A 53998-nucleotide genomic window follows, 5' to 3' on the forward strand; every position below is an offset into this window, starting at 1 on the left:
TATTTTATATTATGTTAAAATAAAGAACAGTATTATAAAGAAATACAGATGTTAAGAGTCAGCCCTTTGGTGGCTGATTTTTGTTGTGCAGAGGGTAATATAATGATTTTATGTTTTCAAACTAATGATAATTGTTTTTTTTCAAGAGGTAAACATATTATATTCAAACATTATAAAGGATAGGACATTATGATTAAAAAATTATTAAAAAGTGTACGCGAGTACAAAAAAGATTCAATAAAAGCTCCTGTTTTTGTGACGCTGGAAGTTATTATTGAAGTGCTTATTCCATTTTTGATGGCTTATATGATTGATTTTGGGATTGATGACGGTAATATGACGGTAGTTTGGCAATTGGGATTGGGTTTATTACTAATGGCTTTTGTCTCTTTGCTGTTTGGCGCTGTAGCTGGCAGAAGTGCAGCTGTAGCTTCTTCAGGTTTTGCTGCCAACCTTCGTAAAGATATGTTTGATAATGTGCAGACTTTTTCTTTTTCCAATATCGATAAGTTTTCCAGTTCAAGTATTATTACCAGACTGACAACCGATGTTACTAATGTTCAAAATGCTTATCAGATGGTAATCCGTATGGCTGCCCGCAGCCCTTTTATGCTGTTGTTTTCGCTAATTGCTTCATTCAGGATTAACTCCAGGCTGTCAATGATATTTCTAATATGTATACCTATTCTGACAGTGGGGCTTTTAATAATAATCAAAAAAGCACATCCTGTTTTTGTACGTGTTTTTAAAACTTATGACAGACTTAACCGAACTGTTCAGGAAAATCTTCACGGTATCAGAGTTGTAAAGTCTTATGTGCGTGAAAATTATGAAAGTAAAAAATTCAAGGAAATATCTAAAGATATACATGATGATTTTTCTGAGGCAGAAAAAGTTTTGGCTTTTAACATGCCTTTGATTCAGTTCTGCATGTATCTAACTATGATTCTACTTGCCTGGTTTGGTGCTCGTACAATTGTTATAAGTGGAAATAATCCTGACCTGGGACTTAGTACAGGTCAGTTGATGAGTCTTATTACATATACCATGCAGATACTTATGAGTTTGATGATGCTTTCAATGGTGCTGGTTATGATTATAATTTCAAGGGCTTCTGCTGAAAGAATTACTGAACTTCTTGATGAGAAAAGTGACCTGAAAAATGGTGAAAAATCAGTTATGACAGTGGAAAATGGCGATATTCTATTTAAGGATGTCTGCTTTTGCTATTCTGCTGATGCCAGTAAAATGTGCTTGCAGAATATAAATTTAAGTATTAAATCTGGCCAGACCGTCGGCATAATAGGTGCTACCGGTTCGGCAAAATCAACTTTGGTTCAGCTAATACCCAGACTATATGATGTTGTTTCCGGTAGTGTCACAGTAGGCGGCATTGATGTGAGAGACTATGATCTTGATGTTCTTCGAGATCAGGTTGCTGTAGTACTGCAAAAAAATCTTTTGTTTTCCGGTACTATAAGCGAAAATCTGCGCTGGGGAGATAAAGATGCTACGGACGAAGATTTAAGAAGGGTCAGTCAGCTCGCTCAAGCTTCGGAATTTATTGATAAAATGCCGGACAAATATGAGACCTATATTGAACAGGGTGGATCTAATGTATCTGGTGGACAAAGGCAAAGGCTTTGCATTGCTCGAGCTTTGTTAAAAAATCCTAAAGTATTAATTATGGATGATTCTACGAGTGCGGTTGATACAGATACTGATGCCAAAATACGTCAGGGGTTGAAAACTTATCTGCCTGATACTACAAAAATTATTATTGCGCAAAGAATATCGTCTGTACAGGATGCTGATTTGATAATAGTTATGGAAGACGGAGTTATATCGGATTCAGGTACACATGAAGACTTACTTAATAGTAGTGAAATTTATCAGGAAGTTTTTGAATCCCAGAACAAAGGAGGTCTTGGACAGTGAAACATTCAATAAATAAAGGTGCCGGATCTTCTGCTGCAGTTAATTTGTCAACAAGCCCCAAACTTAATAAGGATACGATCAAAAGATTATTGACTTATTTTACAAGTTACAAATTACAAATGGTACTTGTAGTTATAAGTATCATAGTCAGTGCTTTTACGAGTGCAATTGCTGCCTTGTTTTTGCAATCTTTAATTGATGATTATATAGCCCCTTTGCTTTTGGAATCTGTTCCTGATTTTTCAGGTCTGCTACGAACAATCATTATAATGTCCGGAATTTTTATGATAGGCGTATTAACTGCCTGGATTTATAGCAGAATAATGGTTGTTATTGCTCAGGGAATATTAAAGAAAATAAGAGATGAGCTTTTTGCTCATATGCAGACTCTTCCGGTGGGATATTTTGATAAAAATACACATGGCGATCTCATGAGTCATTATACGAATGATATTGATACATTGCGTCAGATGATAGCACAAAGTCTGCCTCAGGTATTTTCCTCTGTAATGACAATAGTAGCCGTTATTTTTGCTATGCTTTATCTTAGTCTCTGGCTAACTTTGATAGTAGGATTATTTGTTATTATTGTTTTAAGAATTGTTAAGACAATAGCAGGCAAAAGCAGCAGATTTTTTATTGAACAGCAAAAGTCTCTGGGAAGTGTTAACGGTTATATCGAAGAGATGATAAATGGTTTGAAGGTTGTTAAGGTTTTTGGTTATGAAAAGAAAGCTAAAATAAATTTTGATGCCAGGAATAATGAGCTTTTTGAAAATGCTGCCAAGGCTAATACCTTTGCAAATATTTTGATGCCTATTATGGGCAATCTTGGGCATGTTCTTTATGTTCTTCTTGCCTTGATTGGTGGTATTCTGGTTGTTTCAGGGGTAACAAATATTAGTTTGACGGGAGTAAGTGTTGTAACTCTTGGTGTTATAGCTTCCTTCTTGCAATTATCAAGAAGTTTTATTAATCCTATAGCTCAGGTTTCACAGCAGCTTAATGCTGTCATTATGGCTTTGGCAGGTGCTGAAAGAATATTTAATTTGATGGATAAGGAAAGCGAAGTAGATAATGGCATAGTAACTCTTGTTAATGCAAAATTTGAAAATGATAAAATTGTTGAAAGCAGTGAGAAAACTGAGATATGGGCATGGAAATATCCACAGCAGGATGGATCGGTTAAATATACCGAACTGAAAGGTGAAGTTCATTTCAACGATGTTGATTTTGCTTATGACAAGGATAAGCTGGTTTTACATAATATAAGTTTATATGCTAAACCAGGACAGAAGATTGCTTTTGTAGGAGCGACAGGAGCAGGAAAAACTACCATAACAAACCTGATAAACAGATTTTATGATATTGCAGATGGAAAAATCAGATATGATGGTATAAATATTAACAAAATAAAAAAAGCAGATCTTAGAAAATCTCTGGGTATAGTTTTGCAGGACGTAAATCTTTTTACCGGTACTGTAATGGATAATATCCGTTATGGTAATCTGGAGGCCTCTGATGAAGAATGTATGGCGGCTGCCAAACTGGCAAATGCGGATAGTTTTATCAAAATGCTGCCGCAAGGTTATCAGACTGTGTTGTCAGGTGATGGCAATGGCCTTTCTCAGGGCCAGCGCCAACTTATATCTATTGCCAGAGCTGCTGTTGCAGATCCGCCGGTTATGATACTTGATGAAGCTACCTCATCAATTGATACAAGAACAGAAGAAATTGTACAACGTGGTATGGATTCGCTGATGTTCGGGCGTACTGTTTTTGTGATTGCTCATCGTCTTTCAACAATAAAAAATGCAGATGTCATAATGGTGCTTGAAGACGGTAGAATTATTGAACGAGGCAGTCACGAAGAGCTGATAGCTGAGAAAGGCAAGTATTATCAGCTATATACAGGTGTTTTTGAACTTGATTAAAAACATTATTTTCGTATTCTGATATAAATCTGCTTACTGTTATTGCCTGTATCACGAGCATCAATTTCGTATTTGCCAATGGCTTTAATCATTGGTGTAAGCTTGGTATATCCATAATTTCTGGGGTCGAATGAAGGTTTTTTCTTTAATAGGAGATTACCCACTTCGCCCAGATATGCCCAGCCATTTTCATCCTCGGCATCTCTTATTGTGGAAGTAATCAGCTTTATTACGGCAGGATTAATTTTGCTAAGACTCTTTTTACTCTTTTCCTGAGAAGATACATTTTTTACTGCTTGTTTACTTTCGGCATTATCTGCCTCATTTTCATCTGTCTCTGTCTGCTCAAGTATTTCCAGATAAATAAATTTGTCACAGGCTGCTATAAATGCATTTGGTGTTTTTTGCTCTCCTATACCATATACCATCTGACCTGCTTCCCGTAGTCTTGTTGCAAGTCTTGTAAAATCACTGTCGCTCGAAACAAGGCAGAAACCATCTACTTTATCTGAATAAAGAATATCCATAGCATCAATAATCATGGCAGAGTCAGTTGAATTTTTGCCGGCAGTATAGCCGAACTGCTGAATAGGGGTAATGGCATAATCTAACAGAAGATTTTTCCAGCCGCCTAGATTTGGTTTTGTCCAATCACCGTATATTCTCTTGATTGTGGCATTACCATACCTGGCTATTTCCTCCATCATTCCCCTTATATTATTATGAGAAATATTATCTGCATCTATTAAAACTGCAAGTCTGAAATCTCTTTTATTTAACGTGTCCTGCGACATTTTATACCTCTTTGCTTTCTGTTTTATTTATTAAACACAAATTTTACTTTAAATCTTTACTCTTTCACTAATCAAACTGATTTTTTCTTCTCTATTGCATTATACTACTTTTTCAAATGTAAAATCTAATAACAATTATGCAAGAATAGGCTTCTTTGTTGTATTATATAAGGACACTATAGATTCAAGAAAGCAGGTGCATTATGGCTAAAAAATATGGTTTTCTTACCAGTGGTGGTGATTGTCAGGGTCTGAATACAGCTTTGCGCGGTGTAGCCAAGGCTCTTTATGAGGCGATGCCTGATGTTAAGCTATATGGCTTCCTTGATGGATACAGAGGCCTGATGATTGGTGATTATAAAGAAATGGAACCTAGAGATTTTTCTGGCATTCTTACAATAGGCGGAACTATCCTAGGTACATCAAGGCAGCCGTTCAAACAAATGAACAATCGTCTGGATTTGGAAGATAATGATAGTCCTACCAAGCTTGAGGCAATGATAAAAACATATAATTCACTCAAGCTTGACGGTATAGTTATTCTTGGAGGTAATGGTACTCATAAAACTGCCAATGAACTGTCTCAAGCAGGTCTTAATGTCATAACACTACCGAAAACTATTGATAACGATCTCTGGGGAACTGAGATGACTTTTGGTTTTCAGAGTGCTGTGAATATTGCTACGCAGGTAATAGATAGCATACATACGACTGCAACTTCACATGGGCGTGTTTTTATAATTGAGTTAATGGGACATAAAGCCGGTTGGCTTACACTTCATGCAGGAATTGCCGGAGGCGCAGATATTATTCTGATACCGGAAATCCCATATAGTATAGAAGCCATCATAAAAGGTCTTGATAAACGTCATAGTCAAAAGAAAAAATTCTCCATTATTGCAATTGCAGAAGGCGCAGTATCAAAGCAGGAAGCTCAAATGAATAAGAAGGAATTTAAAAAGCATCGAGAAAATATGAATTGCCCTTCTGTCTCCTATATGCTTGCTAATCAGTTGGGTGAGATAACCGGTCATGAGATTAGGGTTACTGTACCGGGGCATTTTCAGCGTGGTGGACAGCCAAGTCCTTATGATCGTGTTCTGGCAACTTCTCTTGGAACAGCAGCTGCCGAGCAAATTATAAAGAATAATTTTGGTGTGATGATGGGTCAGCAAAATCATCAGATTATTCCTGTACCGCTGGCAGAAGTTGCCGGTAAGCTTAAACCGGTTCCGCTTGATTCTTTGCTTATTAAATCGGCAAAAGCACTGGGAACAATTTTTGGCGATGAATAGATAAGCTTAACTCTGATTTTTAGCTAGTTAACTGTGAAATAAATTATGAAAGGATTTTTATGACCAGAAAAAAACTTGCCGCAGCTATTGATGTCGGCTCGCATGAAATACATCTGAAAATTGCGGAAATCTCTCGGGATTATGCTCCGAAAGAAATAGAAACTGTCCGCAGAACCTTGGCAATAGGGACTGATACTTATAATGGTGGTCAGATAAGTCAGTCTCTGATTACTTCATGCAGTGAAGTAATGGCAGGTTTCGCAGACAAAATAAATGAGTATCGGATTCAGAACTATCGTGTAGTTGCTACAAGTGCTTTCAGAGAAGCTGAGAACAGGTTATTTGTTCTTGATCAGATCAACAGAAGCAGTGGTTTGGAAATAGACATTTTGAGCAATAGTGAAGAACGGTATTATCATTTGCTGGCTGTTTCTGAAATGATTCCTGATTTTGAACAGATGATCAATAATGGTACTTTAATTCTTGATATAGGCGCAGGTAGTATTCAGGCATCTGTTTTTGATAAAGGTCAGTTTGTTTTTACTCAGAATATGCTTTTGGGATCATTGCGTGTACGAGAAATTTTATCTGATCTTGAGAGACAGGCGGCAGATTTCGGCAGTTTGATGGCTGAGTATGTTTCCGGTGATCTGGAAAATTACAGAATGCTGGAACCAAAGGGCACAACTTACCGCAACTTGATTGTACTTGGTGGAGAAAATCATTATCTAATGAAACTAGCAGGATTTGCACCCAAAGCATATCAAATTATTTCTCTTAATGATTTTATTAAACTTTATCAGACTTTATTAACTAACAAGTCGCTTAATCTGGCAATGGATAAAGGTATTCCGGCGGATCATACGCCACTTTTATTGCCGGCAGCGATGATAATAAAGAAATTTCTTTCTTTTACCGGCGTTAGTGAATTACATGTACCATCTGCTAATCTTTGTGATGGTCTGTTGCTGGAAATTGCTCAAAAACGCAGCCGCTATATATTGAAACATGACCCGGACAAAGATACTATTTCTGCCTGCAGACATCTTGCCCGCCGCTTTAAAACTGATAGGGCACATGGACAGGCAGTTGAAAAAATGGTTTTGTCATTGTTTAAACAAACCAGCAGACTCCATCGGTTACCGGTACGTTATCAGATATTGCTTCAAGCAGCTGCAATTCTCCACGATATTGGTAAATATATAAGCATGTCAAGACATACTATCAGGTCTTATCATATTATTATGGCTTCTGAAATAATAGGTATAAGCCATTATGAACAGCAGATAATTGCTCTTATAGCAAGATTCCACAGTGGAGATATAGATCTTAATGATTCTGTCCTGATGGAACTGAATAGTGATACAAGGCTGGATGTATGTAAACTTATTGCGCTTTTCAGGATGGCTAATGCTCTTGATACAGGACATCAACAAAAATTAAGTGCATTAGAAGCTACTGTTGAAGAAGATAGTCTGATTATTACTTTGGATATTGATCGTGATATTACATTGGAAAAATGGAATTTGGATAAGAATAGTGATTTGTTCAGAAAAATATTTGGGATAGAGCCAAAAATAAAGTTAAGGAGGCGGCGTAATTTATGAAAAAGCAGCAGGAGCCTCAAAAAGGCAGGAATTTAAAAAAGCATAATACTGCCGATAAATCGACAAAGTCAAAAGAATCAAATTCAGATAAAGTGCAAAAGATTCAAATATCGGGCAAGAGTGAAACAGGCGAAGAACTGCTTGTTAAAAAAAGTGAGCTGTTTGTGAATCGTGAATTAAGTTGGCTTGAATTTAATGAAAGAGTAATGGAAGAGGCAAGAGATAAACAAAATCCTCTAATGGAACGTCTTAAGTTTTTAGCTATTACCAGCTCTAATCTTGATGAATTTTTTATGATTCGTGTGGCTTCCTTAAAAGATCTTGTAAATGCCCGTTATAACATGCCAGATCCGGCCGGTATGACACCACAAGAACAGTTAACTGCTATCTCAAAAAGAACTCATAAAATGGTTCAGAAGCAGTATTCTACTTTTAACCGTGCTTTACTGCCTGCTTTGCAAAAGCAAAGTATAAGAATCCTTAAACCTGATGAACTGGATGAAAGGCAGCAGCTTTTTGTTTCTGATTATTACAGGTCAACTGTTTATCCTATTATTACACCTATGGCTGTTGATGCTGCCAGACCCTTTCCTTTGATCGGAAACAAATCTCTCAACCTTTGTGTTCGGGTCGAAAAGCCGGAGCTTCTAAGTCCGGAAGATGCTGATGATATTGATAAGGATGAAGAAGACAGATTGCAACCAGATTTTGCCATCATTCAGATTCCTGCCGTTATACCAAGATTATTATTGTTGCCTGATGAAGGCAAAACCAGTTATATTTTACTTGAGGATATTGTTTCCATGCATCTGGCGGATCTGTTTAGCGGAGTTAAAATAATTTCTTCAGGTTGTTTTCGCATTATGCGTAATGCAGATCTGGATCTGGAAGAGGAAGAGGCTGCAGATCTGTTGAAAGCCATTGAAAAACAATTAAAAATGAGGCAGTGGGGTCAAGTAATCAGGCTTGAGGTTGAGGAGGATTTTGATCCGGAAATGCTTGATGTTTTGATAAGACTCCTGCCCATAGATAAAGAAGATCTTTATGAAATAAATGGGCCTCTTGATTTGACTATGCTGTTTAAACTAAAAGCTCCGGCAGATCGAACTGATTTGTATTACCCTCCTTATGAGGCTCAGCCAAGTCCTTTGCTTTGTGATGAGGATCTTTTTGCCTCAATCAGAAAACAAGATGTGCTTTTGCATCATCCATATGAAAAATTCGATCCGGTTGTTGATTTGATAAGAACGGCTGCAAAAGATCCGACTGTTCTGGCAATAAAACAGACTTTGTACAGAGTTAGCGGACAATCCCCAATCATTGCTTCTTTGGCTGAAGCTGCTGAAATGGGCAAACAGGTTATGGTTCTGGTTGAACTTAAAGCAAGATTTGATGAAGAAAACAATATACATTGGGCAAAAAAACTGGAAAAAGCCGGCTGCCATGTCATATATGGCCTGGTAGGTTTAAAAACTCACAGTAAGATAACTCTGATCGTAAAGCGTGATGAAGACGGGATCAGAAGATATGTGCATCTAGGGACAGGTAATTATAATGATATTACAGCCGGTATTTACACAGATTTCGGTCTTTTGACCTGCGCAGAAAATATTGGTTATGATGCCAGCGCCTTTTTTAATATGTTATCCGGCTATTCTGAACCAATGTCATGGCGTAAAATTATTCCTGCACCATATTGGCTGCGTCCTGATACTGTTATGAGAATAAAGCAGGAGGCTATTCATGCCAGATCAGGCAAAAAAGCCAGAATTATAGCTAAAGTAAATTCACTTGTTGATGAAGAAATAATTATGTCTTTGTACGAAGCTTCTCAGGCAGGAGTTCAGATTGATCTGATAGTGCGCGGGATCTGCTGCTTGCGTCCAGGTGTTCCTGGTCTTTCGGAAAATATACGAGTAAAAAGTATAATCGGCAGATTTCTCGAGCATAGTAGAATTTTTTATTACTACAATGACGGTCAGGAAAATCTGTTTTTATCAAGTGCAGACTGGATGCCAAGAAATCTTGACCGCAGGGTTGAAATTCTGTTTCCGATTGAAGATGATTCAGTCAGAAATAGAATTATGAATGTTCTGGACATTCAGTTAAATGATACAAACAGAAGCAGGATTATGCAGTCTGATGGAAATTACCAAAGGGTTGACCGGCGTGGGAAAGTAGCACTTGATTGTCAAATTGCTTTATGTGAAAGAGCCGTTGCTGCAGCCGCGGCTGTAGACAATATTTTGCCAGAAAGAAGATTCATTCCGGTTGAATCAGATTGGTATGATGAAGGAGATATTTAATTTAAAATATCTCCTGCAGCGGCAAAGAAATCATCGGTAAAAAGAAATCTGACCATGAGCCATGATATAAGAACAAGTACTATAAATAAAACAATCATTGCTACTATGCTGAAAAGACAACTTCGGGATCCTGCTTTGAACATGTTTTTGCGTCTTTTCTTTTTTTCTTCTGCTGTCATGGGCACCCGGTTATTGGGATAAGTAGAATAAAGAAAAGCACCGCATTTTTGACAAACATTTTTGCCTTCTGGATTTTCCGTTTTACACTTGTTGCATTTCATATTTTTTCCTCCAGGGATTGTTTTTGCCATGGTATTAGATTCTAATACAAAAATATGGCAAAGTATAGAAGTCTTGATGAACAATCTATACAAGATTAGAATCAGATCTGGTTAGATATTGCTTCTTATGAGATAATAACATGATGTTTAAGATATTTACGAGGGGGAAAACTATGGATTTCAGACAGGAAATAGCTGGTGCACTGGCTAAAAGAACCGATTTGCCGGTTGAACAAATAAACAGCTGGCTTGAGATACCGCCACAAAGTCATATGGGAGATTTTGCCTTTCCTTGTTTCAGACTGGCAAAAACCATGCGTAAAGCACCGCCTGTAATTGCACAGGAATTAGTCGATGTGCTTGACGGAGCTGATTTTATTGATAAAACTGAGGTGGCCGGTGGCTATTTGAATTTTTTCGTCAATCGTTCTTCATATATTGCCGGCATAGTAAAAAATACTTTGATTGCAGGCAGTAATTTGGGTAAATCATCTGATGGTAATGATAAAACTGTAATTGTGGAGTTTTCCTCACCTAATATTGCCAAACCATTTCATGTAGGGCATGCTTTTACCACTATTTTGGGAAATTCTCTTTCTCGTATTTACAGTCATTTGGGCTATAAAGTAGTGAGGATGAATCATCTGGGCGATTATGGAACTCAATTTGGTAAACTTATTGCTGCTTATCAGATGTGGGGTGATGAGGAAGCTTTATTAGAAAAACCGATAGATGAACTTCTTAGAATATATGTAAAATTTCATGATGAAGCTGAGTCCGATCCTGAGCTTGAAACAAGAGCCAGAGAGCATTTTCGTCGTCTTGAAAATGGAGAAGAGCCGGAAATAACACTTTGGCAGCGCTTTAGAGATTTAAGCCTCAAAGAGTTTAATCTGGTTTATGATAGGCTTGGTGTAGAGTTTGATAACTTTAATGGAGAAAGTTTTTATTCTAGTCAGATTCCGGCAGTTATAGATGATCTTAAAGCCAAAAATCTGCTTATTGAAAGTGAAGGCGCACAGGTTGTTATGCTTGATGAATATGACCTGCCACCTTGTATTATTCTTAAATCTGACGGTACAACTATATATGCTTCACGTGATATTGCAGCTGTTTTATATCGTGACCGCGAATATAATTTTCATAAAAATATTTATGTTGTCGGAACACCTCAGGCTTTGCATTTCAAACAGGTGTTTTCAGTTCTGGATAAAGCAGGATTTGAAAAATCTTCGGATTGCGTTCATGTTGGTTTTGGTCTGGTTAAATTTGCAGATCGTAAACTTTCTACCAGAAGCGGAGATGTTATTTTGCTTGAAAATCTGCTGGATGAGACTGTTGACAAAACATATTCGATTATAAAAGCTAATTCTGAATTAAGGCAAACCAACCTTGCTGAGCAGGAAATGGGCGAAATTGCCGAAAAAATAGGTATTGCCGCAGTTCTTTTTACCTTTCAGAAGAACAGTCGTGAGCGTGATATTGTTTTTTCATGGGAAGATATGCTTGACTTTGAAGGTGATTCTGCCCCTTATGTTCTTTATACATATGCCAGAGCACAAAGTATTTTGCGAAAAGCTGCTCTTGAAAACCGTATTGACGAAAATCCTTCGGATGAAGTTTTCCTCAGACTAGGCAGTGATGATGAGTTTGCTTTGGCAAAACTTATTGATGGCTTTGCTTCGGCTGTTGAGCGTGCTGCAGCTGCTAATGAGCCATATATTCTCCTGCGCCAGGTCATTAATCTGGCAAGGGCATTTAACAGATATTATCATAATGAATCTATACTGGGCACAACAGATCCTGTTTTATGTGCTGCCAGATTATCGATGCTGCAATCTGTATGTATTGCTATCAGGACTGGCCTGGAGCTGCTTGGCATACAGGCTGTTGAGCGTATGTAAGCGGTGGTTTTGATATGAGCCTTCTAAATTTGCCGGATAATTTGACTGATTTTAGCAGAATTGAATATATGCGTCCTGATATGAAAAAATTGTCGGATGCTTTTAGACGCTGCCGTTTAAGATTAAGGCTTTCGATGAGTGCACATGCAACAATCGATGCTGTTAAAGAACTGCAGCAGCCTTTGCTTGATTTTGCGACTTGTGCTGCCATTGCCAGAATAAAGCATGATCTTCAGATGTCGGATACTTTCTGGCAGACCGAAGTGAGCTTTTTTGACCAGGCACAGGCACAGGTTGATCAGTGGACACAGACCACATATGCTGCTATTCTTGATTCGCGTTTCTCAGAAAGTATTGAGAAAGAACTTGGAGATAGTCTGATCAGAGAGGCTGACAGGCTTCATAAAACTGTTCAGGAAAGAAATCTGGGGGATCTTAGTGAAGAAAACCGACTTGAAACGGCTTATACTCAGAAAATATCAGAAATGAGAGTTTCAATCGGCGGTAGAGAATATACTTTATCGGAGATAGAGCCTATATTGCAGTCAAGAGATGCTAGTCTTCGCAGAGCTGCTCACACTGCTCTCAATAATGCTTTTGAAAATGAGCATGATTGGCTTGACAAGTGTTTTTCACAAATGGTTAGTGTGCGTAACCGCATGAGCCGTAAATTGGGTTATACTGATTTTTCGCAAATGGGCTATTATCGTATGGGACGTGTTGATTACGGCAAACAGGAAGTTGCTGCTTTTCGTGAATCAGTACGTAAATATGTTGTACCGGTTTGTCAGGAAATACGCAGATTGCAAAGAATACGTTTGAAGCTTTCTGATTTGTATTATTGGGATTTGCCTTGTCTTTTACCGGAAGGAAATCCCGTTCCTATGGCAGATAGGAATCAATGGGTTAAGCTTACAGGACAGAAAATTGCCGATTTGCTTAAAGAGCCTTCATATTTAACTTTGCTTGATGACTATGGTTATATTGACTTGAATGCCCGGCCTGACAAAGCGGGAGGAGCGTATTGTTCCACTCTTTATACAAAGAGACTTCCTTTTATACTGTCTAATGCTACAAAGACAGCAAATGATATTATTACGCTTATACATGAAGCAGGACACGCCTATGCCAGTTTATCCAGCATACCTTCAATGAAAGTTTATGAAGATCAAAAACCTGCTATGGATATATGTGAGATTCATTCGACTGCATTAGAGTATCTTACTATGCCGCTTCTCACAGATATATTCGGAGATGATACAGAAACAGCGGCAATGATTCATATGACTGAATCGTTATTGTTCTTGCCGTATGCCTGTCTGGTTGATCATTTTCAACATGAGATATATGAGCATCCTGAAATGTCACCAGAGCAGCGCCACAGCTGCTGGCGCACACTTGAAAAAATGTATCAGCCGGACATAGACTATGGCGATAATTCTTGGTTTGATTCTGGTGGTGCATGGCAGAAAAAAGAACATATTTTTACTGCACCTTTTTATTATATAGATTATGCTCTGGCACATATTGTTTCAATGGATCTCTGGTCTGTTGCACGCAAGGATAAAGATAAGGCTGTAAGACGCTATAAACGTCTTTGTCACAGAGGAAATGATGGAACTTTTTTGTATCAGCTGGAAGAGTCGGGAATAGCATCTCCTTTTTCTGAGGAAACTTTCAAAAGATTAATCTATTCTGTATGTGACTATTTGTCTTTGTAAGAGAAATTAAGTAGGAGTTGGTTATGCCTTTACCAGAAGCTTTTATAGAAGAAATGAAACAACTTTGGCAACAGTATCAGATCTCTGATTCTGTTGTTGATTTTTTTGCTGCATTAAATACGGAGCCAGAGAGAGGACTTAGAGCGAATACTCTTAAATTATCTCCTGAAAAACTGATAGAGATAATGGGTGCCGATTATATTGATCGCAAAGTAAGCTGGAGTGATGACGGATTTTACCTGCGGCAGGATTCAAACCCCGGTAAGACGGCTGCATATCATGCCGGACTTTTTTACATACAAGAGCCAAGTGCAATGTTACCTGCTATGGTTCTGACAGCTAAACCTGGTGAAAAAATACTTGATTTGTGTGCTGCTCCCGGTGGTAAAACCGCTAGAATTGCGGCAGATCTCAAAGGTGAAGGGCTGCTTTGGGCTAATGAAATTTCTGCTGACAGGTCAAAAGCCTTGCTAAAAAATGTTGAGTTGATCGGCTGTTGCAACTGTATTATTACAAATGAAACCCCAGAGCGTCTGGAGCAGAATCTGCCTGCCTTTTTTGACAGAATTCTTGTAGACGCTCCCTGTTCAGGTTCAGGAATGTTCAGGAGAGACAATAATGCGGCCGCAAGTTGGGAGAAATACGGTGTAGAACAATGTGTACCGCTGCAGCGTGATATTCTTAAATCTGCTGATAAAATGCTAAAAGCGGGAGGTTATCTTGTATATTCAACTTGTTCTTTTTCGCTTGCAGAAAATGAAGCAATGATTAATCAGTTTTTGTCAGAACACACCGATTATGAAATAATCCCTGTGAAAGGCAATTACCTTTCACCAGGGTTGCCATATAACAATAATCAGGAATTAGCTTCAACTGCCAGAATATGGCCTCATATAACAAAAGGTGACGGCCATTATTGTGCTTTGCTGCAAAAAAGAAAAGAAAATAATGTGCCATATGTGATACCTGATTCAACTGGCAAAAATACAAGGAAAAAACCAATTAAGAAAACAGTAGTAATTAGTGATGTCGAAAAGGCTTTGGATATCTGGAAGCAATGGTCAGATAATATACTCAGTAAAACAGGTAAAGAAAAAATGAACCGTTTATTTCTTAACTGGAAAGTCAGACTTCACAATGACCATCTGCATCTTCTCCCTCCTGAAACACCGGAACTTTCGGGACTGAAATTTGTTAAAACCGGTATATATCTTGGATCTTACAAGAGTATTAATGCCGGCAGAAAAATACTTTTTGAAGCAGCCCATGGCTGGTTTTTGACAATGAAGTCTGAGGATTTTAAGTTTTGCTGGCAATTGGACAGTGAAGATAGCTTATTGTATAAATATCTCAGAGGAGAAACATTGTCTGTTGATCAGGCCTTTGTAGTTAAAAATGATCAGTCAGAGGACATAAAAGCCGGTGATTATTTAATAATCTGCCTTGATAAATATCCTGTAGGATATTCAAAATTGCAACAGCAGGGTAATTTGAAAAATCTTTACCCCGCTGCCTGGCGCAGACGTAATTGATTAGATTTTTTGAGAAATAAGGTGGCAAAATGAAAGCTAATATATGTCAGAAATTAAAAACTCCATTTCTGCTCTGGCAGACTGTATTCAAAAATCCTGTTGATTTTATTGAGCTTCTTATAGAAGCCAGATCTGGCAATAGGAGCATAAGCGGGTCAATGAATTACAGGGATAGTCAAAATGATTTTCAGGCTGTTCTGCCGGGAGAAAAGTGGCAGGGGACAGCTGAACAAATCAATGACTGGCTGCTCGATCATATATCAAGATACGATAGTGTCAGACTAGTTCTACGTCTTAGAGGTAAATCACAGCTTATTGAGGCAGATAATAAAGGAGTCAAATATCAGCCAAATTACAAAGATGATAAACCGGCAAAACAGAAAATTAAAAAACATAGTTACGGAGCTTCTGAAAAAAGAGACTATAAAATAAAGATAGATGAAGCCGCCGATTTACTTATGGCTATTGACATAATAGATGCATCAGGTAAATTAAAAAACGACAAATGGCGTAAATATCATCAGATAGACCGGTTTGTTGAGCTTGCCGAACCTGTGCTGAATCAATTGGCAAAAGAACAAGGTACTCTGGAGATTTTTGATCTTGCTTGCGGCAAATCATATCTTTCATTTGTTCTTAACTATTTTATCAAGGAAAAAATGGACCTGCCATGTAATTTTACCGGTATTGATATCAGTGAAGATGTAGTTCAATCCTCTCGTAAGCTGGCACAGAAACTATCGTACAGAAATATGAAATTTGAATGTATGGATCTGAGAGATTTTGAGCCACAGGGCAAAGTTTCTCTTTGCATTAGTCTTCATGCTTGTGATACGGCAACCGACATGGCTATAGCGGCAGCAGTAAAAGCCAATAGCAAGGCTGTTATTGTTGTTCCCTGTTGTCAAAGAGAGCTGCTTGCGGCTGATTATAAAATGGAAACTTTGGCTTCAAGTGTTATGACTGCAGGTATATTAAAAGCAAGACTAGCAGATATAATAACTGATGGCATGCGTCTTTTGCTGTTGCGCAGCTCAGGCTACGAAACCTCGGTTATAGAGTATATTTCGCCTTTGGAAACTCCAAAAAATTTAATGATAAAGGCGATTTTAACTGGCAATTATAATCAAAAATCTTGGCTGGAATATCAAAAATTGGTAAAAAGTTGTGATGCTGAGATTACGCTTGGAAAGGAATTGAATTCTATGATAAAGAAAAATATGAATCAGACCAGCGAGGCAATTTTAAATCCCAAAACTGAAGATAATAAATCATCTGATAATTTTGTGAAAATTACAATTGCAACCGGCAATAAAGATAAAGTAAAAGAGATCAAAGAAATTATTGATATTGATGCAATTAAATGGCAGACAATGGATGAAGCTGGTTTTAAGGGCGAAATAATTGAAGATGGCGATAGCTACAAAGCAAATGCTCTTATAAAAGCAAGAGCTGTCCAGGAATTTTGTAAAGGCTGGGTTATTGCCGATGATTCAGGGTTGTCGGTTGATGTTCTGGATGGTGCCCCCGGTATTTATTCAGCTAGATTTGCAGGTGAATCCGCAGGCTATAAAGATAAGATAGCATGCCTTCATAAAATGCTTGAAGAATGGCCGCAAAATGAATGGTCTGCTTCTTTTGTTTGTGCAATAGCTTTGATTGCGCCAGATGGTAGAGAGTGGACAGTTGAAGAAAGAGTTAATGGTATAATAGCTGCAGAAGCTGCCGGTGAAAACGGTTTTGGGTATGATCCTATTTTTTATGTGCCTGAATATGATTGCACAACGGCTCAAATGACACCGGAACAAAAACATGCTATCAGTCATCGAGGCAAGGCTCTGAGAGCACTTATGGACATTATTGAAAGAGAGAATTTATTAAATGACTAGTAATCAAGGCAATGAAGCTTTTGATCAACCTGGCATTTCTCCAGAAGAGTTGACCAGAATAAAACAACTTGACGAAATACGTCTGCTGGTGATTTCTGATACTCACAATGTAAAATCCGCAGCTGTTAGAGCTTTGAAGAAGGCACCGGCTACTGATCTGATTTTGCATCTTGGCGACCATGTTGGCGATTATAAAGAATTGAGAGATCGTCTGGATAAGCCTCTTATAGCTGTAAGAGGCAATTGTGATGAAGGAACAAACAGCTTTCTTCCAGACCGCAAGATATTGGCTCTTTCTGGTTATAATATACTTATGCTACATGGTCATAATCGTCAGATAGATGTTAAAAAAAGCCTTCTAATGCTAAAAAAATATGTTATTAAATGCGAAACCAGGATTGATTTGGTTCTATTCGGGCATACACATTTAGCTTATGATGAAACTATAGATTTAACAGACCGGCAGATTCGTCTTCTCAATCCGGGAAGCTGTGGTTTCAGCCTCGATAATCATAATCATGCTCTTGAAATCATACTAAGTAGCAACCTGATTCAAATAAATAAAATAGTATAAAATATTTCTTCATCAGAATCCTTGTATATTTTTGCTATTGACCTTGTTCGATTGACATGTTATATTATGGAGCGCGTACGAATGTATTTGTGGCACGGACAATAGGCTGAGCCTGATATACTTGACATAATAATAAAAATTATGTTTTGAGGGGGCATCATTTGTGGCTGAAAGCGAATTTTTTCTGGTTAAATCAGACATGCTGCCGGAAGTTTTTGTTAAGGTGATGGCAGTAAAAAGGTTGCTTAACTCTGGTAAAGCTGAATCTGTGAATGAGGCTGTACAGAAAGTCGGGTTAAGTAGAAGCGCATATTATAAATACAAAGATGCTGTATTGCCTTTTTATGAATCTTCTAAAGGCAGAATGGTGACTTTGATTTTTGCGGTAGAGAATTTCCCTGGAATTCTTTCTGGCATAATAAACTGTATGGCAAGAGTAAAAGCCAATGTTTTGACTATAAACCAGAATATACCTTTGAACGGGCTTGCAGATGTGTCCATTTCAGTCGAAACAGATAAAATGACAGTGACTCTTGAGCAGCTGCTTGATGAACTTAGTAATATACCCGGTGTCAGATCTTACAAAATTTTGGCAAGAGAGTGAAATGGAGGCATGGATATGATAGATATAGCAATTTTAGGTTATGGTGTTGTTGGATCAGGTGTGGCCGAAGTATGCAGAATGAATAATGAGTCTATTCGCAGACGTGCAGGAAAAGCAATAAATATTAAGAGGATTCTTGATCTAAGAGATTTCCCTGAGGATCCATATGGTGACAGAGTTACCCACAATGCTGATGATATCATCAATGATCCTGAAATCGTCGTTGTTGTTGAAACCATAGGTGGTGCCGGTTTTGCTTATGAAATGACCAAGAGGGCATTGTCTTCCGGTAAGCATGTTGTTACGTCCAATAAAGAGCTTGTAGCCAAACATGGACCAGAACTGATGTCAATAGCACAGAAGAACAATGTGAATTATTTGTTTGAAGCCAGCGTTGGCGGAGGTATTCCTATTATCCGTCCGATGCATAAATGTTTAGCTGCAAATGAAATAGACCGTATAACAGGTATTCTTAACGGCACTACAAATTACATCTTGACCAGAATGGAAGAAAGCGGCATCTCTTTTGCCGAAGCTTTGAAAGAAGCTCAGGATCTAGGTTTTGCCGAACAGAATCCGGCCGCCGATGTCGATGGGATTGATGCTTGCAGGAAAATTGCTATTTTAAGCAGTATTGCTTTTGGTGAGTATATAGATAGTGATATGATTCATACAGAAGGAATAAGTTCGGTAACAGTTAGAGATATGGCTTATGCAAAAAAACTTAATTGCAAGGTTAAACTGTTGGGGATTCTTCATCGCCGTGCTGAAAAAATGGCAGATATTATTGTTGCACCCATGCTTTTGCCATTAAGCCATCCTGTCGCTGTTGCCAGCGGAGCTTTTAACGCAATTATGGTAACCGGCAATGCCCTGGGAGAATCCATGTTTTATGGGCAAGGCGCAGGTAAGCTGCCGACGGCCAGTGCAGTTGTAGCAGATGTAATTGAATGTATGCTGCATCTGAACCGCATACCGCATGATATTTCATGGGATCAGAGTCACAGAGAAAATATTATACCGCATAGTGATTGTCCGGTTAAGGTGCTTGTAAGATTGAAGTCTTCTTGTGATTTTGTCAAGGCTGAAGAGCTTTTTTCTCATTATGGTTTTGAAAAAATTGAGTCAATTTTCGATGATGAAATAGCTTATAAAGTAGGAACAGATAAAGTTAATACTCTGTTTGAATATAACTGGCAGTTGATTATGCAGCAGCTGGGAGAAGAGGTTGTCTCGGCACTGCGTTTCTGGCAGCCATGATATGACCAGACAAAAATTTTGAGGAAACTATTTTGCAATGATTGAAAAAACCTGCCAGAAGCTTATTACAGCTCATGGCAGGTTTTTTGTTGTTATAATTGCAACTATTACAAAAAATCAGATTTGGTTTTTACAGTAATTGTCATATAACAGTTCCAGCTTACGCATCAAGTCATCCATCTCCTGCTGCAATGCAGAGGCCTTACGTAAATTTTTGGTATCAAGAGCTTGACGTATTTCATTGAACAGGCAAACCTGATCAAAAGTATCTTTAGCAAGATGTATTCTTAATGCCTCAATTTCGTGCCATAAACTATCATCATATTCTGAAGAATGATGTAGCTTTACACATTTTCTAACTCTTGTTAAATTATTTTGCAAAATTCTCTCGCTTAGTTCCATTTCCCATATATCAAGCATCGCTTTAGAATATGAAGTAATAATTCTGTCTGTAAACACATTACCTCGGCAAAGTATTTCCAATCCCTCATCCTGATGCAGCAGATTTCTTAAAGTCTCATAAACGCAGGCTGGTGGTTTGCCGAATATTTGATCTCTTTCTTCGTCGGTGAAGGTGAGAAAAACATCGTCTTCACTTCTGTATTGCCTTTCTTTTGCCAGATATAATGCTTCTTCACCAGGCTGCTTGCAGAATTCTTTTTCCAGATCCTTGCTTTGGCGATTATTCTCCACAACATGGGCAATCCCATCAAGCATACATTGATAAACTGCAGCCAATGTTATAAAAACATTTGTATGTGGATTAGGTGATCTAAGTTCAAAACGGGTTGCCATCGGGGATTCAGCACTTCTGATTAATCCGCAGAGAACTGTGCGATTACGGGAAGGAGAATTAACATTACGTCCTAAAGAAGCTACGGCATGAGTAGGAGCTTCAAAGCCTGGTTTAAGACGATTGAAAGCATCATTGCTGACAGTTATAAAAGGACTGATAGAATCGTAATGCTTCATTAATCCCATCAGAGCACCCCAGCCGATCTCATGTAAAAAATCACTATCATAATCAACAGGGGAGAACAGGTTTATCCGACGTCCATTTTTTAGCAAAGCCACTGCATTGACATGAATATGCTCACCACTTCCTGCGACACCATCGATAGGTTTTGCAAGAAATGTTACTTCAAGGCCATGTAGTCGGAAAACTTCTTTTATAAAAATTCTGGCATAAAGTTCATTGTCTGCCGCTTGCATCGCATCAGAAAATTTCCAGTCAATTTCCAGTTGCTCCAGAATATGATCCATATCACCTGAGCCTGTAAGATGAGCTTTGATGCCGCCCACTTCTTTATGTCCCATTTCAGGTTTGAAGCCATAAAGTTCAAGAAGCTCAATAGCCTGCTCCATGGCAGTTCTGACGACGCCTTTTGTACGTTTCCAATATTGCTCCTTAAGTCCTTGTGAAACAGATAATTGCTCTTTGCTGACAATATCGTCAGGTGTTCTGACCCAAAATTCAAGCTCTGTTGCAACAGTAAGTGATATATCTTCAATATCATCCGGGCTGATCTGCCAGGCATCACAGATTTGAGGATAATTAGCGATTAGGGTTTTCATTTCATAATCGAAACGCTCACATGCTCTTCTAAGCAAAGAACGTGAACAGACAAGATCACCATTGTGACTTAAAAATGAGGGAATACGCAAAGTGCCACAAGGATTTGCTATTTCACCATCACCATCTATATTTTCATAATTATAGTCAACAAACCATGTTACAGACAAATCAGCAACAAAATCCACTTTTCCGTCATTTAGAGTTGCTATTCCCGGAAGAACAACAGAAGATCCGTCCGTTTGAACACCTCCTGTAAGATACGCTTCAATATCATCAAGAAACAATTTAACAGGTATTTTTTCGTCTGTGTCATTTCCTGCCAGATCAATAGCTGAAAGTGATACAAATTTAATTTCCGGGTGTCCTTGCAGAATCTGGCGAATAGCTTCAGGTGTATGACTATCAACCGGAATTTTATATAATAATTGCGGTCTGATTATAAAATGATTCTTCAACATAATTAATTCCCCTCTTTCCATGTTATTCTCTATTTTATCCTAAATGATGCTATCGTCAACATAACATCTTTGTATAGACATAATTTGCAATCTTTTTGACAAAAAAAGACTGCTTCTCTCAAAGGGGAAACAGTCTTTCTGTAATTAACAATTCTGTTCAGAATTAATATCTGTTATCGTAATTGTTATTTTGCTGACGTCTTGAATTCTTGCGAGCTCTGCGGCAATCCGGACAACGAACCGGATCATTCTCAAAACCCTTCTCTTTGTAGAATTCCTGTTCACCTTCGGTAAAAGCGAATTCTGCTCCACAGTCTTTACAGTTAATCATTTTGTCTGGCATTGGTCTTGACCTCCATTAAATTATCGGAAAAAGAATGCATGACAGTGGCTAACCTGATTTGGAATAAGGAGGCATAGACCTTCTATTCTGATTAGGGTTGGGCGCAGCCTGTAAACAAGCTAAATCCGTTGTGCTGATAATAGCATACATGATATAATGTGACAAGTACTTTTTTGTAAATATGCTGTGATATTCATGCTGGATTACAAAAAAAACTGTATGAAATGTCATAAAGGAGACTGTCAATGAAAATAAAAGAGTGTGTAGAGGTTTTGCAGGCGGAAGTTCTGGTACCAGGTTCGAATATGGATATCGATATTAAAGTCGCCTGTGGAGCTGATCTGATGAGTGATGTAATGGCTTTTGCCTGTTCCAGCAATGAGATGATGCTGACAGGACTTGTTAATCCTCAGACTATCAGAACAGCTGAAATGATGGATGTAAAAGTTGTTGTTTTTGTTAGGGGGAAAGTGCCTGGTGATCAGATGCTTGATCTGGCCAGGGACAGAGATATATGTATTATGTCTACACCGCTTCCAATGTTCACTGCTTGTGGTTTGCTGCATGAAGCAGGTATAAAAGGGAAGGGGGAGTGACATCTGGAATCGGTGAAACTTGATTTTGTCATCAGGGGATCTGACTTTATTAATGCCGGAGAGGCATCAAGCGGTACGAAAAAGGCATTGACCAGGTTGGGAATTGCACCGGCTGCAATAAAAAGGGCAGCAATTGCTATGTATGAGGCGGAACTTAATGCCGTTATACATGCAGGAGGCGGCAGGGCAGAAGTTGAAATTTATTCTGATCATATAGAAATAAAAGTTATAGATCAGGGTCCCGGTATTCCAGATGTTGAACTGGCAATGCAGGAAGGCTGGTCTACTGCTCCTGACATTGCTAGAGAAATGGGTTTTGGAGCAGGTATGGGTTTGCCCAATATCAAGAGGAATTCTGATGATATGCAAATAGATACAGTAATTGGTCGGGGGACTACATTAACTATGGTAGTTAATTTCTAGATTTAGTAGTAACCTGCTATGATATAAAGTCCTGTTTAATCTTATAGTGGAACAGAAATTCAAGTTTAAACTTGTGATTAAATTCATGATTAAAACAGATATCTGACATCATAGTTGATCAGCATGCTGGCGGAGGGAAATTATGTCCAAACTGCATTCAGTCAAGCTCAACCGGGAATTGTGCTTTGGCTGTACTAACTGTATAAAAAGATGTCCGACTCAAGCTATAAGGGTAAGAGACGGCAAAGCTCAAATAGCTGAAAACAGATGTATAGATTGTGGAGAATGTATAAGATCTTGTCCGCACCATGCAAAAAGTGCCGTGATGGATCCTTTTGATGTTTTACATAATTACCGCTGGAAAATTGCTCTTGCTGCTCCGTCTCTTTACGCACAGTTTGGGGCTCCTGCAAATAGAACCATGGTATTGGCTGCGTTGAAAAATGTCGGATTTGATGATGTTTATGAAGTTGCTATCGGAGCTGATATAGTGACACATAAAACATCTGAATATCTTCAGACTATTATTAACAGTAGTCTGGCAAAAGATAAAAAATTGCCGCTGATTTCATCTGCATGTCCTGCGGTAGTCAGACTGGTACAGATGAAATATCCTGGGCTTATAGATAATCTTGTGCCTTTTGATGCACCTGTTGATGTCACTGCACACATAGCAAGAAAAGAAGCTCTGAAAAAAACTGATTATAAAGCTGATGAAATAGGGATATTTTTTATCAGTCCCTGTCCTGCCAAAAGAACTGCTGTTGTAAATCCCATAGGACAGGATAAATCTGAAATAGACGGGGTAATTGCTATATCAGATGCATATCCGCTGATTCTGGCCAAACTGGAAAAACTTACTGTTGAACAGGTTCGCAGTTTCGATCAGAAGTTAATGGCTACTTTTAGCGGAGTTCGCTGGGGGTATACAGGAGGAGAAGCAATAGCTATGAATACAGAAAAGTATCTGGCTGTTGATGGGATTCATAATGTAATATCTATTCTAGAAGAAGTAGAAAATGAAAGATTGAAGGATATAGATTTTATTGAAGCCAATTCATGTATGGGTGGATGCATAGGTGGTCCTTTAACGGTAGCAAACCGCTATTCGGCAAAATCAAGACAAAGAGGTTATATTAATGAAGCAAAGCATCTTGCCTCAAAACATCCTGATCATGTATATCCATATAAATCAGAAAAAGTAAAAGTATGGGCAAAACCGATTGATCCTAATCCTGCTATGCAGCTTGACAGGAATATTTTCAAAGCTTTGGAAAAATATGAGCAAATGGAAAAAATAGTCAAAAATCTGCCTGGTCTGGATTGTGGAGCCTGCGGAGCACCAGATTGCCTGGCTCTTGCTGAAGATATTGTCAGAGGAGAAGGCAGGGAAACAGATTGTATTTTCAAATTAAAAGAAAAAATCAGAGATGTTGCGGAACAAATGGGAGAGCTTGAAGCCGCTATGAACAAACTTGGAGCCGACCAACATATTAAACCGGATGAAAGTGATTAAGCTTAAATAAAAAGGGTTTAACTATAAGGGAAAATGTAATAAAAGACTACAAAAAGAACTTAGAAACAGAGGTTATAGAATGGCAAAACTTAGTGATCTGATGGAACCGCTGCAGTGTCAAATATTATGTGGTGAAGATAATTTAAATGTTGAGGTAAAAGGAGGTTATGCCTGTGATCTCTTAAGTTGGGTTATCTCAAGAATAGAAGCCGGTGAAGTCTGGATGACAATATTAAACAGCGTTAATGTTATTGCAGTGGCTGTGCTGTCTGAATGCAGCTGTGTTCTTCTTACAGAAGGAGTAAAAATGGATGAAGCTGTTCTCGAAAGAGCAAGAGAGAAGGGGATTACTGTAATTACCACGCCTTTCTCCACTTATAAAGCATCTGCTGTTATAGCTTCCTTGCTTGGATAGGAATATGAGTTTAGAAGGGAAAATCAACTCAATAAGATGCGATTTGCATATCCACTCGGCATTATCTCCTTGTGCAGAAGACGAGATGAGCCCTGGAAATATTGTAGGTATGGCAAAACTAAATGAGCTTGATGTAATTGCTGTAACCGATCATCAAAGATGTGGCAATTGTGCAGCAGCAATACATATATCGGAAAAAATAGACGGACCGCTTGTTATTCCTGGAATGGAGGCAGAATCGGCAGAGGAAATACACCTTTTATGTCTTTTTGCCGATTTGGATACTGCTTATAAGTTCGAAAGAATAATTGTATCCAGTCAGATTGTTCAGCCAAACAGACCGGAAATATTTGGTAATCAGTATTATTATGATAGCTCTGACAACATAATAGGAAGTGAAAAAAATCTTTTAATAATGCCAAGCAGCTATAGCTGTGACGAACTTGCAGCAGCCGTGTTCTCTCTGGGTGGAGCCTGCCTGCCCGCTCATGTTGATCGTCAGGCAAACAGTATGCTATCTACATTAGGAACTATACCAGAAGATTTTCCGGGAACATGGATAGAGTTTTCTAAAAATTCTAATCCGGAAGAGTTTTTCGATCGTAGACCGGAACTTCGTAAATATCGATGGCTAAAGGATTCTGATGCCCATAGATTAGAAAATATTCTCGATCCTGGATGGCCGATAAGACTTCCTGGATTTACCAAGGACGATAAAGGTCGCAGACTTCTGATTGACCGCTTGAGAGAAAAATAGTTATCTGCCATTGCCCGTATTTATGGATAGTGCTATAATACTTCGAGCAGGATTATTGGTGGTGCTTATGAGAGATCTTTCTTTACATTTAATGGATATTGTCCAGAACTCACTGAAAGCTGGTGCGACCAGAGTAAAGATTGATTTTAAAGCAGATACTGATAAAGACTTGCTGTTTCTGACTATAGAAGATAATGGTCATGGGATGTCTGAAGAGATGATTTCTGTAGTAACCGATCCTTTTGTTACTACCAGAACAACTCGATCGATTGGCTTAGGAATACCGCTGCTTAAGGAACATTGCGAGTTAACCGGCGGTGAACTGCGATTAACGTCAAAAGTTGGCTTAGGTACGATTTTGTATGCTTCTTTTGGCATCAGTAGTATTGACAGAATGCCTCTTGGTGATATCAGTGATACTATGACTGCTTTAGTATTGTCAGATCCACAAATTGATTATTGTGTCAGTTTCAGCTCTGTAAACGGGAATTTTGAGTTGAACTGGCAGGATATAAGGAATCAGCTTGAGGACGTGCCGCTTAATGAGCCAGCCGTACTTGAGTGGATTCAAGGAAATTTGGCTGAAAAACAACAGTATATATTCGGAGGTGTCTTACATGAAATCACTCGCTGAACTGGAAGCAATACGTCAAAAAGCTAAGGCTGATCTGGCTGCCCGTACTGAAGGTGGCCGCAAGGTTGTTGTAGGAATGGCTACTTGTGGAATCGCATCTGGCGCTCGCCCTGTAATGAACGCAATGGTAGAAGAGTTGCGCACACGCAATGTCAATGATATTGCGGTGACTATGACAGGCTGTATAGGTGTTTGCAGACTTGAACCTATAGTAGAAGTTTTCGAGGAAAATGGCGATAAGGTAACTTATGTAAAAATGGATACAGCCAAGGCTAAGCGTGTCGTGGTTGAGCATCTGATTAACGGCCAGATTTGTCAGGATTTGACAATTGGAGCAGTAGAAGACGAGGCGAAATAATCCTGAACTGACTGGGGGATCTCCTAAGTTAGTTTCTGATTGCAATAGACAGGAGACTTCAGCGTGCGTTAATAATGTACGTCAGTCTCCTGTTTTGCCTATAAAATTAAAAATATATTATTTAGTAAGGAGGAGGCAAAGCGGATATCAAGGATAGTTTTGCCAGTTTCGATGAATTTTATCATCACGTTAGAAGCACTAAAATTTTATAAATTGAAATCTGAAAAAACTGTACAGCGATTATTTATATCATTGTTTATTTTGAATGCAGGTATCTGGTTTCTCCCTTTTGTTGACCCTGATTTTTCCAGCGTATATAATTCGTTGAATGATTTTGCTTCCGGGCAAGTCACACCAATTGTGCTGACAAGAGGAAATATTATTTTCTTGGGTCTTTCACTTGTAGTTCAACTTATAAACTTTTTATTGATTTTTGTTTATGCGGCTATGTTTGTAGGCGAGAAAAATAGTGCTGGTAAGTATAAGCTTGGAGAAATGAGTAAATTCAGTTTGCCCAGACTTCTTATTCTTATTGGACTTCTTATTGTGCCTGCTGTTTTGTCGGCTTTTTTGTTTATGATCCCTTTGATCATATTTGTTTTTATGATGTATTTTCTGCCGCTTAATATGTTTATCCAGAAAAAGAATTTATCTGAATCTATGCAGCTTAGTTTTGAGCAAACCAAAGGGGCACGCCTGATGATATTTTTTCAGGTTTTGTTTTTATCTTTGATTTTGACTTTGCCGGAATCATTATTGCTTAGTATCATAAGTAATAATTTTATAGCGACCATATTTATACAGTCCTTTTTTACTGTTTATTTAACATTGTCACAAGGGCGTCTTATGGGGATATATTATCTTTATCTTGTTAAAAAAGACCCTGTTGTGGTACCATCTATTCCTAATAATCAAGACAAAGGGGAAAAGTGATCAAGTGGTTGTTTGGGAAATTGCCACTAAATAATCCCCGAGGAGGGAAAAATGTCTGATATAAAAAAAATAGCGATTGAAAAACATAGTGAGTGGAAGGGTAAAATAGAGGTTATTTCTCGTGCACCTGTAGCAAGTAGGGAAGACCTTTCTATTGCTTATACTCCAGGTGTGGCTGAGCCTTGTCTGGAAATTTCAAAAGATGTTGATTTGTCTTACGAATATACTCGCCGTTGGAACATGGTAGCAGTAGTGACCGATGGTACTGCTGTTCTTGGACTTGGTGATATAGGGCCAGAAGCAGGTATGCCTGTAATGGAAGGCAAATGTGTTCTTTTTAAAGAGTTCGGTGATGTTGATGCTTTCCCTTTGTGTATACGTTCAAAGGACGTTGATGAGATTGTAAATACTGTTAGATTACTGGCTGGTAGTTTTGGCGGTATCAATCTGGAAGATATCTCTGCTCCTCGTTGTTTTGAAATCGAGCAGAAATTAAAAGAATGCTGTGACATTCCGATTTTCCATGATGATCAGCATGGTACTGCAGTTGTTACTCTGGCAGGCATGATAAATGGTCTTCGTATAGTTGATAAAGATTTGAAAACCTGTAGTGTTGTTGTAAATGGTGCAGGGGCTGCGGCTACAGCAATCGTAAAACTTCTTATGTCAATGGGTCTTAGCGATGTTGTGCTGTGCGATCGTTCAGGTGCAATTTATGAGGGGCGCGACAACCTCAATTCAGCAAAAGAAGAAATGGCAAAATTAACAAACAAGAAAATGAAAAAAGGTAAACTTGAAGATGTTATCAAAGGCGCTGATGTTTTCATAGGAGTGTCGGCACCTGATTCCGTTAACCAGGAAATGGTTAAATCTATGGCGGCAAATCCAGTTATTTTTGCCTGCGCCAATCCGGTGCCTGAAATAATGCCTGATTTGGCAATAGAGGCAGGTGCAGCAGTTGTTGCGACCGGGCGTTCAGATTTTGCCAATCAGATTAATAATGTTCTGGCTTTCCCTGGTATCTTCCGTGGAACTCTTGACGTTAGAGCCAGTGACATAAATAATGAAATGAAGATTGCTGCTGCTTATGCAATCGCTGATCTGGTAACTGCAGAAGAATTGAAAGCAGATTATATTATACCTTCTGCTTTTGATAAACGTGTTGGGCCTGCGGTGGCCAAGGCAGTAGCCAAAGCTGCACGAGAAAGTGGTGTGGCTCGTATCTGAAGAAATTGAAGGATCTTGGAGGTGCTAATAATGATTGACAAAAAAGAAGAGATTTTACAGCTTCTGGAAAATAATGCAAGATTATCTGTCGATGAAATTGCGGTGATGACTGAATTATCTGTCGATGAGGTGAAAGCCTGTATTGATGAATTTGAACAGTCGGGAATCATTCTGGGATATGGTGCAATTGTGAATTGGGAAAAAACACCTGTTGCGCCTGTTACTGCTTTGATTGAAGTAAATGTAACACCTCAGCGTGATCAGGGGTTTGATGCTATAGCGCAAAGAATATACAGATATCCAGAAGTGAAGTCCTGTTACCTGATGTCAGGCGGATATGATCTTATGGTCATACTTGAGGATACAAATCTCAAAGATGTAGCGATGTTTGTGTCAGAGAAAATAGCACCTCTGGAATCGGTTATTTCAACCAGAACACATTTTGTTTTGCGCAAGTATAAAATGAACGGAACGGAATTTTTTAATGAAAACGAGGATGACCGGGAGGCCATTATATTATGAATAAACAGGAACAGAATATGACGACGGATGCCAGATCTGTAAATGATCTTGACAGTTTTTTGTCTGATCGTGTCAAATCTGTACCTCCTTCTGCTATTCGTCGTTTCTTTGATCTGGCAAATGAAATGAAGGGCCAGGTTATATCTTTGTCGATAGGTGAACCTGATTTTGTTACACCCTGGGCTATTAGGGAAGCTGGTATTTTTTCTCTCGAACAAGGACATACTCATTATTCTCCTAATCAGGGGTATATTGAATTAAGGGAAGCTGTAAGCAGCTATATGTCGGGTCAATACAGCTTAAAATATGATCCCAGAACAGAGGTTGTTATTTCTGTAGGCGGTAGTGAAGCTATAGACCTTTGTGTCAGAGCAATTGTTAATCCTGGTGATGAGGTCATTATTCCTGAGCCGTGTTTTGTAGCATATAAAGCATGTGTTAGTCTTGCAGGGGGCATTCCTGTAACTATTGACTGCAAACAGGAAAATGGTTTTAAACTTACTGCTGCTCAGCTTGAGAGTGCAATAACGCCAAAAACAAAGCTTCTAATGTTAGGTTATCCGAACAACCCTACCGGTGCAGTTATGAGTAAAGAAGAATTGCAGAAACTGGTTGATGTGATTGCCGATAAACCTATCATGGTATTGTCAGATGAGCTTTATGCGGAATTAACATATGAACCTGCTCAGCATGATTCTATAATTACATTGCCGGGAATGCGTGACCGCAGTGTTCTGATTGGTGGTTTTTCTAAAGCGTTTGCTATGACCGGCTGGCGGATAGGCTATGCCTGCGGACCTGAAAAAATCATTAGTGCCATGAACAAAATACATCAATATGCTATTATGTCGTCGCCTTCGACTGCACAAGATGCAGCAATTGAAGCTATGCGCAACAGTGAGAAACATATTGAGCCAATGCGCGCCGAGTATAATAGACGCCGCCGCTTTGTTGTAAATGCCTGTCGTGAGGCGGGGCTTGAATGTTTCGAGCCTTTAGGTGCTTTTTATGTTTTCCCTGATATCAGTTCTACCGGGATGACTTCAACAGAGTTTTGTGAAAGATTCCTTAATGAGGAGAAAGTAGCAATAGTTCCTGGTAATGCTTTTGGTCAGTGTGGGGAAGGTTTTGTCAGAATAAGCTATGCGGCATCTATGGAAAATATACGTAAAGCCATGGATAGGCTGAAATCTTTTGTAGCCAGGAGTAAACAGAATGTTTGAATTTGAACAATATCAGCAACAGTTGGAGTTAAATTCCCAGTCGCTGAAAACTTTGAAGGAAGCTTTGCATATCAGCAAAGTTCTGGATGAAGTAGCAGAACTTGAAGCCAGAGCCCAGGAACCAGGTTTTTGGGAAGACGTTGAACGAGCTCAGAAAATACAAACTAAGGTAAAACATCTGCAAAATAAAGTGGATCGTTATAATAGACTTGAAAGTGAACAGGCAGATCTTGAAGTTCTCTGTGAACTTGGAATAGAAGCCGAAGACAGCAGTCTGATTGAAGAGCTTTCAACAGGTCTTGTATCATGGCAGGAAGCTTTTGAGAAAATGCGTCTGGAGACTCTTTTTACCGGTGAATATGATGGTAATAATGCTATGCTGACTTTGCATGCCGGTGCTGGAGGTACAGAGGCACAGGACTGGACAGAAATGCTTTATCGTATGTATACACGCTGGGCTGAAGATCATGATTTTCAGGTAAAGCTGCTTGATATTCTGGATGGAGATGAAGCAGGTCTCAAGAGTGTTTCTTTTATGATTATTGGCGAAAATGCATATGGATATATGAAGTCAGAAATGGGTGTACACCGACTTGTAAGAATATCTCCTTTTGACTCTTCAGGCCGCAGACATACTTCTTTTGCTTCGCTTGAGGTTATGCCGGAGCTTGATGATTCAATTGATATTGATATCAGATCGGAAGATCTCAGAGTAGATACTTACCGTGCGTCAGGTGCGGGTGGTCAGCATGTTAACAAAACAGAATCAGCTATTAGAATTACACATTTGCCAACAGGTGTTGTTGTTTCCTGTCAGACTGAAAGATCTCAGGTTCAAAACAGAGAAACAGCAATGAATATGCTCAAAGCCAAGCTTTTTGCTTTGGCACGTGCTGCTCAGATGGATAAAATAGAGGATTTAAAAGGTAATCAACTGGAAATTGCCTGGGGAAGTCAGATAAGATCATATGTTTTTTGTCCTTATACCATGGTTAAAGATCATAGGACAGGATATGAAAAGGTTGATGTTGACAAGGTTATGGATGGTGATCTTGATGGCTTCATCAACGCCTTTTTGTCTGGTATGAAAATTGAAAAATAGTTTTTTGGCCTTGCTTTTGCAAGGCTTTTTTTCTTTAATCAAATAACTATGATTAATAAAAGTTTTATTGATGGAGTGCACTATGTCTGATTTACAGTATGAATCAAGTGGTATTTTGGAACAGAAAAAATATTTGCTTTTGGCATGTCATGTTCTTTGGAGAGAATTTTCTCAGGTTGCCGCGCAGTCACCACATGAAATATTCCCTGTTTTTCTCAAACAAGGTCTGCATAATGAGCCAGATAATCTCAGAAAACAGGTTCAAGAACAAATTGATGAAGCAGATAAGATTGCACAGGAAAAAAGAGAAGATCTTGGCAATGATATGCCTTATGATGCTATCTTGCTAGGATATGGACTGTGCAGCAATGGTATAGCAGGACTAAAAAGCAAATATCACAAAATAATAGTGCCTCGTGCTCATGATTGTATAACTTTATTTCTTGGTGACAAAAACAAATACAGACAGTATTTTGATGATCATCCGGGCATATACTGGTATTGTGGCGGGTGGATTGCTACCGGTACAATGCCGGGTGAAGACCGTATAGAAACTTTGCGCCGTATTTATACAGAAAAATACGAAGATGAAGATACGGTAGAGTATTTGATCAGTGAAGAAAAACGCTGGATGGATGAATATAGTCAAGCTTGCTTTATCAAGCAAAATGATCTTGAAATTTCTGCTCCTGAAAAAAAATCATGGCAAAATTATACAAAGAAATGTGCTGATTATTGTGGTTGGAAGTATTCTGAACTAGACGGTAATTTAGAGATAATAAAAAATCTGGTAAATGGCAATTGGCAGACAGAAGATTTCCTGATTGTGCCGCCTGAACATGCAATACAGCCTTCTTTTGATGATACTATTATCAGTTCTGTTAAAGACGAATTGAAAGACGATTGACTATATTAATTGCCCTTGTTACTATAAAGTGTACTAATTTTGGATTTATGTAATTTAGGAGGATAATATGTCAAAAAGAGTTTTGGTTGTAATGGGTAGTGATTCAGATTTTCCCGTTATGGAGTCATGTTTCAGAATGTTGCAGGATCTGGGTTTGTCATATGAGGCACATGTTTGTTCTGCTCATCGTACACCCGACCAGGCTGCCGAGCTTTCAAAAAAAGCCAGAGATAACGGATTTGGAGTTATTATTGCTGCTGCCGGTCTGGCCGCACATTTGCCGGGTGTTCTTGCAGCTTATACTATTTTACCGGTTATTGGTGTTCCTATCAGAGGTGGTGCACTAAATGGTCAGGATGCATTGTATTCAATAGCTCAGATGCCTGCTGGTATCCCGGTGGCTACCGTAGCAATTGATGGAGCAGCTAATGCAGCTATTCTGGCAGCCCAGATTCTTGCCGGAGCAGATGATTCCATCAGTGAAAAGCTAGTAAATTACAAAGAAAATTTAGCAGCAGCAGTGAAGGCCAGACATGAACGTTTACAGGATAAACTGGCTGAATTACGCTAATATATAAGCTAATATAAAGGAGAAAAAACATGTTTCATGATGAATGCGGTGTGTTTGCCGCGCTGGACGTCAGCGGTCGCCGTATGGATGCTTCTAAACTTGCCTGGTATGGTTTGTTTGCGTTACAGCATCGCGGTCAGGATAGTGCAGGTATTGCAGTAAATAATAGTGGTACGATTTTATGCCAAAGGAATCACGGCCTGCTGGTAGAAGGGTTTGATGAGATTACATTGAATATGTTGCAGGGTCATGCAGCAGTAGGCCATGTAAGATACCCTTCTCAGGATGATCCCGGTATAGAAAATGCTCAGCCTATGCTGATTAAGTACAGAGCAGGGCAGATGGCACTGGCAATGAATGGTTCGTTAAATAATAGTGAGGAACTCAGGCAGACCTTACAGGAAAAAGGTGCAATTTTTCAGACTAGTTCAGATGCTGAGGTAATGCTGGCATTACTGGCCAGAAACAGAATTATCAGTAATAATGTTGAAGAATCAATAGAATTAATGATGAAAGATATAAAGGGTGCCTATTCAATAGTGATGATGACACCGGGCAAAGTACTCGGTTTTCGTGATCCTAATGGTATAAGACCTCTTTGTTTAGGTAAGCTGGATGATGTCTGGATTCTGGCTTCAGAGAGCTGTGCGATTGACGCTGTTGGCGGAGAATTCGTCAGAGATGTTAAACCGGGAGAAATTATAAGTATATCTGCTGCTGGTATGAAAAGTATAATGACAGGGGAAAATGCCGATTTATCTGAAAACGAAAATATCAGGAATGGCAAATTATGCTTGTTTGAGTTCGTATACTTCGCAAGACCTGACAGTACAATAGATGGTGCCAATGTTTATGCGGCACGCGATATGGCAGGAAGACTGCTTGCCAGACAGCACCCTTGTGATGCCGATCTTGTAATTGGTGCTCCTGATTCAGGTCTGGCTGCAGCGATCGGTTATGCTGCCGAGTCAGGTATCAAATATGGACAAGGTCTTTTGAAAAACAGGTATGTGGGCAGAACATTTATCCAGCCTACTCAGATGCAAAGAGAACTCACGGTGGCTATGAAGTTTGCAGCTTTGAAGGAAGCTGTTGAAGGACGCAAAATAGTAATGATAGATGATTCTATCGTTCGTGGAACAACCACCAGCCATATAATCAGACTATTAAAAAATGCCGGAGCTCTTGAAGTACATTTGCGAATTGCCTCACCACCGGTTTTTTATCCTTGTTTTTATGGTGTAGATACACCGTCTCAGGAAGAATTATCTGCCTGTAACATGTCTTTGGAGGAAATCAGACAGAAAATAGATGCTGAATCATTGGGCTTTCTTAGTCTTGAAGGTCTGAAAGAGTCTGCAGCAAATCTTAAATGCGGTCATTGTACCGGTTGTTTTAATGGGGTATTTCCTGCTGGTGTACCACATCAGCAAAAAGCAATTCTCAGAACAATAGATCAAGCGGTATTTTTTGACATAAAAGCAGATAAGAAGGTATAAATTATGTTTAGGATAGCAGTATTTGTTTCTGGAGGCGGAACTAATTTGCAGGCTATTATAGATCAGATTGATGATGGTTATCTGTCTGATATTGAGATTGACTGTGTAATAGCTTCAAAACCCGGTACAAAAGCTCAGACGAGAGCTCAGGCAAGGGGCATAGCTAGCTACGTGATTTCCAGAAAAGACTATTCTGATATAGCCTCTTATGATCAGGCTTTACTGAATACTCTTAAGGGAAGAAAAATAGATCTGGTGGTTCTTGCAGGCTTTTTGAGTTTGCTTGGCCCTGATTTTGTCCGTTTTTATGAAAAAAAGATTATCAATATTCATCCATCACTTATTCCGGCTTTCTGCGGTCATGGCCTTTATGGCATCAAACCTCATCAGGCGGCTTTGGAATATGGTGTGAAAATAAGCGGAGCAACAGTTCATTTTGTAGATGAACAGTATGATACCGGACCTATTCTTTTGCAAAAATCTGTGCCGGTAAAAACAACTGATACTGCTGATGAACTTCAGCAAAGGGTTATGAAAGAATCTGAACAGATTATACTGCCACAGGCAATACGCCTGATAGCGGATGGTCGTGTAAGATTTAATGGAAGACATACTATTATCATGGAGGAAGAATAAATGATAAAACGTGCATTATTGAGTGTTTCGGATAAGGCCGGTTTGGTTGACTTGGCTAAAGCTCTGCATGAGATGGGAATTGAACTGATTTCTACAGGTGGAACATCAGCTGCTTTGGCTGCTGCAGGTTTGCCGGTAAAAGCAGTGACTGATCTGACAGGCTTCCCAGAATGTCTTGACGGCAGGGTAAAAACATTACATCCTAAAATTCATGGTGGTATACTTGCTATCCGTGACAATGCTGATCATATGAAGCGTATTGAAGAACTAGGTATAGACACTATTGATCTTGTCATAATCAATTTATATCCTTTTAAACAAACTGTTCAAAAACCAGGTGTAAGCAGAGAAGAGTGTATTGAGAATATTGATATAGGCGGTCCAAGCATGCTTCGTGCTGCGGCAAAAAATCATGGTGATGTTACTGTTCTTACTGATCCTGCTGATTATGAGAGAGTACTTGACGAAATAAGAACTAATGGCGATACTTTGCCTGAAACTCGTTTTTATCTTGCTCGTAAAGTATTTGAGCAGACAGCCGCATATGATGCTTTAATTGCCAATTACTTTTTACGTCAAAGCCCTCCTGAAATGGCACAATTACCTGATCAGCTAACCCTTACCTATGACAAGGTAAGCAGTATGCGCTATGGTGAAAATCCACATCAGAGAGCAACTTTTTACCGTGAAGCATTGCCTGTTTCTGGTTCTTTGCCTCAGGCTGAACAGTTATCGGGAAAAGAATTGTCATATAATAATATTGCCGATACTGATGCGGCTATCGCCCTTTTGAAAGAATTTGCCGAACCGACAGTTGTTGCCATTAAACACGCTAATCCCTGCGGTGTTGGCAGCTCTGATACTCTGATAGGTGCCTGGGATAAAGCTTATGATGCAGATAAAGTTTCTATTTTTGGCGGAATAGTGGCTATGAATCGCACACTTACATTGGAAGTTGCCGAAGCTATGAAACCCGTTTTCTTAGAAGTTATCGTAGCACCTGCATATGATAACGATGCTTTAGAATTGCTCAAAACAAAGAAAAATCTTAGATTGCTTGTACTGCCGCAAGTTGCCGATCCAATAGCAGATGATTCAATTATGTTGAAACAGGTCTATGGTGGTATGTTGATTCAGGATATGGATACTAATGTCCTGAACAGTGATGAAATAGGTATACCTACCAAAATAAAACCCGATGATAAAATGCAGGCAGATCTGCTTTTTGCCATGAAAGTGGTAAAACATGTAAAATCGAATGCGATTGTTCTGGTAAAAGATCAGCAGACGATCGGAATTGGGCCAGGTCAGCCGAACAGAATAACATCTGCACAGATAGCAATAAAAAATGCAGGCGAAAAAGCCAAAGGCTCTATTTTAGGTTCGGATGCATTTTTCCCATTTGCTGATACTGTTGAAGCTGCTGCTGCTGCAGGTATATCAGCAATTATTCAGCCCGGTGGTTCTATTCGTGATCAAGAATCAATAGATGCTTGTGATAAACATGGCATAGCTATGTTAATGACAGGCATAAGGCATTTCCGTCACTGATTTTGCAATCAGGTATGGAGATTTATTTCATCAATGAAAGGAGTCTACCGTAGTTTTTGCCAAGAAAAAATACGGTATCAGTTATTATGAAAGTTTTAGTAGTAGGTGGAGGCGGCAGGGAACATGCTCTAGTCTGGAAACTTAAGCAAAGCTCTCGTATAAGTAAGGTATATTGCGCCCCTGGTAATGCCGGTACGGCTCAGCTAGCAGAAAATATAGCAATTAAGGCTACCGATCTGGCAGCAATGACTGAATTTGCGAAAAAAGAAAAAATTGATCTGGTTGTAGTTGCTCCAGATGATCCGCTTGCTTTAGGTATGGTTGATGAGCTTAGCAAAGCTGGAATAAGGGCTTTTGGCCCCACTGCTGCTGCTGCCCAAATTGAGGCAAGCAAAGCTTTTGCCAAAAAACTGATGCAAAAATATGGTATACCCACAGCAGACTATAATGTTTTTTCTGAACTTCAATCTGCAAATGATTATCTGAATGATTGTGTTTTCCCTATAGTCATTAAAGCTGATGGACTTGCTTTAGGCAAAGGTGTAGTAATTGCTCAGACAAAAGAAGAAGCTAAAGAAGCCGTACGTATGATGATGGAAGAATCTGCATTTGGCACAGCTGGAAATACGGTAGTAATTGAACAATTCCTTCAAGGACCAGAGCTTACTGTTCTGGCTTTTGCAGATGGCAAAACTGTAGTACCGATGATTTCATCAAGAGATCATAAGAGAGCCCTTGATAATGATCAAGGACTCAATACAGGTGGTATGGGTGCCATTGCTCCTGGTAGTGATTTGAATGAAGATCAGGATAAATGGCTGCAAAAAAATATTTTTCAACCAACAATTGATGCTATGAATGCTGAAGGTATTCCGTTTAAAGGTGTAATTTACTTTGGCTTGATGCTTACAGCCTTAGGGCCGAAAGTCATAGAATATAATGCCAGATTTGGTGATCCAGAAGCACAAGCGGTATTACCGCTGCTGCAAACAGATCTGCTGGATATTATTGATGCCTGTATTGATGGTGATCTGGCAAAAACCGAAATCAAATGGAAACAGAAGAATTCATGTGTTGTTGTTATGGCGTCAGGCGGCTACCCTGGAGCTTATCAGACCGGCAAAATTATTTCCGGTCTGAACGATGTCGATGAAGGCATAGTTTTCCATGCCGGAACTAAATTTGACAACGGTGAAGTTGTCACATCAGGAGGCCGTGTTCTTGGAATTACAGCATTGGGTGACAGCAGGGAAGAGGCAATAGATAACGCTTATAAACAGATAGTAAAAATAAGTTTTGATAGTTGTCATTATCGTAAGGATATCGGTCGTACATGAAAAAAATAGGAATCTGCGGCGGAACTTTTGATCCTTTTCACAATGCGCATCTTGCATTAATTGGTGCTGCTGTCTCAAGTGGTAAGATAGATCATTTGTTGGTTATACCTGCAGGAATTCCGCCTCATAAACAAAAGAGAAGTGTTATGCCTGCTATATATCGTTATGAAATGACCAGGCGGGCATTACGCGATTTGTCCGGAATTGAAATTTCTGATCTGGAAATACTTCGTGAAGGCAGATCTTTTACCATTGATACGGTTAAAGCGGTAAAAGATCTCTTTTCCGAGCCTTGTGAAATTTTTCTTATCTACGGATCTGATATAGTATTTGCAATTGAAAGCTGGTATAAACCGGCAGAATTAATGAAGCAATGTAAGTTTTTACTGGCTTTACGCGGTGGTGAAGATAAAAAAGCTGTTGCAGCAAAAGCCAAAATCCTTAAAGAAAAATATGGCGCCAAAATAATATTTTTTGACGCCCCTCTGATTGAACTTTCAAGCTCTTTAGTCAGAGAAAAAATAAATGAACAAGAACAGTGGCAGCAGCTCGTTCCCGGATCAGTAGCAGCCTTTATCATTGATAATGGCATATATAATTTTACAGATGAATATGAGCAGCTTAGAGAAGTGATTGGCAGCAGTTTGTCTGAGATTGAAAAGCTTCTCTGGAAATTTCTTACCAGAAAAAGATTATTACATTCTGTAAATGTTATGATGTATGCAATTCATCTGGCAATAATTCATAAAACCGATCTGAAGCAAACAGCAATTGCAGCTTTACTGCATGATTGCGCCAAGTGCTTGCCGCATGACCAGATTGCCGAACTTGCCTCTAAGGCAGGAGATACCCTGTTGCTTGAAGAAGAACTGGCACATGGCCCTGCCGGAGCTGTGCTGGCAGCTGAAGCTTTTGCCGTTAAAGATCAGGCAATACTAAAGGCAATTCATTATCATACAACCGGTTATGGAGAAATGACAACATTAGATAAAATTATTTATCTTGCCGACAAAATAGAATTAGGCAGAACATATAAGGATCTTGAACCAATCAGAGAAGCAGCTGAATATGATCTTGATAAAGCAATGTTAATATGTATTTCAGAGGTTGAAACTTTTCTCAGAAGAAGTAAAAGACCTTCGCATCCCTATTCAATTGATGCAGTTAAAAAGTTACAAAAACAGCCGGAAAACAATTAGCTTGGCATTAAAGAGCAGAACAGTTGTTTTTCTGCATGTTTTCAGCGATAATATGTTTAATAAATACTAATCGGGTATTTGTGAAAATTTTATTTAATAATAGAAGGAGTGTGATTATTTGACCGCAGAAGAAACCGCAAAGAACATAGTAGAGATTCTTGACAGCAAAAAAGCTCAGGCAATTGAAGTGATAGATGTTGAAGGCAAGACAATTCTTGCTGATCGTTTTGTAATAGCTACAGGCCAGTCAGCTACACATATAAAGGCTCTTGCCGGTGAAGTTGAATTCCAGATGAAAAATAAATGTCAGAGAGTACCTGATCACGTAGAAGGTTATAATACCGGTCGTTGGGTTCTGCTTGATTTTGAAGATGTAATAGTTCATATTTTCCATGAAGAAGAAAGAGATTTTTACAGTCTTGAGAAACTATGGAGAGGAAGCAGGACTGAACCCGTTAGTATAACGGAAACAGTTTGAAATCCCTTTTGGCAAATTTTGACTGGTTTTGACAGATTATGTCGAAGGAAGCAGCAAACACTGCTTCCTTTTTTGTTGTAAAATTCTAACTGTATAAAGCAGCAGTTTCTTATTTTAAGAGGAGGAATGAATATAAAATGTCAAAAAGAAAACTGAGCTCTAATTTCTGGTTTGCTTTAATAATTATATTTATTCTTATTGGCTTGATCTGGCAGCTTATTGCCGATAATAAGGACGGCATTATATTAGAGCGAGGCAATAAGAATTCTGAATTAATGGCTGATATGGAAGATAATAACGATTCGTCAGAGGCAAAATTATCAGATCAAGGCTTAGAACAAGCCGAAGTAATTGAAAATGAAGTACAACAAAATGCAGACCAGAAGACGACAGAAAGTGAAATAATAATTTATCCTGTTTATCTGGTAGGAGCAGTTATCAATCCTGGCATTTATGAAATAGAAAATGAAATATATTTATATCAATTGATTGATTTAGCAGGGGGGATGACAAAAGAGGCTGCTGCTGATAAGATTAACCTTGCAACAAAAATATACGGTAATCAGTTTGTCAGAATACCTACAAAACAAGAATGGCAGGCTGATCCGGAAATACTCTTTATCAGCGGTGATATACCGGAGAGAAAAGTTACTGAAGATGATAAAACCCAGAAAGAGCAAAGCACATCATCTTTAGTAAATATTAATACTGCAGATTCAGCTTTATTGGAAACTCTTCCTGGGATTGGGCCTGTGACAGCTCAGAGTATTATTGATTTTAGGGAAAACAATGGCAAGTTTGCTCGCATTGAAGATATTATGCAAATATCAGGAATTAAAAACAGTCGTTTTGAGCAGATAAAAGATCTGATAACAGTTTGATAATAATTTGAACTCTCAATTTATTTAAAGATCAAATCTCCAGACATTGTTTCAAAATTCCAAGTTTCATTTGAACTTGTTCCTTCAAATAAAATACCGTTGGTTTTCTTTTTTTCTTGGGATTTCATGACAAAAGTATGGTCATTCAACCTCATATTTCCTGACATCGTTTCAAAAACAACATCGACAGATTCATTTGTATTGCCAGTAACAACTATATTTCCAGACAATGTTTCAACTCTGGTTTTGGTATTTTGATCGTATAGCAAATTAACATTTCCAGAAAGACTATTTGCCTCAACTGATCCTGTGATATTATTCAATATTAAATTTCCTGAAAGCGTAGAAAGATTTATTTTTTCTGCATTGGCATTATCTATTGTAAGTTCTGCCGACAAGCCTTCATACATAAAGGACTCCCATGACTTTGTTGTATTTCCTTGTACATAACAGTTGCCCGACAAAGTATTAATCGATATTTTGTCAATATAATCATCAGGAATAATCAGATCTATTATCAGATTGCCGCCTTGATAACCTAATTTTGGATATTTGATTCGAATATCCAACTGATTTCCGTTTTTTATAACTTCCCAGATTAATTCACTTGAACTTCGGTAAGATCCTTTTAAGCTTGCCTCAATCTGATCTCCTTTTGTGGTAACATTTATCTGTTCAGACAATGCAGTCAGATTAATCATACTGATTTTTTCCCATTCTTCCGAGGTTAATATTTCAGTCTGATCTATTTCAAATTTTTCAGTGCCTGCAATATTTATGCCCGGTAGTCTTGTGATACCTGGAAAGTTGAATGGGAAATCATTCGACCAGCTGACAAATCTATTTATACTCGTTAGCTCATTCCAGCCAATAGTACGAGCAGTTAGCATCGCCCCGGCAATTGCAGTAGACAAGAAAACAACTATACAGACAATAATAACTGTAATTAGAATACCTTTTTTCATGATTATCTCCCCTCAGCCCAGCTTTTATTCCAGCGCACATATTTTATGAAACCCAGAACACTTATTTTACTCAGATAATAACTGGCAATTATCAGTAATATGGTTAAAGCTGTCATGGAAATACCGAACAAAACCAGGATTTGAACTTCGACGCCTTGCTGCATAAGGGCAATTGTATATAAAGTTATAGCCGCCACACCGACTCCAAATGCACTTCCCCAGATACCCATCAAAATCCCGATTATTGTAGAAACAACAGGAATAGCAATAAATATATTTATCAAAACAAGAGCAACAACCCTGCCGGAATCAATTTCATTTGGCGCTTGAGTATAAGCTTGATTTGAAGCAGAGTCTTGACTATAAGTTTGATTTGATGTTGTATCTGTATAGCCATTGCTATTTTGCTGACTATCATGCGCATAATTTGGCACATTACTTTGAGAAACATTATAACTATATGTCTCAGCCGCTGTTTTTTCAGACTGTGTATCAAGATCATCTTGATCAGAAGGTATATATTTAGGAACTAAATTGACTTGGCTTCCTGCAGGATACTGTAAAGCTATTTTTTCAGGATCACCAAGCGTAGCTGCAATTTCTTCTGCAGTTTTTCCATCATTAATACCGTCATTAAAGTGATTCTCAAAATCACTCATTATCTCATCAATTTCTGATGTGTTTTGCCGAATTAATGCTTGACGTAATTTTTCTAAAAATTCTTTCTTCTCCATGTTATGTCTCCCCCATAATTTCGTTAACATGACTTACGAACTTTTGCCATTCCTTTAATAGGAGAAAATGACTGGTTCTTCCTTTTTGCGTTATTGCATAATATTTTCTAGGAGGTCCGCCGGAAGATTCCTGCAAATATGTAGTAACATAGCCATCGGCCGCAAGTTTACGCAAAATGGGATATACCGTACCGTCAGAAATTTGTATTCTGTCCGAAAGAGATTGAGCCAGTTCATAACCATAACGTTCATGCTTCATTAACATCGATAAAACGCATAACTCAAGCACGCCTTTCTTAAACTGAATATTCACTTCAGGTAATCCCCCCTTTCAAATCACTATTATATATTGAACAATAGTAATCATAGTATAGGTCAGAGAGGTTGTCAAGATCTAATCTGTGTATTATTATGAAACGTGAGAATTTAGTATTTGGTAGAGAGAGTTTAACGTTTGAACAATAAGATTAATAGTTGATTGAAAGCTTTGTTATTTGATTGAACGATTAAGTATTTATAAAATGGTTAAAAACTTACCAAAGAATAATTTAAATAAAATATTTTGGGGGAGACAACTATGTCAGATTTTTTAGATCCGGTCTATAGACAGACCTTTCGTCATACAAGCTCACATATTATGGCACATGCCGTAAAAAGACTTTATCCCACTGCAAAGTTGGCAATTGGTCCGGCTATTGAGAACGGCTTTTATTATGATTTTGATTGCGATGAATCATTCAGTAATGATGATTTGAAAAAAATAGAAGCAGAGATGAAAAAAATCGTCAAAGAGAGACTGCAAATTGAACGTTTTGAATTGCCAAGAGATAAAGCTATTGAATTAATGCTTGAAAAAGGCGAAACATACAAAGTTGAATTAATCAATGATTTGCCAGAAGATGAAATCATATCATTTTATCAACAAGGAGATTTTGTTGATTTATGTGCAGGCCCTCATCTTGAAGATACTTCAGCAGTCAAAGCATTTAAACTTACACAGGTAGCCGGTGCTTATTGGCGTGGTAATGAAAAGAATAAAATGCTACAGCGTATATATGGAACAAGTTTTCCTGACAAGGCACAGCTAAAGGAATATTTGCAACAACTTGAAGAGGCAAGAAAACGTGACCATAACAAAATTGGTCGTGAGCTTGGTTTCTTTACAACTGTGGATTATATTGGACAAGGACTTCCTATCATGTTGCCTAAAGGGGCGAAGACTCTCCAGATTTTACAACGTTTTGTAGAAGATGAAGAAGAAAAACGTGGTTATCAGATTACAAAAACTCCTTTCATGGCAAAATCTGATTTATATAAAATATCAGGACATTGGCAGCATTATCGTGATGGTATGTTTATCATAGGTGATGAAGAAAAAGCTGAGGAAGAAGAAGTTCTGGCTCTGCGTCCAATGACATGTCCTTTTCAATTCCAGGCTTACCTTGCAAAGACAAGAAGTTACAGAGATCTGCCGATACGTTATGGTGAGACATCAACATTGTTCAGAAATGAAACATCTGGCGAAATGCACGGACTTATTCGCGTACGGCAATTTACAATTTCCGAAGGACACCTGATTTGCACACCTGATCAGTTGGAAGAAGAATTTAAAAATAGCCTTGATCTTGCCAATTTTATGTTAAAAGCAGTTGGCCTTGACGAGGATGTAAGCTATAGATTCTCATTATGGGATCCTGAAAACAGAGAAAAATATATAGGTGATGCAGAGCAGTGGGAAGCTGTTCAGCAAAAAATGGGACAAATTCTTGAGCATATGGATCTGGAATATGAAACTGCTTCAGGAGAAGCTGCTTTTTACGGTCCTAAGCTTGATATACAGATCAAGAATGTTTTTGGCAAAGAAGACACTCTGATTACTATACAGATCGACTTCCAGCTGGCAGAACGTTTTGGTATGTTCTATACTGATAGTGATGGAGAACGTAAAAATCCTTATATTATCCATCGTACATCAATAGGCTGTTATGAAAGAACACTGGCACTTTTGATTGAAAAATATGCCGGAGCATTGCCCTTGTGGCTAGCCCCAGAACAAGTAAGGGTGCTGGCTATTTCCGAAAAACATGCTGATGCAGCCCATGATCTGGCGAAAAAACTACGTGAAAATGGATTGCGTGTAGAAGTTGACGATCGTGCAGAAAAAATCGGCAAAAAAATCAGAGAAGCACAGATGGAAAAAGTTCAGTATATGCTGGTTCTGGGTGATCAGGAAATAGAAAATAATTTAGTAGCAGTCAGATCAAGACTTCAAGGTGATTTGGGCACAATGTCACCGGAAGCATTGATAGAAAAACTACAGCAGGAAGTACGTGACAGAGTGAATTTTTGATATATTTCGATTAGGAAATTAGTTCAATCAGCAAAATTAATTTGTAGATGGCGGCACATTTATTGTGCCGCCATCAATACTTTTCCTGTTAACATGATCCTACAGTACAAAAAAATCGGGAAATGGAGTAATTATTTATACGGAGAAAGAACATATATTGTTCTTAGTCTTGTGGCCAAATCTATTTTGGCTTGGCTGGTTTTATTCGGCGCAATGCAGCCGTGATTATTTTGTTGGTCAGTAAATTATGTAAATTAGGCAGGAGAGTGCTGCAATGAATCAATGGTATAAACAATTAAAGACAATCAATGACGTTTTGATAATCAATCTGAAATATTGGAATTTAGAGAATGATATATGATAGTGAACATAGAATTAGTTCAGAAAACAAGAGAAAAAAACAGAGTCGTCAAATTAGATGACTCTGTTTTTGGTCGGAGTGAGAGGACTTGAACCTCCGGCCTCTTGGTCCCGAACCAAGCGCTCTACCACCTGAGCCACACCCCGTAGAACCTTCACAATTTTACTGTTTATTAAGTTTCATGTCAAGATAGTTGATTGCATGATATAATTGTTATCATTAGTCAAATCATGATAACAATTGATTTTACAACATTTTGGAGGGAGCTTCTTTTTATGAGTTATTCTGATGATATATTCATCAATAATTGCAAATATATTCTGGAACAAGGTTATGATCAAAGCGGTGAAGAAGTCAGACCATGTTGGGAGGATGGAACCCCAGCCTATACGGTAAAAGCTTTTGCTCTTGTTAACAGGTACGATTTGAGCAAGGAATTTCCTATTATTACTTTGCGCAAACAGAATTTTGCTGCGGCTGTTGATGAACTTTTGTGGATCTGGCAGAAAAAGTCTAATCTTTTGTCTGATCTTAATAGTCATATCTGGGATCAGTGGGCTGATGACAAAGGTACAATAGGCAGAGCTTATGGCTATCAGCTTGCGCAAAAGCATGTTTATCCAGAAGGCAGATTTGATCAGGTAGACCGTGTTTTGTTTGATCTGGAAAATAATCCTGCCAGCAGAAGAATTATGACAAATATTTATAATCATTCTGATTTACATGCCATGCAGCTTTATCCTTGTGCTTATAGCATGACCTTCAATGTAAGTGGCGATAAGTTAAATGCAATCTTAAATCAACGTTCTCAGGATATGCTAGTGGCTAATGGCTGGAATGTTACCCAGTATGCTGTTTTGGTTCATATGCTGGCACAAGTTAGTGGTTTAAAGGTAGGAGAGCTTGTACACGTTATTGCCGACGCACATATATATGATCGGCATATTCCAATGGTTAAGGAACTTTTTGAGCGTAAAAGTTATCCCGCACCTGAATTGAAGATAGATCCTGAGATAAAGAATTTTTATGATTTCAAGGTTGATAGTTTTGAACTTATCAATTATCAGCATAGCGGACCAATTGGGAAAATACCGGTAGCCATATAATTTGTTATAGGTTTTTATTATTTTGCTTTATGACATTTAAAATAGAAGAGGAATATATGAGATTAATTGCTGCAGTAGATAAGAATTGGGGAATAGGCAATAAAGGTGATCTGCTTTTTAGAATAAGCTCTGATCTGAAGAGATTTAAACAACTAACTACAGGTGGTGTAGTTATCTGTGGGCGTAAAACTGTTCAGACTTTTCCCGGTGGTAAACCATTGAAAAACCGAATTAATTTAATTATGAGCCGGCAAAATGATTTATCAATTGAGGGAGCTGCAGTTTGCAATAGCCAAGAGCAGCTTTTTGCCGAAATTAGGAAGCTGATCGATCAAGGATATACACAGGATCAGTTTTATGTTATCGGCGGTACAAGTGTATATGATTTATTGCTTGAATACTGCGATATGGCAATAATTACTTATGTTGATGCCATCAGACCTGCTGATAGTCATCTGATTAATCTTGATGAAATTGCAGACTGGAAACTAATAGATAGTGAAGAACCTGCAAAAGAGGCTGAGTTAACATATGAATACAGAACATATGAGAATAAAAGAGCAAAAGCTATGCCTTGAAGGTGATTTGTGTTTTGACAAATTGCTTAAACAACATTTGAAATTTCTTAAAAGAAATGAAAATGTTGGTTGCGTTCGTCCTGTTATTGATCGTTTGCAGGCGGCAAAACCTGGTTGTGATCTTATCTTTGATAATGCTTGGCTGATAAAATCAAGGGAAAATTCAGCTGTTTTGGCTGTTTTATGGCTTATTGAAGATATTTTAGACCCTGATCAGTTGATTTGCAGATTGTTAAATTTTTCCAGAGAAAATCTCGAAGTTGATCATTGGAATCAGATAATAAGCTGGGTACACAGTAATTATCAGAATTCATTCAGTATCAGTTGGCAGTTGACATGTGATCAATCACTGGCTCAGATTGTTTTGCATCAGTACAATTATAAATGGATCGGTAGAATAAATGATATGATATCCCTGCCTGATTATGATTGCTCAGACGGTTGGATGATGCGGGTTGATTTTAACAGAAGAAATGATACAGGCATTGCTTTTGTAAAATTCCCTTATGGTTATCTGGCTGTGAGAGGAAACAGCAATTTTATTCAATCTGTTAGTTTTGTTAGATTCGGTAAAAAACCAGATAATAAAGCTGTCTTGTGGGCTGCGGGGAAATTAAATTTGCTGGATTCTGGCGGTAAAATATTATCTGAGAGTACGGTGAAAAAAGATATATATATTAATTTTTCTGCTCGTCACAATGGATATGCTCTTCCAGAGGCTGTTCAAATAGCTGCGATCCAGCTGCAGGAATATATTAGCGGTTATCGAACCGGTTTTGACTTGCCTTTGCAACAGTCACAAGGGAGTGATTTTCAGCAAAAAGTATGGCAAGCTATAAGCTCAGTGCCTTTTGCCTCAACTGCAACATATGAGGATTTGGCAGAAAAAATTGTTCAGCCGGGGCAAAAACCTTCTCAGCTTGCAAGAGCAATCGGTTCTGCCTGTGCTGCTAATCCATTGCCGGTTTTAATACCCTGCCATAGGATTATTGGTAAAAATGGTAGATTAACCGGTTTTAATGGCGGTATAGATATCAAGGAATATTTGTTGAATCACGAAATGTTCGGACTTTGATATAATAAGACTTTCGGAAGAACAGAATATTTGTAATAAATATGATACGGTTTTTTATAAAAAATAAATGTAGTTTGTTTATGATGGATTGTTTAAGAGAACTATAATCAGGATGTATCAGAAATAGAAGGAGATAGAATAATATGGCAGATCAGAGGAAAAAATATACTGGAAAAAAACAGACAAGAGATACTAAAAAAAGCATTGAAAAAAGTAAATATACCAAGAATGATAAGCAGGTAAATGGGGCTTTTAAAAATGATATAAAGAGTGATTCAAAAAGTGATCTTAAGAAAACTGTTAATAGTAAAGTTTCTTTGAAACCATCTACTATGTTGGCTCCTGTGCCAGCTGTTCTTGTATCATGCAAGGGTAAACCTGATGGTCAAAGACCACAGCCGAATATGCTTACAATAGCCTGGGCGGGAACAGTTTGTTCTGATCCTGCTATGCTTTCGATTTCTGTTCGTAAAAGCCGTTGGTCATATGAACAGATAAAAGAAACCAGAGAATTTGTTGTTAATCTGGTCAGTAAAGATCTTTTATGGGCAGCAGACTATTGCGGTGTTAAATCCGGAGCAGACACAGATAAGTTCAAAGATTGTAAATTAACTCCTATCCCGGCTGAGGGTTTGCATTTAGCACCTGCTATTGAGCAAAGTCCTTTAACTATTTCCTGCCGCTTAAGCCAGATTATCGAACTTGGTACTCATGATCTTTTAATTGGTAAAATAGTAGCTGTTGAAGTTGATCCTAAAATAATGAAAGGACAGAAATTATGTCTTGATAAGGCTGATTTAATTGCTTACTCTCATGGAGAATATTATGAACTAGGATCGGTGTTGGGATTTTTTGGTTATTCTGTTGCTTCCGCAGATGTAATAAGAAGAAGAATGCCCGCAAGCAAAGCCGAAGATATCCGTAAATCAAGACCTACCAAAAAAGGCAGACCGGGTAACAATAAAAATTCAAAACCAGGCAAGAAAAAGGGTTAAAAGGGAGACTGCTCATACAATTGAGAAAATCAGGCAAAAGAAGCACATTATAAAAATAAGAGCCGAAATATTAAATGAAGTCTTTTATATATAAATAATCCCTGACCATGGCTGCAATGCAGTCATAGTCAGGGATTTTATCGTAATCTATGTGTGACACTTATTATTTAGTAGCTAAAACCTTTTTCAGTTTTGCAAAACGTGGAAGTCCATCTTCCAGTGCAATCTGAGATTCACCTTGAATCAAAGGCAGAGCATACTCAACAAATTTTTCGTTTACAAAATTTCCTTCAGCATTGATCCAATCACTTGGAACTTTGCTTTCGGTATTTGCAACATCATCAAGTGGTACAAGTTTGATTTCGCATTTGTATTCACCTGATTCTGGACGCTGGAAACCAACCATGTAATCAGTCATACCATCAACGGCACATCTAACAGCAGTCTGTCCAGAAAGGAAAGACTCTTCAACATCGGTTTTGGAAGCTATATGAGCTGCACAACGCTGCATCAGAGATAGTTCTATACCACGAACCTTACAACCCATTTCCTTCTTCAGGTAGTTTGCCAGAACAGCGGCTGTACCACCAAGCTGTTTATGTCCGAAAGCATCAACAGAAACTTCGCCAACCAGCTCAGGAATAAACTTACCGTCTTTAGTCTGAACACCTTCAGAAACAGCGATAATAACTTTATTTTCTTTTTCATAAACTTTTTTGACATCTGCCAGCATTTTATCAATGTCAAAGTCAATTTCAGGCAGATAAATCAGATCTGGACCTAAACCCTTATGTGCTGCTAATGCTGCAGAAGCTGTAAGCCAGCCGGCATTACGTCCCATGATCTCAATTACTGTAATCATGCCTGTATCGTATACTCTTGCATCAAGATATACTTCCATAACTGTTGTAGCGATATATTTCGCTGCAGAAGCAAATCCAGGACAATGATCTGTACCAAACAGGTCATTATCTATTGTTTTAGGAACGCCCATTACACGGCACTCATATCCTGATTTCTGCATGTATTTGGATATCTTGTTACATGTATCCATTGAGTCGTTACCGCCATTGTAGAAGAAATAACGGATATTATATTTTTGGAAAACTTCCAGCAGACGTTTATAATCTGTTTCGTCATCTTTAACGTCTGCAAGCTTATAGCGACATGATCCTAAAGCAGAAGAAGGAGTAGTTTTTAACAGCTCCAGTTCAGCTGGATCTTCCTGACCCATGTCATAGAATTTCTCATTAAGAATACCAACAATACCATTGGCGGCACCATATACTTTTTCTATAATACCGGTTTGACGAAGTGCTTCTGTGAAAACACCTGCTGCACTGGCATTAATTACTGATGTAGGACCACCGGACTGACCAAAGATCGCATTACCAATCAATTTGCTCATGTAATAACCTCCTGAAAAACTTAAATCTGGTAGCTTGTACCAGTATATTGGAATCAATGCATACCCGAGATATAATATCATGACTTTCTATCTCAAACAAGTATAAGAGTTGTTTGTTAAGGTTTTTTAGCGTGTGTTATGTATATTTCAAGTATATATCAAGCTCTATATTATGTGAATTTTGATTTTTTTTCTGATACAAAATAAGACCCATGATATGTTACACAATAAGAGTGTAAAAAAAAAATTTTTGATTTTTTTGAAATCTATGCTTGACATATTCTTGAATGGACCTTATAATTCAGTTCGTGCCAGCGAGAGCCGGGACAAACGAAGCCCGAAACATGGTGGGATTAGCTCAGTTGGTTAGAGTGCCAGATTGTGGCTCTGGAGGTCGTGGGTTCGATTCCCATATCCCACCCCAATTACTCTTTGTTGAACCAGTTGAGGTTTAACCAAAAAAATATTGGGGTGTCGCCAAGCGGTAAGGCACGGGACTTTGACTCCCGCATGCGTAGGTTCAAATCCTGCCACCCCAGCCATCATGATCCACTAGCTCAGTTGGTAGAGCACCTGACTTTTAATCAGGGGGTCCGGAGTTCGAGCCTCCGGTGGATCACCACACTTAAACCCTAGAACCTAAGCGGTTCTAGGGTTTTTACATGTGTGCCACGCATGGCACTTCACTTGACGGTGAGAGTCCGTTATGGGGGTATGTAGCGACCAACCATTAGCTAAAGTAAAGGCAAGGCAAGGCAAGGCAAGGGTGTCCATTGCGAGGTGGAATCTGAAGGAAGCATAGAATCCGATGGGTTCATTGAGGCAAAGTTTCGGGATCTAAAGCATAACTCATGACATTATCAATTAATCTTGGATTGCCCCGTGCATAGCAGTGAATAGAGTTAATGGCAGCAGGTCAAGTTCCAGACAAGGATATCAGAATAATCCTTTGAAGTGTCTTTATATCAACACATTTGACGATTTAAAGCGATAACGTTGTCTGGCACCAAGTGCCAGACAGGCCTATTTGCAACAATGTCGAAAACCGCTGGTATTAGTATGTTACTGGTTGATACAACAGATTTGACTGTCTGGCACCAAGTGCCAGACAGGCCTATTTACAATAATACTGAAAACCGCTGAAATATAGGCTTTTTAACGATTTTACCTACTTTGTTTGTCTGCCCCCCCTATATGTCATAATAGTTGTCGTAGCAAAAATGCAGAAAGGAACCCTTAAATGGAACCTGAAAAAAACAAGCAACGACACATAGTAGACCGGTCGAAACGCCATCCCAAGAGAATTAAGGATGTGGATAGGCTATACTAAGTTAGACAGGTTTTCTAAGGTCATATAGAATAGAGTACACGAAAAGGAGCTTTCTAATGATCAGAAGAGAACGAAGAGACTATACCGATGAGTTTAAAGAGCAGATAGTAAAGCTCTACCAGAACGGGAAACGCAAAGCAGACCTGATCCGGGAGTATGAATTGATGTCAACAACGGAACAAAAATGCAAAAAAATAGCGTTTAAATTTTGTAGTTTTATGGCAAAAAAATAACTAATTATTACTTGGCTCAAACAATGTGTTCATCTGCTGTCTTTGTTTCATAAATTCTTTTCGCTCTTTGAGCCTATAGCTATCACCTTTTATATTGATAACAGTGCAGTGATGCAAAATTCTATCAAGTATAGCGGAAGCTATTGTTATATCTGAAAAAACCTCATTCCATCCAGAAAAAGGCTTGTTTGATGTTAGTATTGTAGTATTTTTTTCGTATCTCTTTGCAATGAGCTGGAAAAAAAGGTTTGCACCCTGTATGTCCATTGGCAAATATCCAATTTCATCAATGATAAGAACTCTGTACTTGGCATAATTTTTAAGTCTTTCAGCAAGTCTGTTCTCGTAATGTGCTTTATTTAGGTTTTCGATTAATGTGTTACAATTAATATAATAGGTTGAATATCTGTTTTGAGCTGCCAATATCCCTAAGGCAACCGCCAAATGTGTTTTTCCAACTCCAGGAGTACCAAGAAAAACTACATTTTCTTTGTTTTCTACAAATCTCATTGTACAAAGCTCGTTTATTTGTGCTTTATCAATACTTGGCTGAAAAGAAAAATCAAATGTTTCCATAGTTTTTCTAAATGGAAATCCAGACATAGTTATTTGATTTTCAACAGCTCTGTGCTTCTTTGCGGCAGCTTCCTGTGTTAATATATGATCAAGTATATCTACTATGTTTATTTTATCTGCAATGGCTCTTTCAAGATAATTATCAATAATTTCAAGAGTGTTTTTCATGTTTAAATCAAGAAGATTTTGTTTTACTCTATCGTAAGTGGTTTCATTCACAGTCGTACACCCCCAAATCTATATCATATGGCTTAATATCAATTAACTTATTATGAAAAAGGGTGTTTTCCACATCAAAACTTTGCTTTGTAGTTAATTTTATATAATGTTCTTTATTGACATGCATTGAATTCTTAGTATAGGATAATTTGTGTAAAGCTATTTGCTTTCCTTCGAAATATGCTGCTAACATATTATCGAGGGCAACGACTGTTACATATTTACGGGCATATTCTGATGGGACAGAATATTTATTACCACCGTATGATATGAGACAGTCTTTTTCTACTTTACGGACATTTATTCTATCAATAATATATTCTCTGAGAATAGGAGATAAATTTTCGCTAAACAATATTTCTTTAGGTGCTTTGCCTGTTGTAGAATGAATCTTATCATTTACTTTAACATTCCAATTCATCGCCTGATTGTTTAAATCAATAAGGGATGAATATTTAATTCCAATCATAAAATTATCACGAACATATTGCACTGTTCTTTCCACTTTTCCTTTAGTTTGACCTCTGTATGGACGGCAAAGAATTGGTTTAAATCCATAAAAACCTGCAAAATCTTCAAATTGACTATTAAGCTTACTGTTTGCCTGCTTTAAAAGACGTTTAACAACAACCTGCTTCATATTGTCATAAAGTATTTCTTCTGGATATCCGCCAAAATATCTAAATGCATTGATATGACACTTTATTAAAGTACTGGTGCTCATATCTGTAACAAATTCTATATATCTCATACGTGAATATCCTAATATCATCAGGAAACAATAGAGTTTTTTCTTTTCTCCTTTTTCAAAAACATGATAGTTTTCAAAGAAGCCCCAATCTACCTGTGCTTGAAGTCCGGGAACTGTTTCAAAACGTACGGTTGCTTTATCATTTAGATTCTTTTTCTTTGAGGCTACATATTCACGTATTACTGTATATTTACTATCACATCCTATTTCCTGTAGTTTTTCCATAATTCGTACAGCACTATAGGGAGCCTCATCAAGCCATAAATCGATTTGTGGTTTGAATGGATCTAATTTTGATGCTTTTGGATGTTTAAGCTCATAAATAGGTTTTGTTTTGCTATGAGCATATTTCTTTGCTGTGCGTGGGTCTATCTGATACTTTTTGCTGAGTTCGGTATAGGATAAACCTTTTTTATAGTCGGCACGAATTTCCATCCATTTTTCTCCTTCCATTTTTGACACACCCCATTATTATTTTTTTTAGAAAGTGTATCATTTTTTTATATTCTTCGAGCCATAAATCTACATTTTTTTAC

At 38.2% G+C, this 53998-nt stretch carries 50 protein-coding genes and 4 tRNA genes; 43 read left to right on the forward strand and 11 right to left on the reverse strand.

All coding sequences use genetic code 11. From position 1 onward, the window contains the following. The first annotated feature begins 189 nt into the window (after window positions 1–189). Together AC0KSB_RS07410 and AC0KSB_RS07415 are read left to right on the forward strand one after the other, a co-directional pair. Entirely contained in the window at window positions 190–1938 is a 1749-nt protein-coding gene (locus AC0KSB_RS07410) for an ABC transporter ATP-binding protein (protein ID WP_472307844.1), read from the forward strand. Between the two features lie 44 nt (window positions 1939–1982). After that, window positions 1983–3872, forward strand: a complete 1890-nt coding sequence (locus tag AC0KSB_RS07415) for an ABC transporter ATP-binding protein (RefSeq protein WP_472307936.1) — start codon at window positions 1983–1985, stop codon at window positions 3870–3872. 5 nt (window positions 3873–3877) lie between these two features. Here AC0KSB_RS07415 and AC0KSB_RS07420 read toward each other — a convergent pair whose 3' ends face one another. Then, complete coding sequence (locus tag AC0KSB_RS07420) at window positions 3878–4666, reverse strand: NYN domain-containing protein (RefSeq protein WP_472307846.1); 789 nt, start codon at window positions 4664–4666, stop codon at window positions 3878–3880. A gap of 203 nt (window positions 4667–4869) precedes the next feature. On the opposite strand from AC0KSB_RS07420, the gene AC0KSB_RS07425 reads away from it, so the two are divergent. From AC0KSB_RS07425 to AC0KSB_RS07435, 3 genes are read left to right on the forward strand one after another with little or no spacing between them, the layout of a single operon-like run. Then, window positions 4870–5961, forward strand: a complete 1092-nt coding sequence (locus AC0KSB_RS07425) for a 6-phosphofructokinase (protein WP_472307848.1) — start codon at window positions 4870–4872, stop codon at window positions 5959–5961. 59 nt (window positions 5962–6020) lie between these two features. After that, a complete protein-coding gene (locus AC0KSB_RS07430; RefSeq protein WP_472307850.1) occupies window positions 6021–7568 on the forward strand; it encodes a Ppx/GppA phosphatase family protein in 1548 nt (515 codons plus the stop codon). Then, a complete protein-coding gene (locus AC0KSB_RS07435) occupies window positions 7565–9874 on the forward strand; it encodes an RNA degradosome polyphosphate kinase (protein ID WP_472307852.1) in 2310 nt (769 codons plus the stop codon). The genes AC0KSB_RS07430 and AC0KSB_RS07435 overlap by 4 nt, the downstream gene beginning before the upstream one ends. Here AC0KSB_RS07435 and AC0KSB_RS07440 read toward each other — a convergent pair. After that, window positions 9871–10155, reverse strand: coding sequence for a hypothetical protein (locus tag AC0KSB_RS07440; protein WP_472307854.1), 285 nt, complete (start codon window positions 10153–10155; stop codon window positions 9871–9873). The genes AC0KSB_RS07435 and AC0KSB_RS07440 overlap by 4 nt on opposite strands. A 173-nt stretch (window positions 10156–10328) precedes the next feature. Here AC0KSB_RS07440 and argS point away from each other — a divergent pair, with 173 nt between their 5' ends. From argS to AC0KSB_RS07475, 7 genes are all read left to right on the forward strand, one after another. Next, a complete protein-coding gene (argS, locus tag AC0KSB_RS07445; protein WP_472307856.1) occupies window positions 10329–12059 on the forward strand; it encodes an arginine--tRNA ligase in 1731 nt (576 codons plus the stop codon). Between the two features lie 14 nt (window positions 12060–12073). Then, window positions 12074–13780 carry a M3 family oligoendopeptidase gene (locus tag AC0KSB_RS07450; RefSeq protein ID WP_472307858.1) on the forward strand — a complete coding sequence of 569 codons (1707 nt, stop codon included), beginning with the start codon at window positions 12074–12076 and terminating at the stop codon, window positions 13778–13780. 23 nt (window positions 13781–13803) lie between these two features. Beyond that, complete coding sequence (locus AC0KSB_RS07455; protein ID WP_472307860.1) at window positions 13804–15312, forward strand: RsmB/NOP family class I SAM-dependent RNA methyltransferase; 1509 nt, start codon at window positions 13804–13806, stop codon at window positions 15310–15312. Between the two features lie 29 nt (window positions 15313–15341). After that, window positions 15342–17201: an RdgB/HAM1 family non-canonical purine NTP pyrophosphatase gene (gene rdgB, locus AC0KSB_RS07460; RefSeq protein ID WP_472307862.1), complete on the forward strand. Its 1860-nt coding sequence runs from the start codon at window positions 15342–15344 to the stop codon at window positions 17199–17201. Continuing rightward, the gene (locus tag AC0KSB_RS07465; protein WP_472307864.1) at window positions 17194–17775 is read left to right on the forward strand and encodes a metallophosphoesterase family protein; all 582 of its coding nucleotides are present in this window, start codon (window positions 17194–17196) and stop codon (window positions 17773–17775) included. Before rdgB ends, AC0KSB_RS07465 begins: the two co-directional genes overlap by 8 nt. A 163-nt stretch (window positions 17776–17938) precedes the next feature. Next, window positions 17939–18379, forward strand: a complete 441-nt coding sequence (locus AC0KSB_RS07470; RefSeq protein ID WP_472307866.1) for an ACT domain-containing protein — start codon at window positions 17939–17941, stop codon at window positions 18377–18379. Between the two features lie 15 nt (window positions 18380–18394). Further along, a complete protein-coding gene (locus tag AC0KSB_RS07475) occupies window positions 18395–19639 on the forward strand; it encodes a homoserine dehydrogenase (RefSeq protein ID WP_472307868.1) in 1245 nt (414 codons plus the stop codon). Between the two features lie 117 nt (window positions 19640–19756). Here the strand turns inward: AC0KSB_RS07475 and AC0KSB_RS07480 are convergent, their stop codons facing one another. Next, window positions 19757–21673 carry a type I glutamate--ammonia ligase gene (locus AC0KSB_RS07480; protein WP_472307870.1) on the reverse strand — a complete coding sequence of 639 codons (1917 nt, stop codon included), beginning with the start codon at window positions 21671–21673 and terminating at the stop codon, window positions 19757–19759. 163 nt (window positions 21674–21836) lie between these two features. Then, the gene (locus AC0KSB_RS07485) at window positions 21837–22016 is read right to left on the reverse strand and encodes a zinc-ribbon domain-containing protein (RefSeq protein WP_472307872.1); all 180 of its coding nucleotides are present in this window, start codon (window positions 22014–22016) and stop codon (window positions 21837–21839) included. Window positions 22017–22261: 245 nt separating this feature from the next. Here AC0KSB_RS07485 and AC0KSB_RS07490 point away from each other — a divergent pair, with 245 nt between their 5' ends. The 21 genes from AC0KSB_RS07490 (at window position 22262) to AC0KSB_RS07590 (ending at window position 40781) form a co-directional block, all read left to right on the forward strand. Next, entirely contained in the window at window positions 22262–22612 is a 351-nt protein-coding gene (locus tag AC0KSB_RS07490) for a hypothetical protein (protein ID WP_472307874.1), read from the forward strand. A gap of 12 nt (window positions 22613–22624) precedes the next feature. Beyond that, window positions 22625–23035: an ATP-binding protein gene (locus tag AC0KSB_RS07495; protein WP_472307876.1), complete on the forward strand. Its 411-nt coding sequence runs from the start codon at window positions 22625–22627 to the stop codon at window positions 23033–23035. 142 nt (window positions 23036–23177) lie between these two features. Further along, a complete protein-coding gene (locus AC0KSB_RS07500) occupies window positions 23178–24551 on the forward strand; it encodes a [Fe-Fe] hydrogenase large subunit C-terminal domain-containing protein (protein WP_472307878.1) in 1374 nt (457 codons plus the stop codon). Between the two features lie 79 nt (window positions 24552–24630). Then, window positions 24631–24966 (forward strand): DRTGG domain-containing protein, encoded by a 336-nt coding sequence (locus AC0KSB_RS07505; protein WP_472307880.1) that lies wholly within the window; start codon window positions 24631–24633, stop codon window positions 24964–24966. A 4-nt stretch (window positions 24967–24970) separates the two neighbouring features. Further along, the gene (locus AC0KSB_RS07510; protein WP_472307882.1) at window positions 24971–25723 is read left to right on the forward strand and encodes a PHP domain-containing protein; all 753 of its coding nucleotides are present in this window, start codon (window positions 24971–24973) and stop codon (window positions 25721–25723) included. Between the two features lie 67 nt (window positions 25724–25790). Further along, window positions 25791–26357, forward strand: a complete 567-nt coding sequence (locus AC0KSB_RS07515; protein WP_472307938.1) for an ATP-binding protein — start codon at window positions 25791–25793, stop codon at window positions 26355–26357. After that, a complete protein-coding gene (locus AC0KSB_RS07520; RefSeq protein WP_472307884.1) occupies window positions 26341–26715 on the forward strand; it encodes a (2Fe-2S) ferredoxin domain-containing protein in 375 nt (124 codons plus the stop codon). Before AC0KSB_RS07515 ends, AC0KSB_RS07520 begins: the two co-directional genes overlap by 17 nt. A gap of 159 nt (window positions 26716–26874) precedes the next feature. Beyond that, window positions 26875–27648, forward strand: a complete 774-nt coding sequence (locus AC0KSB_RS07525) for a hypothetical protein (protein WP_472307886.1) — start codon at window positions 26875–26877, stop codon at window positions 27646–27648. A 51-nt stretch (window positions 27649–27699) separates the two neighbouring features. Beyond that, window positions 27700–28875 carry an NAD(P)-dependent malic enzyme gene (locus AC0KSB_RS07530; protein ID WP_472307888.1) on the forward strand — a complete coding sequence of 392 codons (1176 nt, stop codon included), beginning with the start codon at window positions 27700–27702 and terminating at the stop codon, window positions 28873–28875. Between the two features lie 30 nt (window positions 28876–28905). Next, a complete protein-coding gene (locus tag AC0KSB_RS07535; RefSeq protein WP_472307890.1) occupies window positions 28906–29397 on the forward strand; it encodes an Lrp/AsnC family transcriptional regulator in 492 nt (163 codons plus the stop codon). Beyond that, window positions 29394–30620: a pyridoxal phosphate-dependent aminotransferase gene (locus tag AC0KSB_RS07540; protein ID WP_472307892.1), complete on the forward strand. Its 1227-nt coding sequence runs from the start codon at window positions 29394–29396 to the stop codon at window positions 30618–30620. Before AC0KSB_RS07535 ends, AC0KSB_RS07540 begins: the two co-directional genes overlap by 4 nt. Further along, window positions 30613–31722, forward strand: a complete 1110-nt coding sequence (gene prfB, locus AC0KSB_RS07545; RefSeq protein WP_472307894.1) for a peptide chain release factor 2 — start codon at window positions 30613–30615, stop codon at window positions 31720–31722. Before AC0KSB_RS07540 ends, prfB begins: the two co-directional genes overlap by 8 nt. A gap of 82 nt (window positions 31723–31804) precedes the next feature. Further along, on the forward strand, window positions 31805–32629 hold the full coding sequence (locus AC0KSB_RS07550; RefSeq protein ID WP_472307896.1) for a DUF1638 domain-containing protein: 825 nt from the start codon (window positions 31805–31807) through the stop codon (window positions 32627–32629). 67 nt (window positions 32630–32696) lie between these two features. Then, window positions 32697–33200 carry a 5-(carboxyamino)imidazole ribonucleotide mutase gene (purE, locus tag AC0KSB_RS07555; protein WP_472307898.1) on the forward strand — a complete coding sequence of 168 codons (504 nt, stop codon included), beginning with the start codon at window positions 32697–32699 and terminating at the stop codon, window positions 33198–33200. A gap of 29 nt (window positions 33201–33229) precedes the next feature. Beyond that, entirely contained in the window at window positions 33230–34699 is a 1470-nt protein-coding gene (gene purF / locus AC0KSB_RS07560) for an amidophosphoribosyltransferase (protein ID WP_472307900.1), read from the forward strand. Window positions 34700–34702: 3 nt separating this feature from the next. Further along, window positions 34703–35335, forward strand: coding sequence for a phosphoribosylglycinamide formyltransferase (gene purN, locus AC0KSB_RS07565; RefSeq protein WP_472307902.1), 633 nt, complete (start codon window positions 34703–34705; stop codon window positions 35333–35335). Beyond that, window positions 35336–36886 carry a bifunctional phosphoribosylaminoimidazolecarboxamide formyltransferase/IMP cyclohydrolase gene (purH, locus tag AC0KSB_RS07570; protein ID WP_472307904.1) on the forward strand — a complete coding sequence of 517 codons (1551 nt, stop codon included), beginning with the start codon at window positions 35336–35338 and terminating at the stop codon, window positions 36884–36886. Window positions 36887–36972: 86 nt separating this feature from the next. Then, window positions 36973–38223, forward strand: coding sequence for a phosphoribosylamine--glycine ligase (purD, locus tag AC0KSB_RS07575; protein ID WP_472307940.1), 1251 nt, complete (start codon window positions 36973–36975; stop codon window positions 38221–38223). Then, window positions 38220–39422, forward strand: a complete 1203-nt coding sequence (nadD, locus tag AC0KSB_RS07580; protein ID WP_472307906.1) for a nicotinate-nucleotide adenylyltransferase — start codon at window positions 38220–38222, stop codon at window positions 39420–39422. Before purD ends, nadD begins: the two co-directional genes overlap by 4 nt. Before the next feature lie 118 nt (window positions 39423–39540). Then, window positions 39541–39900, forward strand: a complete 360-nt coding sequence (rsfS, locus tag AC0KSB_RS07585; protein ID WP_472307908.1) for a ribosome silencing factor — start codon at window positions 39541–39543, stop codon at window positions 39898–39900. 137 nt (window positions 39901–40037) lie between these two features. Beyond that, a complete protein-coding gene (locus AC0KSB_RS07590; protein WP_472307910.1) occupies window positions 40038–40781 on the forward strand; it encodes a helix-hairpin-helix domain-containing protein in 744 nt (247 codons plus the stop codon). Between the two features lie 20 nt (window positions 40782–40801). Here AC0KSB_RS07590 and AC0KSB_RS07595 read toward each other — a convergent pair whose 3' ends face one another. Genes AC0KSB_RS07595 through AC0KSB_RS07605 form a run of 3 tightly spaced genes read right to left on the reverse strand, consistent with a single transcriptional unit; the run spans window position 40802 to window position 42793 of the window. Beyond that, window positions 40802–41746: a DUF4097 family beta strand repeat-containing protein gene (locus tag AC0KSB_RS07595; RefSeq protein ID WP_472307912.1), complete on the reverse strand. Its 945-nt coding sequence runs from the start codon at window positions 41744–41746 to the stop codon at window positions 40802–40804. A gap of 2 nt (window positions 41747–41748) precedes the next feature. Further along, complete coding sequence (locus tag AC0KSB_RS07600; RefSeq protein ID WP_472307914.1) at window positions 41749–42480, reverse strand: DUF1700 domain-containing protein; 732 nt, start codon at window positions 42478–42480, stop codon at window positions 41749–41751. A gap of 1 nt (window position 42481) precedes the next feature. Then, a complete protein-coding gene (locus tag AC0KSB_RS07605; protein ID WP_472307916.1) occupies window positions 42482–42793 on the reverse strand; it encodes a PadR family transcriptional regulator in 312 nt (103 codons plus the stop codon). Window positions 42794–43057: 264 nt separating this feature from the next. Between AC0KSB_RS07605 and thrS the strand changes: the two genes are divergently transcribed. Both thrS and AC0KSB_RS07615 read left to right on the forward strand, forming a co-directional pair. Continuing rightward, window positions 43058–44830, forward strand: a complete 1773-nt coding sequence (gene thrS / locus AC0KSB_RS07610) for a threonine--tRNA ligase (RefSeq protein WP_472307918.1) — start codon at window positions 43058–43060, stop codon at window positions 44828–44830. A 57-nt stretch (window positions 44831–44887) separates the two neighbouring features. Then, entirely contained in the window at window positions 44888–45055 is a 168-nt protein-coding gene (locus AC0KSB_RS07615) for a hypothetical protein (RefSeq protein WP_472307942.1), read from the forward strand. 206 nt (window positions 45056–45261) lie between these two features. Here AC0KSB_RS07615 and AC0KSB_RS07620 read toward each other — a convergent pair. Further along, window positions 45262–45337: transfer RNA gene (locus tag AC0KSB_RS07620), tRNA-Pro, on the reverse strand. Window positions 45338–45466: 129 nt separating this feature from the next. Here AC0KSB_RS07620 and thyA point away from each other — a divergent pair. From thyA to AC0KSB_RS07640, 4 genes are all read left to right on the forward strand, one after another. After that, window positions 45467–46297, forward strand: a complete 831-nt coding sequence (thyA, locus tag AC0KSB_RS07625) for a thymidylate synthase (protein ID WP_472307920.1) — start codon at window positions 45467–45469, stop codon at window positions 46295–46297. A gap of 56 nt (window positions 46298–46353) precedes the next feature. Next, on the forward strand, window positions 46354–46875 hold the full coding sequence (locus AC0KSB_RS07630; RefSeq protein WP_472307922.1) for a dihydrofolate reductase: 522 nt from the start codon (window positions 46354–46356) through the stop codon (window positions 46873–46875). Then, entirely contained in the window at window positions 46829–47950 is a 1122-nt protein-coding gene (locus AC0KSB_RS07635) for a methylated-DNA--[protein]-cysteine S-methyltransferase (protein ID WP_472307924.1), read from the forward strand. Before AC0KSB_RS07630 ends, AC0KSB_RS07635 begins: the two co-directional genes overlap by 47 nt. A 143-nt stretch (window positions 47951–48093) precedes the next feature. Further along, window positions 48094–48945 (forward strand): flavin reductase family protein, encoded by an 852-nt coding sequence (locus AC0KSB_RS07640; RefSeq protein WP_472307926.1) that lies wholly within the window; start codon window positions 48094–48096, stop codon window positions 48943–48945. A 163-nt stretch (window positions 48946–49108) separates the two neighbouring features. Here AC0KSB_RS07640 and AC0KSB_RS07645 read toward each other — a convergent pair whose 3' ends face one another. After that, on the reverse strand, window positions 49109–50353 hold the full coding sequence (locus tag AC0KSB_RS07645) for a 6-phosphofructokinase (protein ID WP_472307928.1): 1245 nt from the start codon (window positions 50351–50353) through the stop codon (window positions 49109–49111). Window positions 50354–50700: 347 nt separating this feature from the next. Here AC0KSB_RS07645 and AC0KSB_RS07650 point away from each other — a divergent pair. The 4 genes from AC0KSB_RS07650 (at window position 50701) to AC0KSB_RS07665 (ending at window position 51916) form a co-directional block, all read left to right on the forward strand. Further along, window positions 50701–50777, forward strand: a tRNA-His gene (locus tag AC0KSB_RS07650). 43 nt (window positions 50778–50820) lie between these two features. Further along, window positions 50821–50895: transfer RNA gene (locus AC0KSB_RS07655), tRNA-Gln, on the forward strand. Between the two features lie 4 nt (window positions 50896–50899). Next, window positions 50900–50975: transfer RNA gene (locus AC0KSB_RS07660), tRNA-Lys, on the forward strand. Between the two features lie 764 nt (window positions 50976–51739). Further along, complete coding sequence (locus AC0KSB_RS07665) at window positions 51740–51916, forward strand: transposase (protein ID WP_472307930.1); 177 nt, start codon at window positions 51740–51742, stop codon at window positions 51914–51916. On the opposite strand, the gene istB is transcribed toward AC0KSB_RS07665, so the two are convergent. Both istB and istA read right to left on the reverse strand, forming a co-directional pair. After that, window positions 51917–52711 (reverse strand): IS21-like element helper ATPase IstB, encoded by a 795-nt coding sequence (istB, locus tag AC0KSB_RS07670; RefSeq protein WP_472307932.1) that lies wholly within the window; start codon window positions 52709–52711, stop codon window positions 51917–51919. Then, complete coding sequence (gene istA / locus AC0KSB_RS07675) at window positions 52704–53915, reverse strand: IS21 family transposase (protein ID WP_472307934.1); 1212 nt, start codon at window positions 53913–53915, stop codon at window positions 52704–52706. The genes istB and istA overlap by 8 nt, the downstream gene beginning before the upstream one ends. Window positions 53916–53998: the final 83 nt, after the last annotated feature.

The sequence above is a fragment of the Ercella succinigenes genome (assembly GCF_900002895.1).

Excerpts from the sequence above, each read along its gene's own strand:
- AC0KSB_RS07410 (WP_472307844.1), top strand. The coding sequence starts at position 190 with ATGATTAAAAAATTATTAAAAAGTGTACGCGAGTACAAAAAAGATTCA.
- AC0KSB_RS07420 (WP_472307846.1), bottom strand. The coding sequence starts at position 4,666 with ATGTCGCAGGACACGTTAAATAAAAGAGATTTCAGACTTGCAGTTTTA.
- AC0KSB_RS07425 (WP_472307848.1), top strand. The coding sequence starts at position 4,870 with ATGGCTAAAAAATATGGTTTTCTTACCAGTGGTGGTGATTGTCAGGGT.
- AC0KSB_RS07430 (WP_472307850.1), top strand. The coding sequence starts at position 6,021 with ATGACCAGAAAAAAACTTGCCGCAGCTATTGATGTCGGCTCGCATGAA.
- AC0KSB_RS07435 (WP_472307852.1), top strand. The coding sequence starts at position 7,565 with ATGAAAAAGCAGCAGGAGCCTCAAAAAGGCAGGAATTTAAAAAAGCAT.
- AC0KSB_RS07440 (WP_472307854.1), bottom strand. The coding sequence starts at position 10,155 with ATGAAATGCAACAAGTGTAAAACGGAAAATCCAGAAGGCAAAAATGTT.
- argS (WP_472307856.1), top strand. The coding sequence starts at position 10,329 with ATGGATTTCAGACAGGAAATAGCTGGTGCACTGGCTAAAAGAACCGAT.
- AC0KSB_RS07450 (WP_472307858.1), top strand. The coding sequence starts at position 12,074 with ATGAGCCTTCTAAATTTGCCGGATAATTTGACTGATTTTAGCAGAATT.
- AC0KSB_RS07455 (WP_472307860.1), top strand. The coding sequence starts at position 13,804 with ATGCCTTTACCAGAAGCTTTTATAGAAGAAATGAAACAACTTTGGCAA.
- rdgB (WP_472307862.1), top strand. The coding sequence starts at position 15,342 with ATGAAAGCTAATATATGTCAGAAATTAAAAACTCCATTTCTGCTCTGG.
- AC0KSB_RS07465 (WP_472307864.1), top strand. The coding sequence starts at position 17,194 with ATGACTAGTAATCAAGGCAATGAAGCTTTTGATCAACCTGGCATTTCT.
- AC0KSB_RS07475 (WP_472307868.1), top strand. The coding sequence starts at position 18,395 with ATGATAGATATAGCAATTTTAGGTTATGGTGTTGTTGGATCAGGTGTG.
- AC0KSB_RS07480 (WP_472307870.1), bottom strand. The coding sequence starts at position 21,673 with ATGTTGAAGAATCATTTTATAATCAGACCGCAATTATTATATAAAATT.
- AC0KSB_RS07485 (WP_472307872.1), bottom strand. The coding sequence starts at position 22,016 with ATGCCAGACAAAATGATTAACTGTAAAGACTGTGGAGCAGAATTCGCT.
- AC0KSB_RS07490 (WP_472307874.1), top strand. The coding sequence starts at position 22,262 with ATGAAAATAAAAGAGTGTGTAGAGGTTTTGCAGGCGGAAGTTCTGGTA.
- AC0KSB_RS07500 (WP_472307878.1), top strand. The coding sequence starts at position 23,178 with ATGTCCAAACTGCATTCAGTCAAGCTCAACCGGGAATTGTGCTTTGGC.
- AC0KSB_RS07505 (WP_472307880.1), top strand. The coding sequence starts at position 24,631 with ATGGCAAAACTTAGTGATCTGATGGAACCGCTGCAGTGTCAAATATTA.
- AC0KSB_RS07510 (WP_472307882.1), top strand. The coding sequence starts at position 24,971 with ATGAGTTTAGAAGGGAAAATCAACTCAATAAGATGCGATTTGCATATC.
- AC0KSB_RS07515 (WP_472307938.1), top strand. The coding sequence starts at position 25,791 with ATGAGAGATCTTTCTTTACATTTAATGGATATTGTCCAGAACTCACTG.
- AC0KSB_RS07520 (WP_472307884.1), top strand. The coding sequence starts at position 26,341 with ATGAAATCACTCGCTGAACTGGAAGCAATACGTCAAAAAGCTAAGGCT.
- AC0KSB_RS07530 (WP_472307888.1), top strand. The coding sequence starts at position 27,700 with ATGTCTGATATAAAAAAAATAGCGATTGAAAAACATAGTGAGTGGAAG.
- AC0KSB_RS07535 (WP_472307890.1), top strand. The coding sequence starts at position 28,906 with ATGATTGACAAAAAAGAAGAGATTTTACAGCTTCTGGAAAATAATGCA.
- AC0KSB_RS07540 (WP_472307892.1), top strand. The coding sequence starts at position 29,394 with ATGAATAAACAGGAACAGAATATGACGACGGATGCCAGATCTGTAAAT.
- prfB (WP_472307894.1), top strand. The coding sequence starts at position 30,613 with ATGTTTGAATTTGAACAATATCAGCAACAGTTGGAGTTAAATTCCCAG.
- AC0KSB_RS07550 (WP_472307896.1), top strand. The coding sequence starts at position 31,805 with ATGTCTGATTTACAGTATGAATCAAGTGGTATTTTGGAACAGAAAAAA.
- purE (WP_472307898.1), top strand. The coding sequence starts at position 32,697 with ATGTCAAAAAGAGTTTTGGTTGTAATGGGTAGTGATTCAGATTTTCCC.
- purF (WP_472307900.1), top strand. The coding sequence starts at position 33,230 with ATGTTTCATGATGAATGCGGTGTGTTTGCCGCGCTGGACGTCAGCGGT.
- purN (WP_472307902.1), top strand. The coding sequence starts at position 34,703 with ATGTTTAGGATAGCAGTATTTGTTTCTGGAGGCGGAACTAATTTGCAG.
- purH (WP_472307904.1), top strand. The coding sequence starts at position 35,336 with ATGATAAAACGTGCATTATTGAGTGTTTCGGATAAGGCCGGTTTGGTT.
- purD (WP_472307940.1), top strand. The coding sequence starts at position 36,973 with ATGAAAGTTTTAGTAGTAGGTGGAGGCGGCAGGGAACATGCTCTAGTC.
- nadD (WP_472307906.1), top strand. The coding sequence starts at position 38,220 with ATGAAAAAAATAGGAATCTGCGGCGGAACTTTTGATCCTTTTCACAAT.
- AC0KSB_RS07590 (WP_472307910.1), top strand. The coding sequence starts at position 40,038 with ATGTCAAAAAGAAAACTGAGCTCTAATTTCTGGTTTGCTTTAATAATT.
- AC0KSB_RS07595 (WP_472307912.1), bottom strand. The coding sequence starts at position 41,746 with ATGAAAAAAGGTATTCTAATTACAGTTATTATTGTCTGTATAGTTGTT.
- AC0KSB_RS07600 (WP_472307914.1), bottom strand. The coding sequence starts at position 42,480 with ATGGAGAAGAAAGAATTTTTAGAAAAATTACGTCAAGCATTAATTCGG.
- thrS (WP_472307918.1), top strand. The coding sequence starts at position 43,058 with ATGTCAGATTTTTTAGATCCGGTCTATAGACAGACCTTTCGTCATACA.
- thyA (WP_472307920.1), top strand. The coding sequence starts at position 45,467 with ATGAGTTATTCTGATGATATATTCATCAATAATTGCAAATATATTCTG.
- AC0KSB_RS07630 (WP_472307922.1), top strand. The coding sequence starts at position 46,354 with ATGAGATTAATTGCTGCAGTAGATAAGAATTGGGGAATAGGCAATAAA.
- AC0KSB_RS07635 (WP_472307924.1), top strand. The coding sequence starts at position 46,829 with ATGAATACAGAACATATGAGAATAAAAGAGCAAAAGCTATGCCTTGAA.
- AC0KSB_RS07640 (WP_472307926.1), top strand. The coding sequence starts at position 48,094 with ATGGCAGATCAGAGGAAAAAATATACTGGAAAAAAACAGACAAGAGAT.
- AC0KSB_RS07645 (WP_472307928.1), bottom strand. The coding sequence starts at position 50,353 with ATGAGCAAATTGATTGGTAATGCGATCTTTGGTCAGTCCGGTGGTCCT.
- AC0KSB_RS07665 (WP_472307930.1), top strand. The coding sequence starts at position 51,740 with ATGATCAGAAGAGAACGAAGAGACTATACCGATGAGTTTAAAGAGCAG.
- istA (WP_472307934.1), bottom strand. The coding sequence starts at position 53,915 with ATGGAAGGAGAAAAATGGATGGAAATTCGTGCCGACTATAAAAAAGGT.